This is a genomic window from Enterococcus sp. DIV0691 (assembly GCF_051711145.1).
Lineage (GTDB): Bacteria > Bacillota > Bacilli > Lactobacillales > Enterococcaceae > Enterococcus_B > Enterococcus_B hirae.
Window position 1 is genome coordinate 2,168,598 of the sequence record NZ_JBIOLY010000001.1, and the last position, 57,671, is coordinate 2,226,268.

Annotated in this window: 55 protein-coding genes, 1 tRNA gene and 1 other annotated feature (2 of these 57 cut by a window edge); of the genes, 13 read left to right on the top strand and 43 right to left on the bottom strand. The window is 36.2% G+C overall.

Annotation, left to right across the window (positions count from 1 at the left end):
* Together IGJ11_RS09995 and IGJ11_RS10000 are read right to left on the bottom strand one after the other, a co-directional pair.
* Nucleotides 1–1,604, bottom strand: the 5' portion of a protein-coding gene (locus IGJ11_RS09995; RefSeq protein WP_207431704.1) for a V-type ATP synthase subunit I. 391 nt of this gene lie to the left of the window's left edge; only the first 1,604 of its 1,995 coding nucleotides appear in the window; the start codon lies at nt 1,602–1,604; its stop codon lies off the left edge, out of view.
* Nucleotides 1,591–1,944 (bottom strand): ATPase V, encoded by a 354-nt coding sequence (locus IGJ11_RS10000; RefSeq protein WP_192924300.1) that lies wholly within the window; start codon nt 1,942–1,944, stop codon nt 1,591–1,593. The genes IGJ11_RS09995 and IGJ11_RS10000 overlap by 14 nt, the downstream gene beginning before the upstream one ends.
* Before the next feature lie 107 nt (nt 1,945–2,051).
* Nucleotides 2,052–2,100, bottom strand: a sequence feature (sodium ion sensor (DUF1646 type); this cis-regulatory element may regulate processes involved in with the transportation of sodium ions).
* Between the two features lie 215 nt (nt 2,101–2,315).
* Here IGJ11_RS10000 and IGJ11_RS10005 point away from each other — a divergent pair.
* On the top strand, nt 2,316–3,035 hold the full coding sequence (locus IGJ11_RS10005) for a gamma-glutamyl-gamma-aminobutyrate hydrolase family protein (protein ID WP_251849672.1): 720 nt from the start codon (nt 2,316–2,318) through the stop codon (nt 3,033–3,035).
* Nucleotides 3,036–3,181: 146 nt separating this feature from the next.
* Here the strand turns inward: IGJ11_RS10005 and IGJ11_RS10010 are convergent, their stop codons facing one another.
* The 7 genes from IGJ11_RS10010 to zapA all read right to left on the bottom strand — a co-directional run bounded on the left by IGJ11_RS10010 (nt 3,182) and on the right by zapA (nt 11,544).
* A complete protein-coding gene (locus tag IGJ11_RS10010; RefSeq protein ID WP_010738019.1) occupies nt 3,182–4,444 on the bottom strand; it encodes an ABC transporter permease in 1,263 nt (420 codons plus the stop codon).
* Nucleotides 4,437–5,336 carry an ABC transporter ATP-binding protein gene (locus IGJ11_RS10015; protein ID WP_010718646.1) on the bottom strand — a complete coding sequence of 300 codons (900 nt, stop codon included), beginning with the start codon at nt 5,334–5,336 and terminating at the stop codon, nt 4,437–4,439. Before IGJ11_RS10015 ends, IGJ11_RS10010 begins: the two co-directional genes overlap by 8 nt.
* A gap of 336 nt (nt 5,337–5,672) precedes the next feature.
* Complete coding sequence (gene uvrC, locus IGJ11_RS10020; protein ID WP_010738020.1) at nt 5,673–7,451, bottom strand: excinuclease ABC subunit UvrC; 1,779 nt, start codon at nt 7,449–7,451, stop codon at nt 5,673–5,675.
* A 195-nt stretch (nt 7,452–7,646) separates the two neighbouring features.
* Nucleotides 7,647–7,961 carry a thioredoxin gene (gene trxA, locus IGJ11_RS10025; protein ID WP_010718648.1) on the bottom strand — a complete coding sequence of 105 codons (315 nt, stop codon included), beginning with the start codon at nt 7,959–7,961 and terminating at the stop codon, nt 7,647–7,649.
* 85 nt (nt 7,962–8,046) lie between these two features.
* Nucleotides 8,047–10,407 (bottom strand): endonuclease MutS2, encoded by a 2,361-nt coding sequence (locus IGJ11_RS10030; RefSeq protein ID WP_207431708.1) that lies wholly within the window; start codon nt 10,405–10,407, stop codon nt 8,047–8,049.
* Between the two features lie 129 nt (nt 10,408–10,536).
* On the bottom strand, nt 10,537–11,085 hold the full coding sequence (locus IGJ11_RS10035; protein WP_010718650.1) for a CvpA family protein: 549 nt from the start codon (nt 11,083–11,085) through the stop codon (nt 10,537–10,539).
* A gap of 21 nt (nt 11,086–11,106) precedes the next feature.
* Nucleotides 11,107–11,544 (bottom strand): cell division protein ZapA, encoded by a 438-nt coding sequence (gene zapA / locus IGJ11_RS10040; protein WP_010718651.1) that lies wholly within the window; start codon nt 11,542–11,544, stop codon nt 11,107–11,109.
* A 221-nt stretch (nt 11,545–11,765) separates the two neighbouring features.
* On the opposite strand from zapA, the gene rnhC reads away from it, so the two are divergent.
* Nucleotides 11,766–12,680, top strand: coding sequence for a ribonuclease HIII (gene rnhC / locus IGJ11_RS10045; protein ID WP_207431709.1), 915 nt, complete (start codon nt 11,766–11,768; stop codon nt 12,678–12,680).
* A gap of 266 nt (nt 12,681–12,946) precedes the next feature.
* Here rnhC and IGJ11_RS10050 read toward each other — a convergent pair whose 3' ends face one another.
* The 8 genes from IGJ11_RS10050 to IGJ11_RS10085 all read right to left on the bottom strand — a co-directional run bounded on the left by IGJ11_RS10050 (nt 12,947) and on the right by IGJ11_RS10085 (nt 24,427).
* The gene (locus IGJ11_RS10050) at nt 12,947–15,259 is read right to left on the bottom strand and encodes a glycosyl hydrolase family 18 protein (protein ID WP_251849674.1); all 2,313 of its coding nucleotides are present in this window, start codon (nt 15,257–15,259) and stop codon (nt 12,947–12,949) included.
* 456 nt (nt 15,260–15,715) lie between these two features.
* On the bottom strand, nt 15,716–18,361 hold the full coding sequence (locus IGJ11_RS10055) for a hypothetical protein (protein WP_207431710.1): 2,646 nt from the start codon (nt 18,359–18,361) through the stop codon (nt 15,716–15,718).
* Between the two features lie 281 nt (nt 18,362–18,642).
* Nucleotides 18,643–19,215, bottom strand: coding sequence for a TetR/AcrR family transcriptional regulator (locus tag IGJ11_RS10060; RefSeq protein ID WP_010738025.1), 573 nt, complete (start codon nt 19,213–19,215; stop codon nt 18,643–18,645).
* A 21-nt stretch (nt 19,216–19,236) separates the two neighbouring features.
* Nucleotides 19,237–19,908: an ABC transporter ATP-binding protein gene (locus IGJ11_RS10065; RefSeq protein ID WP_010718656.1), complete on the bottom strand. Its 672-nt coding sequence runs from the start codon at nt 19,906–19,908 to the stop codon at nt 19,237–19,239.
* A 12-nt stretch (nt 19,909–19,920) separates the two neighbouring features.
* Nucleotides 19,921–20,991, bottom strand: a complete 1,071-nt coding sequence (locus tag IGJ11_RS10070; protein ID WP_010738026.1) for an ABC transporter permease — start codon at nt 20,989–20,991, stop codon at nt 19,921–19,923.
* Between the two features lie 262 nt (nt 20,992–21,253).
* Nucleotides 21,254–22,360, bottom strand: a complete 1,107-nt coding sequence (locus IGJ11_RS10075) for an alpha-hydroxy-acid oxidizing protein (protein WP_034699072.1) — start codon at nt 22,358–22,360, stop codon at nt 21,254–21,256.
* Nucleotides 22,361–22,668: 308 nt separating this feature from the next.
* Nucleotides 22,669–23,460, bottom strand: a complete 792-nt coding sequence (locus tag IGJ11_RS10080; RefSeq protein WP_207431711.1) for a PhzF family phenazine biosynthesis protein — start codon at nt 23,458–23,460, stop codon at nt 22,669–22,671.
* A gap of 1 nt (nt 23,461) precedes the next feature.
* Nucleotides 23,462–24,427 (bottom strand): ornithine cyclodeaminase family protein, encoded by a 966-nt coding sequence (locus tag IGJ11_RS10085; RefSeq protein WP_207431712.1) that lies wholly within the window; start codon nt 24,425–24,427, stop codon nt 23,462–23,464.
* 91 nt (nt 24,428–24,518) lie between these two features.
* On the opposite strand from IGJ11_RS10085, the gene IGJ11_RS10090 reads away from it, so the two are divergent.
* Nucleotides 24,519–25,913: a PLP-dependent aminotransferase family protein gene (locus IGJ11_RS10090; protein WP_088762247.1), complete on the top strand. Its 1,395-nt coding sequence runs from the start codon at nt 24,519–24,521 to the stop codon at nt 25,911–25,913.
* A 183-nt stretch (nt 25,914–26,096) separates the two neighbouring features.
* Here IGJ11_RS10090 and IGJ11_RS10095 read toward each other — a convergent pair whose 3' ends face one another.
* The 6 genes from IGJ11_RS10095 to IGJ11_RS10120 form a co-directional block, all read right to left on the bottom strand.
* Nucleotides 26,097–26,345: a hypothetical protein gene (locus tag IGJ11_RS10095; RefSeq protein WP_010718662.1), complete on the bottom strand. Its 249-nt coding sequence runs from the start codon at nt 26,343–26,345 to the stop codon at nt 26,097–26,099.
* A 23-nt stretch (nt 26,346–26,368) separates the two neighbouring features.
* Entirely contained in the window at nt 26,369–26,686 is a 318-nt protein-coding gene (locus IGJ11_RS10100; RefSeq protein WP_207431714.1) for a hypothetical protein, read from the bottom strand.
* Between the two features lie 16 nt (nt 26,687–26,702).
* Nucleotides 26,703–27,893, bottom strand: a complete 1,191-nt coding sequence (locus IGJ11_RS10105) for an Mbeg1-like protein (protein WP_242697133.1) — start codon at nt 27,891–27,893, stop codon at nt 26,703–26,705.
* Nucleotides 27,894–27,919: 26 nt separating this feature from the next.
* Nucleotides 27,920–28,315 carry a DUF1310 family protein gene (locus IGJ11_RS10110; protein ID WP_010718664.1) on the bottom strand — a complete coding sequence of 132 codons (396 nt, stop codon included), beginning with the start codon at nt 28,313–28,315 and terminating at the stop codon, nt 27,920–27,922.
* A gap of 305 nt (nt 28,316–28,620) precedes the next feature.
* The gene (locus IGJ11_RS10115; RefSeq protein WP_010718665.1) at nt 28,621–29,943 is read right to left on the bottom strand and encodes a 2-hydroxycarboxylate transporter family protein; all 1,323 of its coding nucleotides are present in this window, start codon (nt 29,941–29,943) and stop codon (nt 28,621–28,623) included.
* A gap of 218 nt (nt 29,944–30,161) precedes the next feature.
* Nucleotides 30,162–31,802, bottom strand: a complete 1,641-nt coding sequence (locus IGJ11_RS10120; protein ID WP_207431716.1) for a malolactic enzyme — start codon at nt 31,800–31,802, stop codon at nt 30,162–30,164.
* A gap of 283 nt (nt 31,803–32,085) precedes the next feature.
* On the opposite strand from IGJ11_RS10120, the gene IGJ11_RS10125 reads away from it, so the two are divergent.
* From IGJ11_RS10125 to IGJ11_RS10150, 6 genes are all read left to right on the top strand, one after another.
* On the top strand, nt 32,086–32,919 hold the full coding sequence (locus tag IGJ11_RS10125) for a GNAT family N-acetyltransferase (protein ID WP_207431719.1): 834 nt from the start codon (nt 32,086–32,088) through the stop codon (nt 32,917–32,919).
* 457 nt (nt 32,920–33,376) lie between these two features.
* On the top strand, nt 33,377–33,829 hold the full coding sequence (locus IGJ11_RS10130; RefSeq protein ID WP_010718669.1) for a MarR family winged helix-turn-helix transcriptional regulator: 453 nt from the start codon (nt 33,377–33,379) through the stop codon (nt 33,827–33,829).
* On the top strand, nt 33,826–35,553 hold the full coding sequence (locus tag IGJ11_RS10135; protein ID WP_178305763.1) for an ABC transporter ATP-binding protein: 1,728 nt from the start codon (nt 33,826–33,828) through the stop codon (nt 35,551–35,553). Before IGJ11_RS10130 ends, IGJ11_RS10135 begins: the two co-directional genes overlap by 4 nt.
* Nucleotides 35,550–37,355: an ABC transporter ATP-binding protein gene (locus IGJ11_RS10140; protein WP_438772542.1), complete on the top strand. Its 1,806-nt coding sequence runs from the start codon at nt 35,550–35,552 to the stop codon at nt 37,353–37,355. Before IGJ11_RS10135 ends, IGJ11_RS10140 begins: the two co-directional genes overlap by 4 nt.
* 75 nt (nt 37,356–37,430) lie before the next feature.
* Nucleotides 37,431–38,450: a phosphotransferase family protein gene (locus IGJ11_RS10145; protein ID WP_207431720.1), complete on the top strand. Its 1,020-nt coding sequence runs from the start codon at nt 37,431–37,433 to the stop codon at nt 38,448–38,450.
* A 122-nt stretch (nt 38,451–38,572) separates the two neighbouring features.
* Nucleotides 38,573–38,875, top strand: coding sequence for a hypothetical protein (locus IGJ11_RS10150; protein ID WP_207431721.1), 303 nt, complete (start codon nt 38,573–38,575; stop codon nt 38,873–38,875).
* 917 nt (nt 38,876–39,792) lie between these two features.
* Here the strand turns inward: IGJ11_RS10150 and IGJ11_RS10155 are convergent.
* The 8 genes from IGJ11_RS10155 to IGJ11_RS10190 all read right to left on the bottom strand — a co-directional run bounded on the left by IGJ11_RS10155 (nt 39,793) and on the right by IGJ11_RS10190 (nt 44,268).
* Entirely contained in the window at nt 39,793–40,056 is a 264-nt protein-coding gene (locus tag IGJ11_RS10155) for a hypothetical protein (protein WP_438772543.1), read from the bottom strand.
* Between the two features lie 562 nt (nt 40,057–40,618).
* Nucleotides 40,619–40,861: an SEFIR domain-containing protein gene (locus IGJ11_RS10160; protein ID WP_350028796.1), complete on the bottom strand. Its 243-nt coding sequence runs from the start codon at nt 40,859–40,861 to the stop codon at nt 40,619–40,621.
* A 43-nt stretch (nt 40,862–40,904) separates the two neighbouring features.
* The gene (locus IGJ11_RS10165) at nt 40,905–41,465 is read right to left on the bottom strand and encodes a hypothetical protein (RefSeq protein WP_207431723.1); all 561 of its coding nucleotides are present in this window, start codon (nt 41,463–41,465) and stop codon (nt 40,905–40,907) included.
* Nucleotides 41,466–41,896: 431 nt separating this feature from the next.
* Nucleotides 41,897–42,208 (bottom strand): DUF1292 domain-containing protein, encoded by a 312-nt coding sequence (locus tag IGJ11_RS10170; protein ID WP_010718676.1) that lies wholly within the window; start codon nt 42,206–42,208, stop codon nt 41,897–41,899.
* A gap of 23 nt (nt 42,209–42,231) precedes the next feature.
* Nucleotides 42,232–42,663, bottom strand: coding sequence for a Holliday junction resolvase RuvX (gene ruvX / locus IGJ11_RS10175; RefSeq protein ID WP_010718677.1), 432 nt, complete (start codon nt 42,661–42,663; stop codon nt 42,232–42,234).
* Nucleotides 42,660–42,926: an IreB family regulatory phosphoprotein gene (locus IGJ11_RS10180; RefSeq protein ID WP_010718678.1), complete on the bottom strand. Its 267-nt coding sequence runs from the start codon at nt 42,924–42,926 to the stop codon at nt 42,660–42,662. The genes ruvX and IGJ11_RS10180 overlap by 4 nt, the downstream gene beginning before the upstream one ends.
* Before the next feature lie 268 nt (nt 42,927–43,194).
* Nucleotides 43,195–43,911, bottom strand: a complete 717-nt coding sequence (locus IGJ11_RS10185; RefSeq protein ID WP_010718679.1) for a DNA/RNA non-specific endonuclease — start codon at nt 43,909–43,911, stop codon at nt 43,195–43,197.
* 286 nt (nt 43,912–44,197) lie between these two features.
* Nucleotides 44,198–44,268, bottom strand: a tRNA-Gly gene (locus IGJ11_RS10190).
* Nucleotides 44,269–44,387: 119 nt separating this feature from the next.
* Between IGJ11_RS10190 and IGJ11_RS10195 the strand changes: the two genes are divergently transcribed.
* Both IGJ11_RS10195 and IGJ11_RS10200 read left to right on the top strand, forming a co-directional pair.
* Entirely contained in the window at nt 44,388–45,140 is a 753-nt protein-coding gene (locus IGJ11_RS10195) for a threonine/serine exporter family protein (RefSeq protein WP_010718680.1), read from the top strand.
* Between the two features lie 15 nt (nt 45,141–45,155).
* A complete protein-coding gene (locus IGJ11_RS10200; RefSeq protein ID WP_034699026.1) occupies nt 45,156–45,647 on the top strand; it encodes a threonine/serine exporter family protein in 492 nt (163 codons plus the stop codon).
* A 142-nt stretch (nt 45,648–45,789) separates the two neighbouring features.
* Here IGJ11_RS10200 and IGJ11_RS10205 read toward each other — a convergent pair whose 3' ends face one another.
* Nucleotides 45,790–46,653, bottom strand: coding sequence for a TIGR03943 family putative permease subunit (locus tag IGJ11_RS10205; RefSeq protein ID WP_010718682.1), 864 nt, complete (start codon nt 46,651–46,653; stop codon nt 45,790–45,792).
* A 10-nt stretch (nt 46,654–46,663) separates the two neighbouring features.
* Complete coding sequence (locus IGJ11_RS10210; protein WP_207431724.1) at nt 46,664–47,611, bottom strand: permease; 948 nt, start codon at nt 47,609–47,611, stop codon at nt 46,664–46,666.
* Nucleotides 47,612–48,145: 534 nt separating this feature from the next.
* On the opposite strand from IGJ11_RS10210, the gene IGJ11_RS10215 reads away from it, so the two are divergent.
* The gene (locus IGJ11_RS10215) at nt 48,146–48,493 is read left to right on the top strand and encodes a thioredoxin family protein (protein WP_002328072.1); all 348 of its coding nucleotides are present in this window, start codon (nt 48,146–48,148) and stop codon (nt 48,491–48,493) included.
* Between the two features lie 302 nt (nt 48,494–48,795).
* Here IGJ11_RS10215 and IGJ11_RS10220 read toward each other — a convergent pair whose 3' ends face one another.
* The 10 genes from IGJ11_RS10220 to dnaX form a co-directional block, all read right to left on the bottom strand.
* Nucleotides 48,796–49,056 carry a hypothetical protein gene (locus IGJ11_RS10220; RefSeq protein ID WP_002328071.1) on the bottom strand — a complete coding sequence of 87 codons (261 nt, stop codon included), beginning with the start codon at nt 49,054–49,056 and terminating at the stop codon, nt 48,796–48,798.
* 145 nt (nt 49,057–49,201) lie between these two features.
* Nucleotides 49,202–50,068 (bottom strand): 16S rRNA (cytidine(1402)-2'-O)-methyltransferase, encoded by an 867-nt coding sequence (gene rsmI / locus IGJ11_RS10225; protein ID WP_207431725.1) that lies wholly within the window; start codon nt 50,066–50,068, stop codon nt 49,202–49,204.
* 660 nt (nt 50,069–50,728) lie between these two features.
* Nucleotides 50,729–51,073 (bottom strand): DNA replication initiation control protein YabA, encoded by a 345-nt coding sequence (locus IGJ11_RS10230; RefSeq protein ID WP_010718685.1) that lies wholly within the window; start codon nt 51,071–51,073, stop codon nt 50,729–50,731.
* Nucleotides 51,066–51,890 carry a PSP1 domain-containing protein gene (locus IGJ11_RS10235; protein ID WP_207431726.1) on the bottom strand — a complete coding sequence of 275 codons (825 nt, stop codon included), beginning with the start codon at nt 51,888–51,890 and terminating at the stop codon, nt 51,066–51,068. Before IGJ11_RS10235 ends, IGJ11_RS10230 begins: the two co-directional genes overlap by 8 nt.
* A gap of 35 nt (nt 51,891–51,925) precedes the next feature.
* Nucleotides 51,926–52,867: a DNA polymerase III subunit delta' gene (gene holB / locus IGJ11_RS10240; protein WP_207431728.1), complete on the bottom strand. Its 942-nt coding sequence runs from the start codon at nt 52,865–52,867 to the stop codon at nt 51,926–51,928.
* Between the two features lie 8 nt (nt 52,868–52,875).
* The gene (locus tag IGJ11_RS10245) at nt 52,876–53,205 is read right to left on the bottom strand and encodes a cyclic-di-AMP receptor (protein ID WP_010718688.1); all 330 of its coding nucleotides are present in this window, start codon (nt 53,203–53,205) and stop codon (nt 52,876–52,878) included.
* A 14-nt stretch (nt 53,206–53,219) separates the two neighbouring features.
* On the bottom strand, nt 53,220–53,864 hold the full coding sequence (gene tmk, locus IGJ11_RS10250; protein WP_010718689.1) for a dTMP kinase: 645 nt from the start codon (nt 53,862–53,864) through the stop codon (nt 53,220–53,222).
* A gap of 63 nt (nt 53,865–53,927) precedes the next feature.
* A complete protein-coding gene (gene recR / locus IGJ11_RS10255) occupies nt 53,928–54,524 on the bottom strand; it encodes a recombination mediator RecR (protein WP_010718690.1) in 597 nt (198 codons plus the stop codon).
* Nucleotides 54,525–54,547: 23 nt separating this feature from the next.
* Nucleotides 54,548–54,859 (bottom strand): YbaB/EbfC family nucleoid-associated protein, encoded by a 312-nt coding sequence (locus tag IGJ11_RS10260; RefSeq protein ID WP_010718691.1) that lies wholly within the window; start codon nt 54,857–54,859, stop codon nt 54,548–54,550.
* A gap of 24 nt (nt 54,860–54,883) precedes the next feature.
* Nucleotides 54,884–56,632, bottom strand: a complete 1,749-nt coding sequence (gene dnaX / locus IGJ11_RS10265; protein ID WP_251849678.1) for a DNA polymerase III subunit gamma/tau — start codon at nt 56,630–56,632, stop codon at nt 54,884–54,886.
* Between the two features lie 297 nt (nt 56,633–56,929).
* Here dnaX and IGJ11_RS10270 point away from each other — a divergent pair, with 297 nt between their 5' ends.
* Nucleotides 56,930–57,671, top strand: partial view of an SPFH domain-containing protein gene (locus IGJ11_RS10270; RefSeq protein WP_010718693.1) — the 5' portion only. The gene runs 506 nt beyond the window's last position; only the first 742 of its 1,248 coding nucleotides appear in the window; the start codon lies at nt 56,930–56,932; the stop codon falls past the right edge of the window.

Here is a 57,671-nt window from a genome sequence, read left to right on the forward strand (position 1 = left end):
CATACGGCTGAAAGAACAGCTAATGCACCGCCTAAATAAACAAAGGCGTTGTTTTTAAGGATCATCGTTCCCAATAAAATCAGAATGATACCAAGCAAGATCCCTTGCCAAGCAAACCCATCATTCACGGCATCGACATATGCTTTTCGTTTGATATGTTCCTTAGCAGCAATAAATAGTCCGACTAAAATTTGGATCAAACCAAAAATTACGGATAAAATCAAGATCGTGTTGACATCATCTGTAGTAGACAAAATCGGAAATGGTAAATGAATACCAAAAATTTCTTTAGGCAATGCCGCCCCAAAAAATGAGCTGTAGATAAATCCCCAGATGATCGAAGGGATTGCTAGAATCTCAAAGAATTTTGCAAAACGTTGCATTCCACGTGGCAATACCACTAATTTTTGGAGTAAAAATGCCCCTAAAAACATCAGTAACCCATACCCGATATCCGCCACCATCATGCCAAAAAAGACGAGGTAAAACGGCATCATCCACGGCGTTGGATCAACTTCTTCATACTTTGGTAAACTATACATCTCCGTTAACATCTCAAAAGGAGCAACGATCGGATGATTCTTTAGTTTGGTCGGTACTTCTTCAGCAATTTCATTGTCCGTTGGCTCGTCAAAGGTCAAATAGACTTCTTCACTTGCTAAGACATTTTGTAGCATGTGGATCAATTCTTGTTTTTCTTCATGATCCACCCAGCCTTGAATCAGAATCAGATAAGGAGTATGAATGATCCGGTCCTTGATTGCTTCTCGTTCAGAGCGAGCCAAGAAGATTTCTTCCGTCCATTCGAAATCTTTGATATACCCACTACAAGCTCCAATGGCTGAAGACAGTTTCTTTTGTTGGTCCTTGATTTCCTGTAAACTTTGTTTTGCAGCAACTAACTGTTGCTGTGGTGTCCCCTCATACAGATAGTCTTCTTTAACAAATCCATAACGACTGGCGATTTCTTCCATGCGTGACTCGTCAGCTCGTAAAACAATGTAGGCAAAGTAAGTCGTTGTTGGTGAAGAGTTGATTTCTTCTAAATAGGCTTCGTTTATCTCAGCAACTTCAGCTTTAAAAGATTCAGCATTTTTAGCATTGACCGTTCCAATGACTAGTTTGGTCATTTGACTATCAAATGCTTTAGGCGCCAGATCCAGATTTTGCCAATTGAGCAACCAATTCTCTTGGTCTTCCAATTTTTGGCGTTCTTCTACTAGTTGCTCCCATTGTTCTTTCAAAAGTAAGACTTCTTCCAGCTTTTTCGAAAAAGCTTCTTCTGAATAATTTTTTTCCAAAGTATCTAACGAAAGTTCACGCCTTTTTAAGTGTTGTTTTTTCTGACTTTTTTCGCCATGATGTTCGATAAATTGGATAGCTGTACGAATATCCGTTAATTTATAGGATAATTTCGCAAGTTCCTTGTCCTTATCGATCATCTCTGGTTCAGGAAAAAACGTCTCTACCCATTGATTGTTTTCAGATTCTTGGAACAGATCACGGATTTCTACTGCATGAAGTCCTTGAACTGCTTGCAACAAGATTTCACGATTTTTCTTATCTGAAATGAGAGTCACTTTTTCCATTTTAGTGACAGCCATTTTTTTGTTTCATCCTTTCAATGATCTCATTTGTTAAGTTCTTTTTCTTCGCTATTTCCTCTTCTTCTTTTTCTAAATATGTTTTTTCTATTTCAAGAACTTTTTGACGAAATTGTTCTAAAATCAATTCCAGTTTGTGCTGTTCATCTTCAGTTACTTCCTCTTCATTTTTTCTTTTTTCTTTCATCAGCTTGGTTAATCGTTCTTGGAATTCTTTATTCAAATCGATTAATTCGTTATTTTTTAATTGTTCATATTGAGCAAGTTCTGCTTTGACCTGCTCTTCTTTTTTCTGATTATTCTCTTCTGCTTCTTTGATTCTTGTCAAAATTCGCGCCATTTCTGTCACAATCACTTCCCCCTTTCGATTAAAAAAGGACACATGCTCTCGTTACATTGAAAGTATGTGCCCTTTAGTTGACTAATGATGCTGAGCCCTTCAATATGTTCTTCTCACCCCTTGAAGAACGCGATCCTTGAAGCATTATGCCCAACCATTTTATTCGTGATTTAATTCTATTGTACCAAAATGACGAAAAAATTCAATAAGAACACCATATTTTTCCTCGGTAACTCTGTTTTTTTATAAGAAATTCTCATGAAAAAATTTTTTTCTTCATATGTATTCCCAAACTAGACCTATTTCAAATAGTTTTAAAATTTTTTTATTCTTGATAGAATAGAACGAATAGACGATTTGGAGGAATGTTTATGTTACCCATTATTGGAATTGCTGGAAATCAGTTGATCCGAGCGACAGATACTTTTCAAGGAAATCAAGTAACCTATACTCCCCAAGGCTTTGTCAATGCTGTACAGCAGGCGGATGGTTTACCGATCGTTTTACCGATCTCATCCCCTAAGACTGCTTCTGCTTATATTGACCAAATCGATAAACTGATCTTAGCCGGTGGACAGGATATTTCCCCACAACTGTATCATGAACCTCCCCATCCAAAACTTTTAGAAACCAACCTTCAAAGAGATCTCTTTGAAGCGGCACTTATCAGCGAGGCACTCAAGCAAAACAAACCAATTTTTGCTGTTTGTCGTGGAATGCAACTCTTAAATGTCGTGCTTGGGGGTAGTTTGTATCAAGATTTAACCACTTATCCTAAGTGGTCAGTCAAACATGAACAGCATCCAACCGCCCCACAATTTGCTACTCATGAAGTAGAGATTTTACCCGACACTCTATTACATCAGCTACTACCTGATACTTATTTGGTAAACTCTTATCATCATCAGGCGTTGAAAGAGCTGGCACCTTCATTAAAAGCCACAGCCTTTTCACCTGATGGTCTAGTGGAAGGGATTGAAAGTCTCGATAAGGATGTTCGATTATTTGGTGTACAATGGCATCCAGAGCTGACACATTCAAGCAATCCCACTGATCAAGGATTATTTGATTTTTTTGTTCAAGAATTTTAGTCCTTAAGGGATTGAACAACGATTTTTCCCTTTAGAATATCCTAAAAAATGCTGGCGTTATTTCGTAGATCAACCGAAATAACGCCAGCATTTAGTTTTTCATTTACCATTTTGTTGTGCCGATACTGCTTTTAATAGTCAGTCGGTTAGGATTTCTTACGTTCATTTCTCATAATTGAAAGTGACTGTTTCAATGAACTCCATAAGCCACCTTCACTATAAACAAGAACATTTGATTTATACATATTCGCTGAGAAGAACATTAGCAGGAATGTGACAATGATTAACACCACAAGTGAAATCAATACACTAGTCATTCCCACTGTCTCATTCGCCAAACGAATCGGCATAATATAAGAAGAAAGGAACGGAATATAGGACGTGATCCGAATCACGATATTGTTTGGATCAGATGCGCCTAAGATCAACCCAAGCATATAGCCACCTAAAGAAAGATAAGTAACTGGTAAAATCGCTTTTGCTGTATCTTCTGCTTTGTTGACTAATGATCCACATAATGCCGCTAAAACGGAGAAGATCAAGATACCAAAGAACATAAACAACAATGCGTACCATAAAAATGGACCGATGATCTTATCTAGTGAAATATTCTCTATGATACTTTTTACAAAATCCATATGTTTAAATTGTTGGAATCCCACAGTCAAAATCACACCGTATAGAGCCATCTGCGTTAAAGCAACTAACAAGACACCAGTCAATTTACCATAAAAATGTTTTTGAGCTGTCGTACTTGATAAAATGACTTCCATGATTCGAGTTCCCTTTTCAGAAGCAATTTCTTGCGCGATGATTTGTGAATAAGTCAGGATAATGATAAATAAGATAATGGTTGCTGCATAACTAATCGCATATTGTACGCCAGAATTATCTTCTCCAACTTTCATTTTGTTATTACTATCAAAACTTACTTTTTGTCTAGTCAAACTTGCTGGTTGACTAAGACTAGCTACTTCTTCAGGAGAAAGTCCCAGTTGGCTAGCTCGCAATAGTGATTGCAACCCAGTTAATTGCTGTTGGATCAACAATTGTGTACTTTGTCCTAACGAATTTTCACTGTAAAGTTGACCTTTTAGCTGATCGTTTTCGACCGTGACGACTAAATAGGCATCAATTTTTTCATCGGCTAATTCTTTTTGAGCTTGTGTTTGCGAATCAACCGCTTGAAAGCTGAACTCATCGGTTTTTACTTGTTCAAGCTGTTGCGTTACTTGTTGATTTTCGGACAATACACCAATTTTATTGATCTCACTGTTTTGCTGAGCAAAATTGCCTGCTAAATAAACGATCCCTATCATAATGAATGGCACTAAGATCATAATCAAGAAAGAGATAGATTTGACATTTTTTAAATAAACATCTTTTGTAATGATCCAAAATTTACGCATCAATCTCACCTGCTTTCATTTTGAATATCTCTTCTAAGGTAGGCGGTTGTTGATTGAACATTGGAATATAGCCAAATTGTGTTGCTCGGGTAAAGATTTCTTTTCCTACATCAGGATCGTTTAAAGTGATTTCAAGCGTTTGATCTTCATGAGTGACGACTTTTTCGACCCCTTCGATCATTGCAACTTCCTGCTGGGACAAGCCAGATTCTAAGAATAACTTTGTACGTCCAAAAGAATTTCTGATTTCATGGACTTTCCCGCTTAACACCATTTTTCCATTACGTAACATAATTAAATGATCACAGATTTTTTCAACATTATCCATATTGTGACTGGAGAAAATAACACATGAGCCATGTTCTTTTAACTCAATGATCCCGTCTTTCAGCAATTCTGCATTGACTGGGTCAAGCCCACTAAACGGCTCATCCAATATGATCAATTTAGGTTCATGGATCAACGTAGCAATCAATTGAACTTTTTGTTGATTTCCTTTAGACAATGATTTTACTTTATCGGTTTTCTTTCCTTTTACTTGGAACTTTTCCATCCAAAAATCGATTTTTGGTTCGATCTCTTTTCTTTTTTTGCCTCTCAATTCAGCAAAATACAACAATTGCTCTTGAATCGTTACTTTCGGATACAACCCACGTTCTTCAGGAAGATAGCCAATAATGTCATAGTCTTTTTCTCCCAAAGGTTGTCCATTCCATAAAACTTCCCCTTGATCCTGTGTCAAAAAATCTAAGATCAATCGAAAAGTTGTGGTTTTTCCTGCCCCGTTTTGTCCGATCAGCCCCATAATCTTTCCATCAGGTATTTGAAAAGACACATGATCAACAGCGGTATAGTCTCCAAACGTCTTAACCAAATCTTTCACTTCTAACATCGTCTCACTCCTTCGTCTCCATTTCTGCTACCGTATTCAGATAGTTCAGACAACTTAAATCGCATACAAATGCAAAAAATGAAATAGTCCAGAGATTCTTTATCAATTAAAGGTCCAAAGTCTATTGAAAAATGAATAGTTTAAAAAGAAAACCATTCTTTCCCACTTTTTCATTGAAACAACGACCATTTTGACATTTATTCAATCTAGGTTGGCTATAATCATTTCCAATAGTCATCATAGCGCTTCCCGCCTCGTCGAACTAAAACGAATTCTACATCATTTGTTATACAAAAAATCATAGGACACTTTACGTGGTTTGTAAAGTGTCCTATGCTAGTTCTCATGCAATTTATCAAAAACATTTTGAGCAACATTTTTTGGTAGCCCAATTTGTTGGAGTTCTTCCATCGTTGCTGCCGTAACATTTTTTAACGATTTAAATTCTTTTAGAAGTAATTTTTTTCTTTTCGGTCCTAATCCTTCGATTTCATCCAGCTTAGAAGCAAAACTATTTTTACTTCGTAGTTGTCTATGGAATGTGATCGCAAACCGATGGACCTCATCTTGGACCCGTTGAAGTAAAAAGAACTCGGGCGAATTTCTTTCCAATGGAACCACCGAAAGTTCATTTCCAAAAAGGAGTTCATTCGTTTTATGCTTATCATTTTTAGCCATACCAGCCACTGGTATGTCGATCCCAAGTTGATTTTCTAAAACATCTTTGGCGACATCCACTTGCCCTTTCCCGCCATCGATCAAAATCAAATCAGGTAAAGGGAGACCTTCTCGAATGACACGAGAATATCTTCGATAGATCACTTCTCGCATCGAAGCATAATCATCTGGTCCTGTGACTGTTTTGATTTTATATTTGCGGTATTCTTTTTTTGCTGGCTTTCCATCGATGAATACCACCATTGCCGCTACTGGATTGGTTCCCATGATATTCGAATTATCGAAGGATTCAATCCGAACAGGTGTAGGAATATTCATGGCATTCCCTAAACGTTCCACTGCCCCAATCGTTCGTTCTTGCTTTCTAGCAATCAAATCAAATCGTTCATTCAATGCAACCGTAGCATTTTTATTCGCAAGTTCTACTAATTTTTTCTTTTCACCACGTTTAGGTTGTAAAACTTTTGTGGACAACAATGCCTCCACACTCGGTTGATCGATCGTGTCAGGAATCAAGACTTCTTTAGGAATAAAATGTTCATTTTCTTGATAAAACTGCCCGATATAAGTCAGAAAATCCTCTTCTGCTTCATTATAAAAAGGAAACATCGACACATCCCGTTCAATCAATTTCCCCTGTCTGACAAAGAATACTTGGACACACATCCAGCCTTTGTCAATGGCATAACCAAAAACATCTCGATCCACCAGATCTGTATTGGTCATTTTTTGACGAGTCATAATCGTTTCAATGGCTCGTATCTGATCGCGGTATTCTGCCGCTTTTTCAAATTCCATCTTTTCGGCAGCTTGAACCATTTTTTGGTGGATTTCTGATTCAACTTTTTCATAGCCACCATTTAAAAAGCTTTTAACTTCATCAACGATTTTCGTGTAAACTTGTGGATCAACATCAAAATAATAAGGACAAAGGCATTGTCCTAAGTGATAATACAAACACGGTTCTTTCGTTTGGCTAGGTTTACACTTGCGTAACGGAAACAACCGATCAAGGATTTTTTTGGTCTCGTTGGCTGCGCCAACATCTGGATATGGTCCAAAATAAACTGCTTTGTCTTTTAACACTTTACGTGTAATAACTAAGCGTGGGTACTTTTCGTTTGTGATTTTCAAAAAAGGATACGTTTTATCATCTTTCAACATGATATTGTATTTAGGATCATTTTTCTTGATCAAATTGATTTCTAAAAGTAAAGCTTCGATATTGGATTCTGTAACGATATATTCAAAGTCTTCGATCTCACTAACTAATCGTTCGGTTTTGGTATTATGACTACCTGTAAAGTAGGAACGGACTCTATTTTTGAGAATCTTTGCTTTCCCAACATAGATGATGGTGCCATTTTTATCTTTCATCAAGTAGCAGCCAGGTTGATCAGGAAGTAAGGCTAATTTATTTTTGATACGTTCGTTCATGAAATACTTCCTTTCAAATTTCATTGAATTAATTATAACATGTCTGTCAAAAAGAATCGTAATCGGCTCATTTGTTTCCTAGACTTGTTTGAGGGTTTAGATAAATTAGAGAAAGGTTTTACTGAAATTTGTGCTAAGGACAAAAAAACCGAGATATCAATCCATTGATTGATATCTCAGTAACATTCCAGATGTTTATAAATATTGATCGATCATTTGACGTAATTGCTCTTTCGAGTGTACACCAACCGCTTTTTCAACGACTTGCCCATCTTTTTTCAACAATAATGTTGGAATACTCATAATCCCAAATTGTTGAGGTGTTTGTGGGTTTTCATCTACATCCATTTTTACGATTCGGAATTCATCTTCATCGTATTCTTCTGACAGCTGATCTAAAATTGGTGCTTGCATGCGACAAGGTCCACACCAAGTTGCCCAAAAGTCGATTAATACTAAGCCTTTATCTGTTTCTTCGTTAAATGTCGTATCTGTAACTACTTGTGACATATCAAAGACCTCCATTTTTTAGTCTAGAATCATTATAGCACCTTTCTTGATTCGAGACGAGCCTTCTGCTTACATTTAGTAAGTTTTATTTAAATTTAACGATCGTCGCCCCATTACCGCCTTGGTTAGCAGGAGCAAATTCAAAACTTTTGACACTTCGATGATTTTTCAGGTAGTCGGTGATTCCTTGACGCAAAGCTCCGGTCCCTTTTCCATGTACGATCGTTACTTGGGGATAGCCAGCAAGGATCGCTGAATCAAGGTATTGGTCAACCTCACTCAACGCTTCTTCATAGCGTTTGCCACGAAGATCTAGTTGGTTCGACACGTGACTAGCTGATTCAGAACGCACAGCATGAATGACCCGCTGTTTTGGTTCCTTTTGTGGAGCAACGGGCGTTAATTCACTTTCAGAAACATTCATTTTTAAAATCCCGATTTCCACTTGCCATTGCTCCCCGTTTTTACGTAACAAGGTTCCTCTTTGACCATAAGTTGTCACTAAAACTTCGTCGCCTGGTTTCAATTTTTTTTGTTCTTTGGCTTTTTTCAACACTTTATTTTTTTTCAGTTGTTCTTCTTGATGTAAGTTTGCCAATTTGGTTTTCGCATCAATCAATTGGTGCTCTTTTACATTTCCTTGTCCTACTTGTTGTTGCATTTTACGAATATCTGCAATGATTTTTTCCGCATTTTCTTGTGCTTCAGAAACTAATTCATTGGCTTTTTTCTTGGCTTTTTCGATTTCTTTTTCTCGTTCTTCAAAGAAATAGCGATACGCCTCTTTTAAGTTTTCATATAACTCTTGTGCTTCATCAACGTAGTGGCGCATTTCTAAATACTCCGTTTCAGCCATTTTTCGTCGATTTTCTAAATCAGCGATCATTTCATTTAAATCTTGGCTTTCGTCATTCATTAATTGTTTGGCTTCATTGATGACTGATTGATCTAATCCTAAGCGGCTAGAGATTTCAAATGCGTTACTTCGCCCTGGTACACCAATCAACAGACGATACGTTGGACTAAGTGTATCAACGTCAAATTCCATACTTGCATTGATTGTATTCGCCCGATTGTATCCATAAACTTTTAGTTCTGGATAGTGTGTCGTAGCCATCACATAAGCCGATTTTTTCCCAAGATCGTCTAAAATAGCAATCGCTAAAGCTGCCCCTTCTTGGGGATCTGTTCCTGCACCTAATTCATCAAACAAGACTAAACTTTTTTCATTCACATGTGCTAAGATATCAACGGTGTTTGTCATATGGGAAGAAAATGTTGAGAGACTTTGCTCGATGGATTGTTCATCACCAATGTCAGCAAATACTTCCTCAAAAATACCGATTTGACTTTCTTCATCTACAGGGATCGGTAAACCCGATTGCCCCATCAATTGTAACAATCCTAAAGTTTTTAAAGTGATCGTCTTTCCTCCAGTATTTGGACCAGTAATCACGATCGCTTGGTACTCTTTCCCAATACTGATATCATTAGCCACCACTTTTTCTTGATCAATCAACGGATGTCTTGCTTGTTTTAAAATGACATGATTTTCTACACTGATTGCAGGAACGATGGCTTTCAGTTCTTTCCCAAAACGTGCTTTGGCGTTCATCAAATCTAGTTTACCGATCACGTATGCGTTATGAATGATTTCATGTCGATGAGGAACCAGTTCAGCAGAAAGTTCACTTAAAATACGTTGGATCTCATTACGCTCTGCAATTTGATACTGTCTCAAGCGATTATTTAATTCAACGATCTGCTTTGGTTCAACAAATAATGTTTGCCCAGAAGCACTTTGATCATGGACTACCCCACCAAAGACACCCCGGTATTCTTGCTTGACAGGAATCACATAGCGATCATTTCGCATGGTAATGATCGTATCACTTAAGTATTTGGCGTTTTTCCCCCGAACAATGCCATCTAGTTGTTCTCTCACCGTTTGTTCACTTCGACGAATATTTTGACGAATGATTTTTAATTCAGGGGAAGCATCATCTGTTACTCGCCCATCTTCATCGATCGACTCTTTTAAACGTCGATTCAATTCGGGGATCGTCACCAATTGTTCTGCCCAGAAATAAAGACGTAAAAATTCAATTTCGCTATCTGCTAAATCAGCAAAGAATCGTTTTAATTCACTTGTAGTCGATAAAACACGTGCAACTTGCGCTAATTCGAGTCCATTTAAATCAGCACCGATCTCAATTCGTTTCATATGAGGTCGGATGTTCTCTAACTTAGGAATAGGGATTCCCCCACGTAACCTTTGAACTTTTAAGCCATCTTCTGTTTCTGCTAACCAATCTGTTAATTTCTCTTGTTGGTTGATCGGCACTAACTTTGCGAGTTCTTCTGTTCCTTGCGCGGTTACCACAAACTGACGAACAAGCTGTTTCACTTTTTCAAATTCTAATGTTTCTAGGATTCGATTATTCACGTTATCACCCTAACTTTCACTAAAAGAAGTTGTCACATTTCGCATTGACTCATTGGTCTTTGCTGTCCTGTCACAACTTCGTTTTTTTCTTTCACTACTTACTGTTACACTTTTACAAAAAATTTTTGATTAGTTTATCACATTCGTTATCCATAAATCATGGATTTTATTCGTTAGAAATGGTGTCTGCTCTACGATAAAGCGGGCAAGACTGTTTCCACTAAATTGTTTTTGAACGATATCTACTGGCACGAAAGTCAATAAACTCAAGAGCAAAAATATCGTGACATAGGCAACGATTAAAGATAAGATGCCTCCCGCAAGCCAATCGACTTGTTTTAGGATCGGAATATAGGTCAAGCTATGAACAAAAATCCCGATAAAACGAGTAAGCAATCCTCCAATAAATAAAATCAGCAAAAAGGCGACTCCTGCATAAAAAGCTTCATCTAATCTGAAAGAAAATGTCTGATCAAAAAAGACCATTTGGGAATTAGATGTTACCGCAGGATAAGGAATATATAATTCCAGACGACTTGCTAGATCCTTATAAAAGTGCTGTGCTGCCATAAAAGACAAGATATAACCGATCGTATAAACGACCTGCATAGAAAATCCTCGTCGCGCACCTGAAAAAAATGCAAGCAGCAAGATAAATAAAATCAAAAGACTTAACATGTCTTGTTCCTTTCTCTTTCATCAATTTGAAGATTTTTGTTTGATTTGACCTTTTCTTTTTTCATTTAAAATTTGTTGGGCTTCCACATGATTCTTGATTTCTCGATCTGCCTGTCCGTTTTCTTTCAACACTTCTCGTGCTTCGTTTTCAATCGCTTCAATTCTTTTGATTCGATTTTCCATTTCCACAAATTTGATCATTTTTTTCTTTAAATCTGCTACTTCTTTTTCAAGTTCGAGATTTCTTTCTTGCTTCTTCAATTGATCCGAGAGCGCATTGACAGCCATTAAGATCGCTGCTTGTTCATTATCGATTTGCGGAGACAAATCCTTCAATTCTTTTAGTTGTTCATTGATCAAATTTGTCACGATATCCATATGGTGCTTTGTTTCACGTCCAATAATCGTGTAAGTTTGGTCGGCAATCACTGCTTTATAGCGTGTTTTTTCGTGCGCCATCCGAATCATTTCCCCCTATTGATAAAATTATTATCTAGTGTACCATGAAATTAATGATTTAACAGTTGTACACAAATTTTCTTATATTTACCTTATCATTATATGATAAACTTTGAAAAAATGCTATGTCTCGTCCCCAACTGAACGACAAGGAACTATTGAGGGATCTTTCATCTAACAAGCATCTAAATTTATTAATTTAACTAAAATGGAGGTACATAATGAGTAATATTATCATCAAAGTAACGACTGCCCAAATGGAAAAAATGAAACAAACTTATCTTTCTTATCTTTTACCTAAAAAAATTCCTTATACCGTATTTGCTGCTAAAAAAAATGGCACGACCATCACTGCATACACCTCAGGAAAAGTCATGTTCCAAGGTGCAAATGCCGAAAAAGAAGCAAGTCAATGGGGCGAAGCAGCTTCAGCAAAACCCAAAGCTGGAAAAACAGCTGCATCTTTGCCTAAGAACATCGAATCTTTATCTGTATTAGGAAGTGATGAAGTGGGAAATGGGAGTTACTTCGGTCCATTGACAGTTTGTGCTGCTTACGTGGCCAAGGAGCAACTAACACAACTAAAAAAACTAGGCGTTCGTGATTCAAAAGAATTAAAAGATCCTCAAATCATTCAATTGGCTAGTATCTTGAAGAAGACGATCCCTTATCAACTTTTAGTACTCGAGCCTAAAAAATATAACGAAATCCAACCGAAATACAATGCTGTGCGTATGAAAGTTGCTTTGCATAATCAAGCGATCCATCTACTGCTGAAAAAAATTGCTCCTGTCAAACCAGAGGCAATCTTGATCGATCAGTTTACACCAGAAAGCAATTATAAAAAGTATGTCCGTTTGGAAAAAAATCAAGTGCAAGAAAAACTCTATTTTGTGACTAAAGGAGAACAATACCACTTAGCGGTAGCTGCGGCATCGATCATCAGCCGAGCAAGTTTTCTAGAAGAATTAGCTAAAGAATCAGCAGAGATCGGTCTAGAGTTACCTTCTGGCGCTGGAACAAAGTCGGATCGAATAGCTGCAAAAATCATTGAACAAGGTGGCGTTGATTTGTTAGCAAATTATGCAAAATTACATTTTGCGAATACTGAAAAAGCAAAAAAAATGAGTTTATGATATCCCTTTAACGCTTTATTCTAAAAATAATAAACGTTGTTTCAGAAATCATTCTATAGGAATGAAGCGTTGAAGCAACGGTCATAAGACCTCTTAAAACAGGCTATCCAATTGGTCATTTGACCTTAAGAGCATAGCCTGATCTTTTAGATAGCATAAAAACTCCCATCACAGTAGAATAGAACTTTTTTCCACTGCGATGGGAGCCAATTAATTAGTCCCAAACGTTAAAACTTAGTATGTTTTACCCATTAATAACCAGCAATTTAATCAATCAACTCCCAAGGTCCCCATTGTTCAGTACCTGGTTCTTCCCCGCTTGTCCACCATTTCGCTTGATAGTTTTGCCCTTTATGAGACACCTTATCACCAGCTTTGTAAATATTTGTAGCACTCCATGCTTCATATTTTGATGAAGATGTGCTATCTAGTGTTGTTACACTCAAAGGTTGACTGTGTTCTGAAACATTACCAGAATGATCAAACGCTTTTACAGTATAAATGTACGTTGAACCAGCCATTAAATATTTGTCAATATAATTGGTAGTAGCTGTTTGACCAACTTGTTGTCCGTCACGATAAACATAATAACCTGCTACTCCTTTATTATCCGTCGAAGCGGTCCAGTTCAACGTCACGCTTGTCTCTGTCACATTTGAAGCTGTCAGATCAGTCGGAATAGATGGTGCTTCTTTATCTTCTGGATCTGGTGTTGGCGTTGGTGTTGGATTAGTTGAATCCTCTCCATAAATCGTTTGTTGCGAGATATCTATACCGGCTTTTGTAATTCTTTGTGCTAGATTTATAGAAGCAATATGATCAACGGATACATCAGTTGCATTTGATTTTAATCTAAACGTATATGTCTCCCCTGGTTTAAGCTCTTTTCCTTCGTAAACCCCACTTAAATCGATCGTCACCGTTCCATTTGAGGTTGAAACCTCGCCTGCTTTGTAATCACCACTACTAAGAATCTCATTTGAATTCAACGCTAAAGTGTATCGTGGTAATTTAATTGTCTTGTGAGAAGATTCAATAGCTGATAAAACGTCCGAATTTTCATTTAGTGTTTCTTTATTTTTGATGACTAATTCATACCCTTTTGAACTGTTTTCAGAATAAGTAGAAATCCCTACCTCGACATTTAGATCACTTGATACAATTTTATGCTCTGGAAGTTTTTCTGTACCAAACAACCCATTTTTGATTGCTTTGGTCAGTTCATCTCTTTTCGTACTCGTTGTTGGCTTATCTTGCGATTGCATCCAAGAGATTACACCACCTAATTCATGCTCTTTCACATATTGCGTTTTGTAATTAATTGATTTTACATTGTCATAGGTAAAGAACTCTTTTGAAACTTCGCTGTATAAAAATGGTGCTTTGGCTGTATCATCCCAATATTCTTTTAGAGTCGGGATTTTAGTTTTTAATTCATCAATGTTTCGGTAGGACCAAACTCCACCTGCTCGGCCACCATCCCCAAGTGCCAGAGAATGTTCATTGTCCGCACCATATGTCGGCGTTTGGTCTGCATCTTTATTGCTTTTTTCAGCAGGTTGGAATAATCCAGGAGTATTTGGGTCTGTCCCTTTAGCTACTTCATTCCACCCACGAGTATAGAAAGCTGCGCCGATAACGATTTTTTCTGAAGGGGCCCCATGTTCTTTCAAAAAGCGAACGGTCTGATCAACGGACAACCCATTTGCATAGTTCGGGTCGTTAGGATTACCATAAAGTGCAGTATGATGACCACTTGTTGCACTCCAAGCACCATTCATGTCATAAGTCATCATATTCGCAAAGTCAACTACTTCAAATAGTTGTTTGATGTCAATTCCCTTGTCCAACATTCCTTGGGACGCAGGTAATGCTACAGAAAGTTCATAAGTCTTACCTAATTCCACTCCTTGTTTATCGATCGCTGCTCGAATATCTTTTAATAGTAAAATATAATTTTCTTTATCCTCTGGTTTTGCGTTAGGTGTTCCTTCATCATTTTTGTTGTCGACACGATCAGGCTCACGAACATCTGCTGGATATTCCCAATCAATATCAACGAAATCCATGTTGGTATATTTTAAGAATTTAGTAATGTTTTCCACTAATTTTTTTCGTTTCGCAGGACTAGCTGCAACTTCAGAAAAATCACCCGATTTTGACCAACCACCTAATGACACGCCAATTTTTAAGTTTTTATTTTGTCCACGCAAATTTTGAAGCGCATTCAACAAACCAGAAGCAGCATTTCCCCATCCGACTTCTGCTTCACCTGCTGGTACACCTACAGCGGCTTCTTTATCTGTAAATTTCAACTCACCATTACTATCAAAATCCAAAAAGGCATAATTTAAATGCGTCAATTGGTCTGCGGCAATATCTTTAGGATAAAATTCTTGTTCTCCTCCCCAAATCGACCAATCACCATAATACATCACATTACGATAAGACGCTTTTTGTGTAATTTCCTGTGCTTCTTCAGCATGCACATGTTCTTTGTGGCTGAATAATGGTGTTGTCAGAGAAATAACAGAAGAAAATAACATCGCTGCCAAACTAATTTTTTTCAACTTTTTCATTTTTAACCCTTCCCCTCTTTTTCTATACGAACTCCCCTAATAAAACTTATTATCCATAAAACAAATCAGTTATTTTTAATAAACCAACCTCCTAAAAAGCAAAAAAATGATAACCCTTACAAAACAAGGTTAACATTATCTTATCAAAGCATCAAATGATTTGATATTTTTGTATTGCATATTAACATTTATATATTTATAGTTATCTAAAATAACTAATAAATATCCCTATTCTCTTATCTCTTTTCCATCTCTTTTTACTGCTTTATTTAAAATAACTTTTATTTTTTATTTTTATATTTATAAAAGAACAAAAAAAGCATTTCGCCAAAATAAATTGGACAAAATGCTGCGAATCTTTTTATGTATGATTTGTTCATTTTTGAATGTATCCTCTTAGAGTTGGATCTTCCTGATTCTTTTCGTTTCATCATTAACATTTAACTGAAAAATTTTTCAACGAAATTGCCGATCATATTTAATCTGCGATTCCTGCTCTCTAAAACAATTTAATGTACGCAAGTATCGTTTAGCCGATTTTAAATGTTCAGCTAGTGGTTTTTTTTCTCCAAGATAAGTATAATAATTAGCTAACACGACTCTTTTTACCTCGTCTTTAGTGATGGTCTCTAACTTTAGCTTTTTGATGGTTTCTTTTGCAATTTTGACTGGCATTTTTTGTAAGAAAAAGTAATTGACCAGCGCATGTATATGTCCCCCCTTGGATCGGTTCTCTTTGATTAACTCATCACAACGTTTCCTTATGTCCCTTTTCCCTTTGTTGATCTCATCTGCTGAGAGTTTACCATCAAAAATCGGTTGAAATAATGGAATCTCATAACGATCACTTAATCGATTACTGATTCTTCTACTTGCACCTATGGAAATCAATGTATTTTCTATTTCTTTCCTTTGCCAGAGCCAATCATCCTTTTTTTGTACGATATGATCACAATACTTCTCAATGGCGCTCACCTTTAATTCCTCTGAAGAAACGGGCAAAGGAAAATCAAACCCATCAATCACATGGAGTGTTTCCTTTAGTGGTCTCTCTGTAAATAATAGAAAATGAACAATAGCCTTCATTCCTTTTTCATTACCTAAATCCTTTAAAAAAGAGTGACAACGATTCAACTGTCCAGATAAACGTCCAGCTTTGGGGAATAACTCTTCATTTACATGGTTATTGATCAACGTAACTAATTCTTGATTCGCTCCCCTTAAGGCAAGGGCATTTTCACTTGATTTTTTCCACTCAATGAGCCCTAATTTATTAAAAGATGCTTGGCACTCCTTAACAAGTCTTACTTCTTCTTTGATAGTCAAATAACTATTATCAAGAACAACATTTACTTTTGAAGGGATTTTTGTAAAAATTTCCTCAAGAACATCTGGAGGTAGCTCTTGAAGCACGAGATAATTCCGTGTTGCCAATGGCTCAAAATGTTCACAACGTTGGACTACTTCGTCAATGAGTTTTTGAGACGACTTCATCTTCAAAGAAGGAAGCAAGGTGACATTTAGTATCTTACTCAATTGATCGATCTGCGTTCGATTCATTCCTCGTAAAACAAGATATTCCTCACATTTTTTCTTTCCAACAGTTCCCTCAGATCCTATCAACATCGATTGGCACTTGTACACTTCCTCGAATTGTTTCTGTAAATAAAATTTATTGATAGTTTTAGGAAACCTTAGATCTCTAAAAATTTTATCAACATACTTGGGCGCTGTATTTTGTAACAATAAGTATTTTTGAATCGCTACAAAGCCTTTTTTTGGCCCTAAGTCTTCTAAAAAAGAATTGCACCGATCAACTAATGTGCTAATTGCCCCTCTTTTAGTCATATCTATCATTGGGAATATTGATTGATCGATGTATTCATTCATTTGATGAAGCTGTTGTAAACTAGGATAAGTTAAAATAAAATAATTCTCGAATTTTTTTCTGCCCATTTCTGATCCTAATTCTCGAACAAATTGGCTATATTTTATATATCTAGTTAAACAAAAATGGAAATTTTTTCGATCCTCATCATTCATAGAATCTTTTATTCGCTCTATGACTTCGATATTGATTGCAGGAGGGAAATCTTCCAACATAAGGTAATTATTGACTGATTTAACTCCATTTACTTTGTTTGGATACCAGTAATTTAAAAAACTTTGGCAATATTTGACTGCTTTAGTTATTTTCTCCTCCTTTGATAAAGGTTCATCTTTCAAGGAAGGCAATAAATTGATGTTTAAAATTTCTCCTATCCGATTGAAAAATTTACGATCTACTCCTTGTAGAACTAGCCGATTTTCTACTTCTGTTGCCCCCATATTATTATAATAGAGCGTTGTAACGAGAAGATTTTTATACTCTTTTTGATTGATTGTCTTGGGTAATTGAACTTCATTAAGTATATCCTTCGCTCTGTCTGCTGATGTATTTTGCAACAATAAATAATTTTGAACAGCTAATAATCCTTCTGTCTCACCGAAATCCTCTAAAAAAGCATTACATCTTTTGGCTGTCAAAGTAATTTGTTTAGAATATCCGGAATTCTTCCATGTAGGAAACAAAAATTCTCCAATTGTTGCACTTATTTTGTTGTATTCAGATCGAGGAAGTTCATTTAAAATGAGTTGATTTTCAATTGCTTTTATCCCTTCATTTGTGCCATATTTGACCAATGTTTCATTGAACTTTTTATGTAATTGTTTTTTCTTTTCTATCTTTTTAAAAAATCCATGTTTGTTCACAGTTCCCTTAAAAACTAGTCCTTCAACAATTTCTTTAGTCAATTCTGGACTCAGGTCATGTAGCACAAGATAATTTGTAATAGCTTTTTTTCCTATCGCACTATTAAAAACATTTAGCAGCGATTGACAGTATTGAGTGGCTTCGTTAACTATCTCTTGTTGGGTTTTATCCTTAAATATTGGTAAGAAATTCACCTTCTTGATTTGACTGACTGTCTCTATAGACTTTCGATTTGCCCCTTCCACTAATAAATGGTGTTCGATACTTCGTTTTTCATCTATCTCTTTGATTTTCTCTAATAAATAGTAAACATAACTATCCCTATCCAAATAGAACAAAGTTCTTTTCATTTCTCTTTCCCTTCTCGTTTATTCATTGAGCTTAAGTATAAAGTGGAAAATAGGGAGAAACGTTCCTTTTTTTTCAAAAAAAAAAATTTATTGAAATTCCCTAATAGAAAAGCCGCTTCAACTAACGAATGAATCCCATCGGCAACATTAACACAAAAAAACGGCGTGCAAGTGTTCGTTCTTTGAAATGGATCTGATGTTTTGGAGACAACAAATAGTGTCTCCAAAGCATCAGATCCATCCAATCGAACGGAGCTTACACAACCGTTATTTGTCTCAAGCTAAACAATAACCCCATTTAAGTAAAGATCGATCAAAGTCGCCACATCAAAAGGCTGTTCCTCTGAATGACCAGATTCAGTAATATAAGGGGCTAGCAAAAGGAAAAAATGTTTCGCTGCCAGTTCCTGTGTGACGTTTTTTCGTAATAGTTGTTGATGATTGGCAAAAATCTTTTCAAAAGGTTCCCGATAATTCTTTTTCCATAAACAAAACAAATGATTTCTTGTTTCAGCTGAAAGATTGAGCTTCAAATCATGCAGCATCATAAACAAATCAATGAGATGGGTTTCGATAAGATATTCAGCCATCTTAGTCAACGTTTGTTGAAAATCATCGGCACCCGTTGCGGCGATCTTCCTCAAATCGTCCCCTACTGTTTTCAAATGTTGTTCCAGAACTGCCTGGTAAAGTTTTTCTTTGTCACTAAAGTAATGATAAAGATTGGGTTGGGTAATCCCGGCGTTCTTAGCAATTTCACGAGTAGACGTACCGAGATAGCCTTTTGACATAAACAAATGATTGGCTTCATGTAAAATCTTTTTTTGCGTGTCTTTGTTATAGCGATGAACCACATACACACCTTCTTTTTATGCTTATTCTGTTTTTTCTTGAAAAACACCGTCTTCCATCATAAACACTTTATCACATTTGTCAATCAGGCGTGTATCATGGGTGACCATAATGATGGCTTTATTTTTTTCTTTCGATTCTTTCGCTAAAATATCTACGACTTCTCTTGCTTTTTCTGAATCTAAACTGGCTGTTGGTTCATCTGCTAAAATAATGGACGGATCGTTGTAAAGCGCTCTAGCAATGGCGACTCTTTGCCGTTCTCCTCCTGATAATTCTTCTGGATATTTATTGACCAATTCGGCAACACCTAACTGCTCAAATAGTTCATTCGCTTCTTTCTGACGATTCTCATGTTTGACTTTATCCACTAATATCAATTGCTTTTTGACCGATAAAAATGGAACCAAATTAGACGCTTGTAAAATAAATCCGATTTCCTTAAAACGTAATTTTACCCGCTGATTCTCAGGTTGAGCACTAAATTCTTGCCCATTGATCAAAACAGACCCTTTACTAGGCGTTTGTAAGCCACCTGCAATGGTCAAGAAAGTACTTTTTCCTGAACCAGAAGGACCGATGATCGCAACAAATTCGCCTTTATCTACACTAACATTGGTTTTTTTCAGTGCGTGGACGATTTGATCACCATCTTTGAAATTCTTTTCGACATCTTTAAATTCGATTGCTTTCATTTTTTTCATCTCCTAACCAATTGCCTTCAACGGATCGATTTTTACAATTGCTCGTACCGAAAACAGCGCACCTAAAATGGCGACCACTAACATCAAAACACTGATAACTCCGAAAAATAACCAATTACTTTGAAAAGGTACGGTATCTGGTAAAAGGAACGAGGTCCCCACTGTTCCCAACAAACCAAGACCGATCCCAAAGAATGAGAGTAAGAAAGTTTGGGCCACTACTGAGCGAGCGATAAACCCTCCTGTCATTCCTTGCGCCTTCAAAACACCAAAAATATTGATTTTTTGCATGGTCAACACATAAATGAAAATTCCGATTACAATCGCTGCAATCACGATCAAAAAGCCGATCATAAAACCAAAAGTGAGTACTTGCGCACTATAGCCAGGTAATTCATTGATAAATTTAGAAATGCTGATTTTTTCAAGATCATTTGGTAAATCATCTATCTGTCCTCTAACAACCACCGCGTTGATTCGAGCATTCTCACTTGTATCTGTTTTTTCAAAACGAATTTCTTGGTAAGCATCAAGTGTTGTATATAAAACTGGCGATACATTGAACTTCGCATTTTCGGTAAATCCAGTTAATCGAAAGGTTTTGTCACTACCAGAAAGTTTAACTGTATCGCCAATTCCTAGACCATACTCTTCTTTTAAGCTAATATCACCCACTGCTTCATCGTTCCCAACAAAGGCCTTACCTTCAACAATATTAGGCATGATAAATTGATCTGGATCAATACCAAAAAAACTCACATTGATTTTTCCTGCCTCATCGTTGTCTTTACTGGTTACGACCCCTGGTGTTTGTGCTAAGTAAGCCACCTTATCCCCTTTTACTTCTTGCGCTGTCTTTTTCGTGATCATTGACATCCCTAGGTTCGTATTGGCATCTTTTGACAGTACAATATAGTCTGCCTCCCACTTATCGACAGCCGTTCGGTTATCTTGTGCCAGTCCATACGCTAAACCGGTTAAAAAAAAGACCAAATATGCAATTAAAAACATCACTCCAGCAACCAACGCATAGCGTAATTTTGAATGTATGATTTCATTTAATGCTAAAAACATCTAACTCCTCCTTTAAAAGTTTATCAAACAATAATACAAGTTTATCACTTGATAAATTTTTAGAGGAATAATCTGCTCACAAAAAAACGGTAAGGCTAAAGAAGTTTGCCTTACCGTTTGATTATCGCTATAAAACTGGTTAATATCTTGTTGAAATATTCTTTCCTAAAACAAGCACAGTCATTCAAAAATGCTATCCAAAGTCACTATCTGTTCCTGCTGTTTTGCTACTTAATCCCTATTGATAAACCGATTTTTTGTCTTAACACATGAAACGATTTTCTCTCAATTTTGCGTTTTTGATGTCTTCAACAGTTTGAGTTCCAGCTAATTGCATGACCATTTCAAGTTCTGTTTTGAAAAAATCAAATACTTGTTTGATTCCTGTACTTCCACCTAAAGAAAGTCCATAAATGGCTGGTCTACCGATGGCAACTAAATCAGCTCCTGAAGCAATCGCTTTAAAGACATGTTGCCCTCGTCTAACACCGCTATCAAATACGATCGGTACACGTTTATCCACAGCTTCAGCTACATAGCGTAATGAATCAAAAGAAGCTGGACCCCCATCTAACTGTCTACCACCATGATTGGAGACCCAAATCCCTTGTGCACCAGCATCAAGAGAACGATACACATCATCTTCTGATTGCACCCCTTTGACATAAACCGGCAACTCTGAATGGGTCGTAATAAATTCGATATCTTTTGGACTTAATTTTTGTTTAGACGATTTATAGACTGCATCCATCGTTTGACCGACTCCCGATTGGTAAGCTTGAACGATTGGCATGGGCAACGGAAAAGTAAAACCATTTCGCCGATCTGTTTCACGATTTCCGCCAACTGTTGCATCAGCTGTTAAAACAACCGCCTTTGCTCCGTTTCTTTTTGCCATTTCCAAGATATCCAAGTTGATCCCATCGTCCTTACTCATATAAAACTGAAACCATTGAGGAGCTTCGGGACCACCAGCTGCTCTAATTTCTTCCAAGGTACAAGAAGCGTAAGAACTAGCTGTATAGATCGTTCCAAATTCTGATACTCCTTTAGCCGAAGCTTTTTCAGCTTGTTCATGGGCTAATCCATGCGCTGCTACTGGTGCCATAATGATTGGTGCGGCTAATGTTTCATCAGAAAAATAGGTCGTTGTATCAGGTAATTCCACATCTTTCAAAACATGAGGGATAACCAATTGATGATTAAAGGCTTTTTGATTTTCTCGATAAGTAAACAAATCCCCTGCACCACTACTGATATAGCCATATCCACCACTAGGGATTACTTGAGTAGCTGCTAATTCCAGATCTTCCATATTGATGAAATCAATCATCCCTTCATGTGTACCAGCTTGATAAACTTTTTCCATAATAAAGCCTTCTTTCTCTCGAATTAAGAACCATGAATTTTATGATAGCGTTTGCATTATTATCGTACCTCTCAAAAATGATACAGGCAAATAATCTGTTTGAACTCTAGCAGTAAAGTAGTAGTAAAATAATAGAGAGATTTTCTAGGAAAGCTTCAATATTATGGTTGAAAAGAAGAGACTAAGCCAAAACCTGCCTCAGCCTCTTCTAGTATCTCTAAAAACAGGCTTACTTCTATCCTCTGGAAAACGCCCTAGAAGAAAAAGGTATAGATTGTCAGAGGGAACTCCTGCTTCATTTGCGATGCTTATTTTTCTGGAATATAAGCTTCTCCTTGAGCGAATAGCACTGCTTCTCCACCAATCACGATCCGCTCCCCTCGTAACTCACAATCAAGGTAACCACCTCTTGGTGAAAGCTGATGGGCAATCATTTTTTTCTTACTTAATTTATTTGCCCAATAAGGAATAAGATTGGCATGAGCAGAACCGCAAACGGGATCTTCATTGATCGTTAATTTCGGGAAAAATGTACGAGAAACAAAATCTTCCTTCTGACCACGTGCGGTCACGATCACGCCAACGCCCAAATCAAAATTTTTAATAGCTGAAAAGTTTGGTTGCAACTGTTTTACGGTTTCTTCATCTGTCAGTTCAAAAAATAAATCTCGCGCTAAATAAGCAGCTTTGATTTTTGCACCGATCGCTTTTTCGTATTCTGGTAAAATCGCTACTTTTTTAGGCATGATACTTGGAAAATCCATATAGTAAGTTTCTTGTTGTTTTGTCACAAGAAGTTCGCCACTTTGACTAGTAAATTTGATTGTTTCTTCCTCTATCCCATAATAATTGAACAAAACAAACGCTGTTGCTAAAGTAGCATGTCCACATAAGTCGATTTCACGATCCGGAGTAAACCAACGTAACTCATAGTGTTCCTCCTTTTTGACAGTAAATGCTGTTTCAGATAAGTTATTCTCAATCGCAATTTTTTGCATCACCGTATCTGGTAACCACTTCTCTAAAACGTAGACTGCTGCTGGATTCCCTTTAAACACTTCTTGTGTGAATGCATCAACAACATAATAACTTAACTTCATTTTATTCAGACTCCTTAACTTTTTGATAAATATATTCTGCACAACATAGATCTTCAATCGCTAAGCCAACGGCATCAAAAATCGTGATTGTTTCTTCTTGGTCTTTTAATAATCTTTTTCCTGAAACCAATTCACTTAACGAGCCTGAGATCGCTGATTCTGATAATTCTCCTTCAGCAATCGGAATCAGTAGATCGCCACTTTCTTTCATTGCAGCTCCATAATCATCGACATAGATGGCACTGCTTTTCATCAACTCACTAGTGATTTCACGTGTATCTGGTGTAAACGTACCAATAGCATTGATATGTGCACCAGGAGTAAGCCATTCTTTTTTCAAAAACGCCTCTTTACTAGGTGTTAGTGTACAAATGATCTCAGCTTGTTCCACTGTTTCTGCGAGTGTTTCTCCACTTGAAAATTCAATTTCCGGGTATGCTGTTTGCATTTCCTCAATAAATTGTTGACTTCTTTCTTTACTCAAGTCATAGACAGATACTTTATTGATTGAACGTATAGCACAGATCGCATTCAAATGCGAGCTTGCTTGTTGTCCAGCCCCGATTAAAGCTAATGATGCCGCTTCTTTTTTCGCCAATATATCAGTGGCTAAAGCGGAAACTGCAGCGGTACGAATCCAAGTGACTGCATTCGCGTTGATTAACGCTACAGGTACACCGTTTTTAGAATCAAATAATAGAATTTCCCCCAAATGTGAAGATAGTCCTTGTAAATGATTATCAGGAAATGCAGTAATGATTTTTGCACCAAAATAACGATCTTTACCAAGATAAGCAGGCATCATCGCAAAAACATTTTTATTTTTACCATCTGGCAAAATCTCTACCATACGTGTATTTTGACTAATTTTTCCTTCACCATAATCGCTAAAACACTGACGCATTACTTCAATTGCCTCTTGAAAATCTAATCGTGATACTGCTTCTTCAAAATCGATTTTTCTCATAAAAATCTCCCCCTCACGTCCATATATTATCATTGAATTATATACATTCAATAGTATAATTGTATGGAATACAATTTTAGAGGTGAATAAAATGCCCATAAATTCTTATGAAGATTATCCGATCACTTGGCGACCTGATAAAACAAAATTAACACGCCCCATCTATAAATCTCTGATCCAACAGCTAGAAGAAGATATTCTTACAAGTAAGTTACAAAAAAATACCCAACTTCCTTCTCAGAGAGAATTAGCCGACTATTTAGATATCAATTTTACAACTGTCGGTCAGGCCTATAAATATGGTATTGAGAAAGGTCTCTTGTACACCAATATTGGAAGTGGTACGTTCGTTTCCCCTAATGCTTTTACTTCAATCACGATTTCAACTAATCAAGTAGCTGAGCATGTGATTGATTTTGGATTAGTTAGTTCTTTTGAAGACTGCAACCATCTTGTCCTGCCTTTTATCCATTCAGTCAGTCTCAACCCCAATATCGTGGGTTTATTGAATTATCGTGACCCTATGGGAACCAATTTTCAATTAAAGACGGCAGTCGAGTGGTTACAGACTCAAGGGGTTCAAACAACGATTCATCATACCGCAATCGTTTCTGGTGTTCAAAATGGTCTTGCTGTGACACTTGCCGCCTTTTTTTCTCCTGGAGATCGAATCGCTATTGACCGATATACCTATTCCAATTTTATTGAGTTAGCGCATTTGTATCACTTAGAAGTAGTTCCGATCGATTTCGACCAAGAAGGAATGAAACCTGAATTATTGCTACAAGAGTGTCATAAAAAGAAAATAAAAGGGATTTATCTGATGCCTTCTTGTAATAACCCCATTGGTTTTCAACTGTCTCTCCAACGGCGTAATGAATTGAAAGCTATTATTTCCAAAGAAAAGTTATTAGTTATTGAAGACGATATTCATTCTTTTTTAACGACCCATTTTCAACAACAAGTTTTGCCACCGTTTCAACAGCTGCTACCTGACCAAACCATTTACTTGTCAGGAATGACCAAATTCATTTGTTCAGGTCTTCGTGTAGCCTATCTTGTATTCCCAGAACGTTTAAGAGAACGAATTGAACGTGCAATCTTTAATATAAACGTCAAAACATCTGGTCTAGATGCAGAAATCATCACTCAAATCTTGCACTCACCAGAAACAATCCAGAAAATCTTAACAACAAAATTAAAACGAACAGCCGAAGCAAATGACTGCTTTGATGCGTATTTTGATTTACCTCGTCCTTCGAATCCTTATCCTTATTATCGAAATATTCCGATCCGAGCCGATATTTCTCCCTTAGATGTAGAACAACATTTTTTGAACAAAGGGATAAGAATCTATCACTCGAATCGCTTCACTAGTCAACAACAAGCTGATCCTTTTATCCGAATCGCCCTATCATCCAATCATTTGGAGATTTTAAAGAAAGGATTACGGATCATTAAAGAAGAAATCGATGCTTATTTATGATTCTTTTTAGTTTCTATTCTTAGGTATACTCAAAAAATCATTCAATCACTGGCAAACAAGAGAAGATCCATCACTCCTTTGATTTAGAACGTCTTCTCTTGTTATTGGGGTTCATCATTGAATCGATCATTTACTCGTAGTAAAAAAGTTTAGCACAACTTCATGCTCAACTTTTTTACTTCCTTAAGTAAGCCATTCGAATTGATTCGCCGTTCTTTCGATCACTTGGATAGCTGTCTTGACCCATGTTCCTTTAGAAACGTGACTTAAATGACTTGCATAACTTGTAGTCAGCTGTTTCAACGTTTGTTTCTTCTGTTGAAGCGTTAGCTTAGTTAACTTTTTTCTATTTTGCGATGTGGCATGACTTGGTGTTGCAACAATAAGCCGAATGAGTTGTTTTTCCAATGTTTTTTGTAATTCTTCAAACATGTTTTTCTCCCGTTTCGTTTTTATTAGTTGCTAGATTCTTTCTCTAATGCAGAGTACTTATCTATTAAGGGACATTCGATGCGACATTCGATCATTCTTTTCTCTCTGCGAAAAATCCCTTCCGCCTCTTCTTTGCTATCATTTAACAAACGATAGAACTGTTTTCTGTGGGGGGAAACATCAAAAAACGAAAAATCATGGAATTGGTTTGCTACTTGATCTAAGTAATGATCAAATTTACTTTTTTCTTTCTTTAGTTGGTCGAGTTGATTTTCTAATTGTTTTTTTTCTGAATATAACTGTTTTTCCATAGGTTGAGACTGTCCTTCACCTTTTTTCATCCATAACCCCTCCATTTTATGAAAGATATTGGGACAATGTTTTATCTGTCCTCACCTGTTCTTCAATGGTGGTTACTATCTGTTTCAGCAGCGTATCTAATTCATATTGGACCTTTTGCAATAGGGTTAGTTGTTGTTCATAGGTAGCCACTGGCTGACGGACTAGTGTGTACTCTGTCACCTGATTTTCTGCCAGAATAGCCATTTTTTCGGTATCATTCAAATGTTCACCCCAGCGGTTCGTATCCCGTTTCGTTTGGCTCCAAAGAAGATTAGCCTGTTCAATCTCCTTGTTTAGCCACTTGACCACTGTGTCTATCTCAGATTGAATCGCTTGTTTGTATCCCAAGGTAATCGTTCTCGCTTGCATCGCATCTAAAAAAATCTCTTGGGAAGAAGAAATTCCTTTACCGCTGTGACTAAATTGATGATGAATCTCAGCGAGCCGATCCAACTCTTTACTTGTCTGATGTTTTGCTAATTGGATAATCCCTTTAGATTGTGTCACTAGATTCCCATCTTGATCAAATAAATAACCGCCCAACATATGCTGTTTGCCCAACTTCACTTTTTTAGATGTTACTTCAATTACTGTACCCACTTGTTTTTTTGTCAGTGAATACCCGATCGGTACTAAATCTCTTGTGTCAATAAAGTTGAAAATCTTTCCTTCATTCGTTAATTTATCTGCTGTTGCTTGTTGTCTGGGATTTAAAATACTGTAAATGTTGGGGCCTTGGTAGAGATATACCCCCTCTAGCCGATCATGAAAAGCAGTCGGCAAATCTGAAATAGCATATTGTCCATTCATTGAACCTAAAGAATGGCCATATACTGAAACTTTGGCATTGGGATACATTTGCATGGTTTCTTGTAATGTATGGGCAGCAGACTTTAATTGCGGCATCGCAGTTGCTCCTCCTGCATTGATCACTTGGACAGCCGTAGGAAGATTGTTTACTCCCCAATCTCGCCATACATCTCCAGGATTTACCAGTATTTTATTGATCCCTATCGAGCCTTGATAAAGGATAGTTATCTGTTTCACTTCTTTTGGCTTTTGCACTTTTGGATTTCCGTCGGTAATGATAAAACTTTTTTCTCCACTTTTTTTGTTATCTATTATCTTTGATACATAACCATATGTTTGACGATTCACTGAAATTTTTTTGTTCACTTCGAGATTCATATAGCTTTGGCTTATCATTCTTATTCTCTCTTCATCAGTCATCCTCATGACTGATCCGCTCTCTCAATCAGCCTATCTAGTTTTTCTGAGAGAACTAATCCATCATTCACTAATTGGTTCCTGCGCTCATTGACTACCAATCCTAATGTTAACTCTTTATCTTGATTAATGATCAATTCAACGTTGATTCCTCCTAAACGATTAGGTTCAATACTTTCGTAATCAATTTCATACGAATGGACGATTCCTTCAGCTGCTAATGCTTTGGGATCTAACCGTTTTAACTCAGATTCGATCAGTTGCGCTACTCGGTCACTCTTAATCATATTGACCATTTCTTCATTAAGCTGCTTTTGTTTCATGTACACAATCCCTCCGATTATGATTACTGCTATCCCTAAAATTTTCATTAAACGATACAACATTTTTTGTTTTTTCATAAATCCTCTTCCTGTTTTCTATCTATTTGACCAACACGTTCGTCATTCTCTTTTCATAATAGAGATACGCAAGTACTTGAAGATTTTTGTCAGATAAACCCAATTTTTTTGTTGATCTGGTTTCTTTTACGATTCATGCTTTTGGTTTGATGAATTAGCCGAGTACACTCGTGACTTTCATCATGGGTAGTTCCTGCTCAATTAGAAGAATGTAAACAAAAAAACATAGATCTGGAACAAACGTTGTTCCAGATCTATGTTTTTCTTATCGATTAAAGTAGGAAAAAAATTATTGTCTTCGTTCCTTAAGAAAATAGTTGCATCAAAAATCCTGAAATGATCAAGACGATTGCACCGCCTAAACGATTTCCCATTTGCGCAAAAGCAATTAGTTCCATTCGATTAGCCGCAGATAATACTGCTACGTTCCCTGTACCACCCATTGAGTTGTTACACAATCCAGCTGTAATGGTTGATTCAACTGGGTACAAACCGAATAAACGTCCCACGAATCCTGAAGTGAGCGAGATTGCTACAACACTTGTCAAACATAAAACAACGAATTGCCAAGTTAACGCTGAAGCTAAGACATTTAGATTCAATAGCGCAATCCCTATTCCTGCAAGGACAGCTGCTGTTAAATTCTTAACGATCAGATTATTGAACATAATTGCTGCATCCTCATAATAATCAGGTAAGAGATTTGTAATTTTACAAATCACGACAATGATAATCATAAACGCATACGCATGGATTTTTGGCACAAAGTAGTTGCCGATTTGTCCTAAAATAAAGAATGTCAATGACACCATTAGACCTACACCTAATTGAGGGATCGATGGTTTCACATTCCGTGGTTTACCGTCACCAAGATCGCCTTTTGCCATAAGTTTGCCTTCACCATTCAATTTAGGCATTGATTTTCCTGCACGAGCAACCAAAGCTGCTCCAATGATGGCTAAGACATTAGTCATTGCTGTAGCTGGGAGTAATTGAGAAATAATAGAGGAAGCATTTGTTCCTAAGACGTTCGCATAAATCGTAGATAATGGAACTGCGCCAGCTCCAACTCCTCCAGCCATTGCTGGTAAAGAGATATACAGTACGGAACGTCCAAACCCATTACCAATTAACATTCCAACTAGACCAACAGCAAAAAACGATACAATCATTGAAATAAGTGCTACTGGAATGAAACGTACCGATGCTTTCATTAGTAAATTACGGTTCATCCCTAAAATACTCCCAGTGATTAAAGCTGCGATATAAAAATCTAAGAAACCCATGTTACTTACAAAATTTTCAGTAGCTTTCACCACGTATTCTGGTAATATACCAAAAGTCGCAATTGCAGCTGAGGCAAAGATCGCAAATACGGAACCTCCACCTAGATAACTTCTAACGATTGGGATTTTTGTACCAATAAAATGAAATAAATTCCCGAATATCACTAGAACAGCGATCGGACCAATCATATTCGTTGGTAATTTTCCAAGTGCCATTGCAACGATCAGGACTAATACCATAACAAAATAGATAGGAAGACTTACTCCAGTAATCTTAGTTGTCCAAAATCCTTCTTTTGTTTTTTCTTCAACTTTTGTAGTTGATTCTTCTCTTTGTGTCATTCATACAGATCCTTTCTGAATAAAAAAGCACGGTGAAAGGCTGAGGTACGTTGAAAAATAGTTCAATATCTGATTTTTATAGCTTCTTCATCAGGTGATTCCCATTTTTCACCTCGTTGCATCTAATCAGCTGCTTTCCTTTCACCGATTAACGTACTCTGTGTATGATTGTGCTCAACTAATCCTTCATTCACTTTGTTTTAGAAATTTGGTCAAGCTTATTTGTCTAACTCTTGGTATTCTGGTACCCATTTAGCAGATTCCACTGCTGCTTTGATATCAGTGATTTCTTCACGATTCAATTTTTGAGAAACAACAGATTTCGCTACTGTTTCTGCAATTGTTTGAGAAAATTCAGTGATCTTCGCAACTGGAGGCAAAATTGCTGCGCCTGGTTGTGTAACATCAACGATTCCACCTAATGCACGACTTGCTTGAGAAATGATCTCAGCATTCACACGTGTAGCCGTTGAAGCAATCAAACCAAGTCCTAACCCTGGATACATCAACGCATTGTTTGCTTGTCCGATTTGATAAGTTACTCCTTGATATTCCACGTCTGCTGCCGGAATCCCAGTTCCTACTAATGCTTTCCCATCAGTCCATTCAATTAAATCTTTGGCTTTCGCTTCCGCTAATTTCGTTGGATTAGACAATGGCATGATGATTGGACGTGGTGTATGGCTTGCCATTTCCTTAACGATTTCTTCCGTAAACGCACCTGGTTGAGTCGATGTTCCAATCATGATTGTTGGATGAATTTCTTTTACGACCGCTTCTAAAGTTGTTAATTCAGCAGAATTAGTAAATTCAGATCGTTTTCGAGCAAAAGGAATTTGTCCTGGAGTCAAACCTTCTGTATCTTCAAATAATAACCCTTGTTTGTCTACTTGATAAAAGTGTTTTCGAGCTTCTTCTTCTGATACACCTTGACGAATCATTTCGTCTAATAGAATATTGGCAATACCTACGCCCGCAGTACCGGCTCCAAAAGTCAAAATAGTTTGGTCTTTCAATGATTCTCCAGAAATATTCAGTCCACCTAGTACACCAGCAAGAACAACAATCCCTGTTCCTTGGATATCATCATTGAAAGTAGTGATTTTATCTTCATATTTTTCTAAGATCGTTGCAGCATTTCCTCGTCCAAAATCTTCCCAATGTAGTAATAGTTCTGGGAAAAGATCCGTTGCTGCATCAACGAATTGATCGATAAATTCATAATATTTTTGTCCTGTCACACGACGATGGCGATTTCCTAAATACAATGGATTATTTAGTAATTCTTCATTATTTGTTCCTGCATCAATCGATACAGGTAATACTTGGGCAGGGTTGATTCCAGCAGCTGCTGTATAAACCATCAATTTACCGATCGCAATATCTACACCATTGACTCCCCAGTCACCCATGCCTAAGATTCCTTCTGCATCAGTCACCACGATCAAGCGAATGTCTCGACCGTCCGCAGCATTTTGTAAACTTGCTTTGATATTTTCTGGTTCATCAATTGAAAGAAACACAGCATCTTGCGGTTTTAAGAAAATTTCATTGTATTGTTCGATTGAATCCGCAACGACTGGATCATAAACAACTGGCATAAACTCAACTAAATGTTGTCCCATTAATTTATAGAAAAGTGTCCGGTTTGTATTGAATAAATTCATTAAGAAGATCCGTTTTTCAAGATCACTTTGTTTACTCAAATATTGTCCGTATGCTTGAATCGATTGTTCCTCTAACGTTTGGACTGTGCTTGGTAACATACCTGTAATCCCATATTTCGCACGTTCTTCTTTCGTAAAAGCTGTTCCTTTATTTAAAAATGGATTATTTAATAAGTTTAATCCTGTCAACATAGCTAATTCCTCCTAGGTTTTAGTAACAAGGGAAGTATAGGCGTGAGAAAAGAATATAGTCAAAACTAATACCTACCATAAATTTTATTTATATGTCACTTTTCCTTATAAACTATATTTTTATGAGCATTGCATTTGTATGACACTCTCGTTGAATACAATGACTCGCTTTCTGGCTTCATGACCAAATGAAGGAACGACCAACTACCGCGATTCACTTTCTTATTGTGTTGGTTAAAAAAATAAGATAAGATGAGAAAAATCTTTTGATTGGGGAAAACAAATGAAAGCATCTATCACAACACAGCTACAACCTGATACCAAGCAAACGATCCGTGAATTGAAAGAACAGATCGAACAGCAGCGTCACTGCCAGTTTAAACTAGCTCCTGATTTTACTGAACAAACGAACGACCAGATCCGCCATGTCCTTTGTTTTAAAGAAGAGACACTTATTGCCTATGCTTTTTTAAGTTTTTATGATGAGAGCGAACTAGAAGTGACAATGATCGTGCATGAAAATTTGGCTTGTTTACAACAACTACTTGATGAAATAATGCGATTTGCTCAAACCATCGGTCGAACAACGATTCTTTACATCACTGATCCACGTGACCTTTTTTTGAAAAATTACTTTGAGTCGAAAAAAGAATTGAACAAACAGTTTACTGAGTATCGGTTGATTCTTCAGCCAAACAAATTTAAACAGCTAGATTCTCCTTATCGACCACAAAAAGCTACTCTAAAGGAATCTTCCCTAATTGCCCAACTCCAATTAGGAGAAATTGGGGCAACGGTTCCTCCATTGTCATCTGAAGATTTACAGAAAACAGTTGTTTTTCATAAAGAAAATCAACTGATTGCTTGTGCCCGAATCGAAGAGGATCTATCTTCCTATGGTATCTACGGCTTAGTCGTAGCACCGGCTTTTCGTGGTCAAGGGTTAGGTAAACTTTGCTTGAACCGTTTGATCCAAGAATTATTAATCAAAGAAGAAAAAGAAATTTATTTAGAAGTCGACGCAACCAATCAAATTGCATATGATTTATATGTAAACATGGGCTTTGAAAAGAAAAGTACATTTGATTACTATGTTTGCCAACTGACTAAATATTGAAAGCTGTCACTCCAAAGTATCACTAGAAATAAAACAGTTTTTCAGTTAAGAAATGCTCTATATAGAATGGCTTTATACGTTTTGATGTTGGTGAAGTTCACCAACATCTGTTCATTTTTTCCCCTTCATTTCCCTCATTTGATCCCTCCAGTAAAGAAAAACAATCAAATGTGTCCTCAATAAATATCCTATTCCATTCCTCACATCTAGTAAGTCCTAATTCAGTCGTTTTAAGAAATTGTTTTAGCATTCAAATTTCCCCTACTAGAAATGTGTCCTCCATTCTTATGAATCCAGTCGTTATACTAGTCACTTCTTATTTTTTTCGACCAACTATTATTCTCTAATAATAAAAACAAAGAACCCTATCAAAAGACTAAATTCTATCATTGACATTAGTACGAATTCGTATTATTATCATAAGTACGAATTAGGATTATAAAGGAGAGGTTCATAAATGGCTGAAAAACACACGAATCAACGAATTGGAAAAATAACTTCTACACTTGATGGTGTTTATTGGAAAATTTCAAAATTATCTGGTGTCAAAGAAAATTTATTTTGGCTCTTATATGTTTTAGACGATGGAGAATTCCATTCACAGAAACAAATCTGCGAGGATTGGTCATTTCCCAAAACAACAATCAATACGCTGATCAAAGAATGTGAATCAGATGGATACATTACTCTTAAAAATATTCCTGGGAAAAAACGTGAATTACAAATCTGTTTAACTGAAAAAGGTCTCCTCTATGCCCAAGAAGTATTAAAACCGGTATATGAGATTGAAAATAAAGCCCTTCAAGAAACTATGAAAATTGCACCAACTTTTATTGATGATTTTGAGAGATTTTCCAATGAACTCTTTTTCTCTTTAGAAGATTACTTAAAAAGGAGAAATGAATCATGAAAAAATTATTTTCCTTCTTAAAGTCATATTATAAAGAAACTATAGTAATGATCTTATGTGTTTTCATACAAGGATTTGGAACATTATATATCCCTACCCTCACTGCAGATATTGTGGATAATGGTATTCTTCAAGGAGATTTAGATTATATCTGGAAAATTGGTACGCTGATGATTTTGGTAGCACTTACTATCATGAGTTTTTCCATCTTTGGTACTTATCTTTCTTCAAAAATTTCTGCCTATCTAGGCCGTGACCTTCGAAATGCGTTATTTCAAAAAGCACAAAATCTATCAATAGATAAATTCAATGATTTCGGGCCAGCTTCAATGATCAGTAGAAATACCAGCGATGTAACAAAAATCCAAGAAGCTTTTTCTTCATCAGTTGAAATGCTCTTACCCGCTCCTTTCATGGCAATTGCTGGATTAGTTCTCACTTTTTCAAAAGATACTGGTTTAGCAATCAGCATCATGGGAATCATGGTGGTCATTCTTTTCTTAGCTTTTTTAATTAGCAAAAAAGCGATTCCTCTTCTAGCAAAACAGCAAACGCTTTTTGACAAGATGAATAAGAATATTAGGGAAAAAATTACTGGTGTCAGAGTCATTCGTGCCTTTAATCGTATGGATTATGAAAAGAGCCGTATGGATAAATCCTTTTTTGACTACAATAAAACAGCAGTTAGTATAAATAAACTATTTGCCATCCTCATGCCGATCATTACGCTTATCATGAATTTTTCTACGTTGTTGATTGTCTATCTAGGAAATATCAGGGTAACCAATGGATCAATGCAATTAGGAGATATCATCGCCGTCATCGGATACTCTTCTATCATTCTTATGTCATTGATCATGGGACTTGCAGGAATCACTAGCCTTCCGAAAGCAAAAATAAGTGCAGATAGGATACTAGCTGTTTTAAATGTTGAGGAAGATGATTCCTCAGAGACTTCTATCAATGAAACTGCTGAAGTAACGGAAGTAATCAAATTTGATAAAGTGTCTTTCGGTTATGCAAATGCTGAAGAACCAGTGTTGGAAGACATTAGTTTTAGTGTAAAGAAAGGTCAAACTACAGCTATCGTTGGAAGTACAGGTTCTGGAAAATCAACAATCGCAAGTTTACTTATGGGGTTTTATCACTCTTATACAGGAACTATTTCCTATAAAGGGAAAAATATCAAAAATTTATCTAGTGCAGCCCTCCGAGAGGAAATTGGCTATGTACCTCAAAAAGCTTTTTTATTCAGTGGCACGATTTTAGATAATCTTAAACATGGTAAGAAAGATGCAACAGATGAGGAAATCACTCATGCTTGTAAAATTGCTCAAGTCAATGATTACATTAACAGCTTAAATGATAGATTTGAAACATCAGTAGCACAAGGAGGAAATAATTTTTCTGGTGGACAAAAACAAAGACTAGCCATTGCACGTGCATTAATTAAAAAGCCTGAGTTATATGTATTTGATGATAGCTTTTCAGCCCTAGATTATAAGACGGATGCGAAACTTCGATCACTCTTGAAAAAGGAAACAAGAGAAGCCGCTATGATCATTGTAGCTCAGAGAATCAATACAATTATTGATGCCGACCAAATCATTGTTTTGGACGAAGGTAAAGTAGCAGGTATTGGCACCCATCAGACTTTATTAGAGACTTGCTTACCTTATAAACAAATCGTTGATTCTCAGTTTAGCAAGGAGGATATCGCATGAGTAACACGACCGTAAATGGAAATCCATCAAAAATAAAGAGTGTGAAAAAAACAACTTCTCGTCTGTACACTGATCTCATGGGACAAAAATGGAAACTACTATTAACTCTTATAGGTGTAGGGATTAGTTCGTTACTGAGTATAATTTATCCTTTGTTATTAGCTCAGGCTATCAATCTTATTGCCCAAGAAGTTCAATTACCTGTACAAACAAGTAACGCATTTACAATAGGCATACACTCAATGAATACGTTGCTGCTATTGCTAGTTGGTATTTTTTCCGCCAGAGCTTTGTTTAGTTATCTGCAACAATATGTCTTGGCAAGTGTTGCAGAAAATGTCACGCTTTCAATGAGAAAACGAATTAGTGAAAAACTGAATAGAGTGCCACTTCGATTTTATGATACACATAAAAAAGGAGATATATCCAGTCGTATCACTAGCGATCTTGAAAAAGTTTCGACAACCTTACAAGATGGAATTTCTCAACTGCTTTCTTCATTTGTAGCAATGATTGGTGCCTTGTTCATCATGTTTATGATTAGTCCTTTGCTGTCTTTGATTGTACTAGGCACTGTGTTCTTGAGTCTGGTAATTGCTTCAATGTTCACGAAAAAAACACAGGTTGCTCATGCTGAGAACCAGAAAGCTTTGGGAAACATGAATGCTCAGATCGAAGAAGCATTCACAGGAAATATAATTATTAAGGCGTTTAATATCCAAGATGAAATGATTCAGAATACTGCGTCTTTAAATGAAGATCTGTGTCAGAAAGAAAAAAAAGCAAAGTTCATTACTTACGTCATCAATCCAATCATCCAATTTATGAACCATTTAGGCTATGTTGTAATCGCAATTGGCGGGGCAATTCTTGTTTTAAATGGAAGTATTTCAATTGGGTATATTCAAGCGTTTTTACAATATATTGAAAAAGTATCTGAATCAGTGTCTACATTTGCCTATATCTCTAATTCACTTCAAGGAGCTATTGCCGCTGCTGAGCGGATCTATCAAATAGAAGATGAAATAGAAGAAATTCCTGAAACGAACAAACGCATTAGCTTACCTAAAGTCAAAGGACAAATGCGTTTTGAAAATGTTCGTTTCGGCTACAAAGAAGACATGATGTTGATGGATAACATCAATATTGATGTTAAAGCGGGAAGTAAAGTGGCCATCGTTGGTCCTACAGGTGCTGGCAAAACAACATTAGTTAACTTAATCATGAGGTTTTATGAATTAAATGGAGGTAAGATTTCTATCGATAATGTCAATATAACGGAAATGACTCGTCAAGAATTGCGTTCGATCATTGGGATGGTTCTCCAAGATACTTGGCTATCCTCGGGTACTATTGCTGAAAATATTGCTTATGGAAAAAGAGATGCTCCAGAAACTGAGATTATCAAAGCCGCTAAAGCTGCACGAATCGATCATTTTATACGTACCCTTCCTGATGGTTATCAAACTATCTTGGATGATGAAACATCAAATATTTCTGTTAGACAAAAGCAATTACTAACTATAGCTAGAGCTATTCTAGCAGATCCAGCAATTCTAATTTTAGATGAAGCAACGTCTAGCGTAGATACACGTACGGAAGCTGAAATTCAAAAAGCAATGGATGCCCTGATGAAAAACCGTACGAGTTTTATCATCGCACATCGCCTTTCAACAATTCAAGATGCTGATCATATTCTGGTCATGGACAAAGGAACGATTATTGAACAAGGGAATCACGAAGAATTGATTCGTCAAAATGGGTTCTATACTGATTTATATAATAGCCAATTTGCAGCCTAATCTAAGTGCTTGTTATCAATGCTCTTTCGACGAATGAAGAAACTAAATTATTGCAAGTAACGTATGGAGGAAGGTATGAAGATTTCAACAAAAAATGCGCTAACAAATGAACAAATCAAAACAGTTATATACAAACAATTTAAACATTCTGAAGTTACGAGTATCAAGCAATTTAAGGAAGGAACGCTGAATACAGTCTACCTAATAAAAGGCACCCAAGAATTACGCAACGGAGTAGTATTAAAGACTGCACCTGACGAAAGTGCTGGTTTACCTTTGTTAGAAAAAGGCGGACTTTACACAGAAGTTTATGTTTATCAGTTGCTCCAAGATCATCATGTCCCTGTACCCAAAATGTATGCATATGATTTTTCAAGAAAAGTGATTCCTTATAATTACATTCTATTAGAGTGTGTTAAAGGAAAAACTTGGTCCAACTATTTTTCTAATTACTTGCTTTTAAATAAATCAAGACCTGAATTGATGAAAAAACTCGGGAAAATCAATGCTAAATTACATGGGATTGAAGGCAAATGGTTTGGCTATATCAAAGAAGAACGTCATTATCGTTACACATCTTGGAGTGAAGCATTCACAGCTATGGTTAGCGATTTGTTAGAGGATGCGCGAAAGCACGGGTACAAAATTCCGTATACTGAAATCTTATCTGCTATAGAACAAAGAAAAGAACTGCTGGATGAAATTCAAACACCTAAGCTTGTTAATTATGATATGTGGACTGGAAATATATATTTGGCACCTAAAAAAGAAAAGTTGACTATCTCAGGTATCATTGATTTTGAACGATTCTTTTTCGGAGATCCATTAGCCACATTCCCTTCATTCATGTTAGATAGATTAGAAAAAGATCCAAATTTCATCTCAGGTTACAGTAAAGTGATAAATGATCATTTTACGTTTAGTCAAGAAGATAAGATTAGGCTTGTACTCTATGACATCTATACTCATTTGGTAGAAATAGCATGCACCTATCGCTATCCGAAAATTGTAGCGGAAATATACCGATACTATCTAAATTCAAAAATTAAAACCTTTTTAAAAAAATTGAGCCAAAATGAATATGTTATCAAATAAAGAGAGTTCCAACTAACAAAAAGGATTAAAATAACTTAAAAAGATAAGTCTAACCAATCTATCTTAATGAAATATTTCTTGAAACCAAAAAATTAGGATGAATATAAAGGGTGAGGAAGCTTATGAATAAAAAAATAAAATTTCGTTTTGAAAACAATCAGTCTAATGATAGTTCATATGAAAATAAACAAATAAAATGGAGTTCATTAAATAAGACCACCAAAACTAACGGACAACTATTTTTCATAAGTGATATTGATAAGTTAGAAATGGACATACAAAAATTTGCCTATGTGATTGATAAAAAAATTGTTGAATCTGAAGAAAATGCTTTGACTTTTCTGAGCAACAATCCTGAACGAATCCCTTGGTATATCAAGAAGTTGAAAGAACAATACGAGAATTGGAAAAGTTCATCAAAATAAGGGCTTGCGAATACTCTAAGCAATGAGAGTTTCTCTCTTGCTTGGAGTATTTTATTTTTCAGAAGAAATACGATATCTAATTACCTGTTATACCTCAATTCTTCTATTGTATTAGATAACATAGGTTCATCAGTTGGCTGTTAACAAGAAAATAGACACCGATGGTTAATCTTAGCCAAGCGACTAAAAATAAAGCAATAAAAAAACTTGCAGCACATCTAAACATTTAATGAACTTTGTTTGAGTGTTTATAGACACAAAAAGAATAGGATACACTTCATATTCGATTACAACAATAGTGTCCAGAAATCCCTCCATTTCTGGATACTTTATTTTTTAGAAAATCAATTCATTTCGTGTTCTGTCATTTTTATGTTTAATTGCCATAGTTTTTTCTAATTATTTGTCATATTCATAGACAACAATAGCCACAAAAGCAACTAATTTTGAAGATAGATTGAGATATTTAAAAATCAATCATGGAAAATTAGTTTCTTTTGTCACTTAGCGCTGAATATTTATGTCATTTATCTAGAAAAATGACACATAAGTATTCAAAACTATTTAGATATACTCAAATTATTGATCTGAAGACAATAACATATTTAGCAAATAAAAAGCAGATCCTACTAGTGAGAGATCTGCTTTCCCTGATTTGTGTATTATTTTTTTGGAAGAAACGATATTTTTGAAGAATAATTTATCTTCTACTTTTATGTTAGCATATAACATATTATAAACAATCAATACTATAAACTATTACCACTTTAGTTTCTCAGATCTAGGAAATTTTTAATTTCAATTATTATTTTAAGATTGAACTCCAATTTCATCTGATTTTATAAAACTTTGGAATGCCGGAATTTTCTTAAAAGCTCTTGGATAACCTGGACTAGCATTTATACTGGATATTTTCATTAATATATATGGTTTAATATACTTGATAAATTACCCCATCTTTTATACTTAATAAATACTGACGTTGTATATATGAACAATTCTGTCAATAAGAATTTTGCTGCTTCTGGAGCCAACATATCTTGTGTTTCCATTTGTATAATTTTATTGTAAAAGTCTTCAAAAAATTCACTAATAAATTCCGAGTCAACACTATCTTCCTGTACAAAAACATTCAATATTTTTACGAATGATTGACGAAATGGAAGTGACTCATCTACCATTCGTAAAGCAGCAGCATAACAAGATTCACCAGAATTTTCTTTTACTTCAAGCTTATCTAGTTCTTCAATAAAATTATCAAAATAATCTTTAAGTGCAAAAACAACTCTTTTTGTACCTTTACTGAGTGTATACTCTACATCATCAGCTTTACTTTTAACCTTAAAAGTGTTGATTCTATCTTCAACAATATAAGAAGGTGCCTTACCTGATTTTGTTTTTGTACGTAAAGGTTTTTCATATATATCTCTAACAAGCTGTTCGAGTCCTTGCTGATATACTTGATCACTAGATCAATCAATATATATACGTGACTTAACATAAGTAGGTAAAAAGGCTTTCCCAGTATTTTTATCTTTCTCAAAAATAATCGATATAAATTTATTTCCCCTAAATCTTCATATAAAGAGGGTGTAATAATTTGAGTTTCCGCACCTACACCCCCTTGTCTTTTATTTGCTTTTTCAGCATAAACTCTGTCTGTTATAATTAGCACTTTGTCCAAAGAAGAATCAGTAACTATTTGTTCCATATATTCATATTTATCTTGTCAGGCTTTAAATCTCATTCATCTAATATTACGTCTATACCTAGATTCGCTAACTCTTCAGCTAATCGTATTACCCTTTCCTTGTGTTCTTCATTTGACCAACTATACGAAATAAACACCTTTTTTGTTTTAATATTTTCCAATAGTATTTTCCCTATGAATATGTAATTAATACTATATATGTAGCACAACTTACTCTTTCTATACCTAATATAGATTATATATAAAGGATAAAAATAAAAAACTTCTGCTCTCATAAAAAAACAGAAGCTTTTAAACTTTTATAAAAACAAATACTTCCTAATTTCCTATAAAAGAAACAACAAAAAGAGAGACAGCAAAAATAAGACTATAAACACCTAATTTTCTTTCATTCTCATACGCTTTTTCATCTAAGTCTAAAGGGAATGAACAAACGTTCAATGGATTATCTGGATGTTCTTCTAAATAATCATTCCAAAAACTATTCCGTTCTTTCAAACTAGGTTGTGTCAATATAAAAATAGAAATCAAACAGAAAGTAAGAGACAATAACACAAACGATAGAATTACATCTTTTGTAAATAATGCAATTATAAACATCGCTATCATCCCTATAAATGAACCGATTAGAGCAGTCATTTGAAGGTTATGTTTAAAACCACTATTAAGGTATAGCTGTTGGTAGTTAAATATTTTTATTTGACGATATTTGAGATCTTTCTTTGTGAGTTTTGGAAAACTCTTCTTTATATATTGTTTTTTCCTAAAGTTCAATCTGTGCTGTACTATAGTAAATTTCATTATCATAATAAAACTAACAATCATAGTAATTAACATAGCCAGAGAAAAAATAGAAAAAATTAATTTAATGAATGCCATTTGTTCACCTCAATATTCTTATAAAAAATAATTATAACAAATATTAACTATGTAAACGTTAATCTATAATAATTTTTTCTTTTTTGTTTATTAAGTCCAATTAATAACGACATCTTTTACAGCTATTAAAGAAAATCTTTACAGTAATAACATCAAGTTACTATTGTAAAGACTTTCATCTTATTTCTTAAATACTCATCACTTCTAAGATGTACCCAAATGCTGTAGCTAGTACACTAACTATTGTAGCTAGAGTGACCCCTGATAATATAGCAAGACCAAATACCGCCCCTATTACTAACATAGCAAGATAATTTTCCTTAATAAACTCCTATAATTTTCCAAAAACAATCTTGGTCAAATTCTTGGTAAAAACAAAACACAAAAAAGCTGAACCCTTATCCATCAAGGGTTCAGCCGTCATTTTAAGACTATTCTTCTTCTTCAGCCATGAACGTGTTGAATACTTCTTCAATCATGTCCCATTCTGCATCAGTTTCGATTTGTTCTAGTTCGCCTTCTGTGCCATCTTCATTTTCGACATAAGCATAGGCTTGCAACTCAACATCTTCATCTTCTGGTACACCAGCTGGATAAAGCAATACGTAGTTACGGCCAAATTCTTCTTGTCCATCAACTGTTAATAAGATTTCATATAATGTTTCGTTTCCTTGATCATCTACTAAGGTGATATGCTCGTGCCCTTCGTGATCGTGGTCATGTGTGTGGTTATGTTCTGTCATAAGTCTCCCTCTTTTCATTGAAATTAAAATAATTTTTTTCCTGAACCGTCTAAATAATTTTGTAAAATCATGACAGCAGCTAATTTATCAATCACTTTTTTTCTTTTAGCTCTTGATGTATTGGCTTGCTCAACTAACATTCGTTCAGCTTGAACTGTGGTTAGTCGTTCATCTTGATATTCAACTGGTAACGAGAACAATTCTTTAATTTTTTCTCCATAAGCCATTGAGCTTTCTGCTCTTGGTCCAATTGTATTATTCATATTTTTAGGTAAGCCTACGACAAATCGGTCTACTTCATATTGATCGACTAGTTCTTTCAAACGATCAAAGCCAAACTCTTCCGCCTCTTCATCAATACGAATGATCTCTACTCCTTGAGCGGTCCAACCAAATGGATCGCTAACAGCAATACCAACTGTTTTTGAGCCCACATCTAAGCCCATTACTCTCATATACTTACCCCATGGTTTGTTAGATAATCTTTAACAATTACTTCCATGATTTCATCGCGTTCGTGACGACGTATCAAGTTTCTTGCATCACGATAACGAGGAATGTAGGCCGGGTCTCCAGAAAGCAAGTAGCCAACAATCTGATTAATTGGATTGTAGCCTTTTTCTTCTAAAGCCCGATAAACGATCGCTAATGTCTCACTTACTTCTTTTTTACGACTATCGTCAAAACCAAAACGTACGGTTTCATCTGTAAAACCCATGATTCTACACCTCTTTCCCGCAAGGTATTCATTTACCTTCTACACTTTTATTTTACTCGAATTACCTTAAAACTACAAATAAATCTTAAAAAACTTCCGGTTAAATTAATAAACAGACTTCTCATTACTTTAACATATTTGTGATCAAATGTTCAGTTACTTGATCGTATCTTAACCAAAGTATACGCTATATTTAAATAAATATAAGCTTTTTCGATAATTCTTCAAAAAGTTCATACTTTTTTCGTATACTATCAAATGTCATTAGCTATTTTTTTCTCGCCTGTCCGGTATCATAGTTGATTTCATAACCCTCTTGAACGTTATAAATAAACACATTAAATTTTATTTTTTTATCTTCAATACTTTCTGCTTCTAATTGCACTCCTCTGGCAACTAATTCATTCCCCTTAAAATGTGGAGTGACACGATAACGAACATGATGATTGGTTTCTTTGATATAAGCGGCAATATCATTTTCATGGACTAGCATATACGGCGCATTTAATGAACGAGTACCTGTCATCAAATTTTTGATGTTGTTGTTTTGTCCAGTCAATTGATAACCAATCAAATGGCTACGATTATAAAGCCATTGGCCATCGCTTAATTTTTTTTGTTTCCAACCAGTTGGATCAATATACAACGGCTCGCGTTTTTCTTTGGGAAAAAGGTCTTTTCCCAATAACGCATTGGCCGCACCTACACGGTTCAATCGATCAATATTTGAATAGCTTTGCCATGTTCCTTTAGCTAAGCTCAAATCTTCTTCAGTGAAATCCGGACGATTCTGATTGATCTCAATTTCTTGATGCTTCCCATCATATTCTGGTACGTCTGCTACTTTTGACGCTTGTGGGGTTGAGTCAAATAACCCAGTAATTTGTTGGACAATATCTGAATTTTTTTGTGTTGATAGTCCTAGTGCCCCTGCTAAAACAGCAACAACCACACCCATAATGGCTTTTGTTGATTTTTTCTGCATTTCTTTACTCCTTTTCTAAACAACTATTCTAAACTTTAACATACGTTCCCCTTTTTTAAAATATTTAAACTTATTTTATTCCATTTATTTCTACCATTAATTCCCTATACTAAGTAAAAATGGATCTCTTCTTAAAAAGAATACGTCATAAAAAATCATTGATCTTAAAACCGTGTGCTTTTACTTAATCAAACAAACAATCGCTTGTGACTTAAAAACAAAAAAACAGTATTGACCAAACAACATGTGATCAATACTGTTTTTCTTAATTTTTATCATTAGTTTAAGCGGGTGACGGGAATCGAACCCGCGACATCAGCTTGGGAAGCTGGGATTTTACCACTAAACTACACCCGCATCTTACAAAAATCAGTATACGCCTCTTTCTTTTCATACTCAAGTATTTATTTATTTCTCTTTTATTTAGTCATTTGTAGTAAAATAAAAGCAACAAATGAACTATTGGAGAAAATATTATGACAGAAAAAGAGTTGGATTTATTACTTGATACTTGTTTATTAGCTGGCAAAATCATGATGGAAAGCAATGCTGAGATGTACCGAGTAGAAGACACAATGAGCCGAATCGCTCTTGCTTCTGGCAATTATCGCCTGGTCAGCTATGTTACTCAAACGGGTTTGTTTATTGGTCTTGACCGTACGTCAACCATTAGAATGGAACAAATCACCAATCGCTCCATTAATCTGGAAAAAGTTGTCAATGTCAATAATCTTTCTAGAAAATATGTTGCTGGTGAGTTAACTTTGAATGATCTCTACATTGCCTTACAAGCCATTGAAAAAGATCGGTCATTTTTCCCAGTATGGCTTCAAATTTTAAGTGCTGCGGTGATTAGCGGAACGATCATGGTATTATTTGGTGGAGAAATGAGTGATCTACCAATCACTTTGATGATCGGCGGTATCGGCTATGCGATTTATTTATATAGTTTAAAATTTTTTCGGATCAAATTTTTGTCAGAGTTCTTATCTTCCTTGTTAATTGGTCTTACAGCTATTCTCAGCGTTCGTGTCGGATTAGGTGCCAATCAGGATTTGATCATCATCGGTTGTGTCATGCCCCTTGTTCCTGGAGTACAGATTACAAATGCTATTCGGGATTTACTAGCTGGACACTATGTTTCTGGAGTTTCTCGTGGTACAGAAGCCATGATGACTGCCACAATGATCGGATTTGCGATTGCCTTTATCTTCCAACTTTTTTATTGAGAAAGGAACATGATGATGTGGAATCTATTTATTCAATTTTCTTTTAGCTTTTTAGCCACAGCGGCTTTTGCAATCATCACCAACGTTCCTAGACGTGCCTTGATTTGTTGCGGGCTCTCTGGTGCCTTTGGCTGGATGATCTATTGGGTATGTGTGGACTTAGGTGGTACGCCGGCTTTTGGTTCGTTACTGGGTTCTTTAGGTGTTGCATTTATCAGTGATCTTTTTTCTAAACGATTAAAAATGCCTGTAACCATCTTTAATATCCCTGGCATGGTACCACTAGTTCCTGGAGGTCTGGCTTATCAAGCAGTGAGAAATCTAGTAACTGGCTCGTATCAAGCAGCTGCAAGTTATACAGTTCAAGCGATCATGATTGCTGGTGCTATTGCTTTAGGACTCGTTTTATCAGAGGTCTTCAACCACAATATCCGAAACTTCAAATTAAAACGAGAAGCCATTTTTTTGAAACGAAAAAAAAGAACAACTAAAAACATTCATAAATGAAAAAGTAACGGCAAAAATAATCATGCTATGAATAAAAAACCAAAGTATCTACAAAATAGGCAAGCTACAAGCTATTTTCAAGTACTTTGGTTTTTTATTGTCACATCAGTTATTTTTGTCACTAATAATTTTAGTCTTTGCTTTAAAATGACCGATACACATATTGATTTTTGGGCGCCTCGATTTTGGTTAGAGTATTGACCTCTACAACTGGAATGTCCCGTTTGAAGGGTTCATAGTAGTCAGATTGGATGGTGCCTTCTACTTTATACCACTCATCGTTTTTGACATTCGTTCCTTCCGGCATATGTGTCAATAGACCGAATACACCAGAGTCAGCAACGCAATGGATGATTCCAAAACGGAATAAGAAATTATCTTCTTTTTCCCCATCTGGCGTTTTATACACAAAGCCTTCATAAGAGATTTTTTTCCCAATAAATTCACTTGGGTAATTATAAATCAATTCCATGACTTCCAAGTAATTCTCATCAGTGATCTTAATAAGCTGTTTGTCATCATATTTTTCTTTTAATTTTTTCATCTGATCCAAATAGTCAGACTTGTTAAAATAAATGCTCGTATCAGGCTTTAAATATTGTGTCTGCATTTCAGGGTCTCCAACCGACTCCTTACTTATTGGAAAATTGAATCCTTTTGCTTCCACAATCGTCGTATCTAAACTGACTGTTGGAAATAAAGTACCGACAATAACAGGTAAAGCCAACAGAACATAAGCGATCACTCGTTGTGAGGGTTTAGTTAACCCGTGATCGTGATCATGATCGTGGTGATGGTGTACTTCTTCATCTACCTGTTTTTTCCCTTTTACTGAATCACTCTTGACCCAAATATACAATTGGACCAATGCAAGTAAAGCAGATAAAATCATCGATAAAATAGCCAAATAACGATAATGAACATTGATGTACTGATCTAATTTCCCAGATACTTGTAAATACATCATTAGCTCAAAATAACCAGATAATATCAAAAATCGTATCATACTGCTCCTCCTAGATAAATAATGTAAAACCAATCACACTAACGGCTATCAAACCAATGAGCATCAAAATAAAGCGACCATTAAAATAGCGTTTCATCATCAAAAGGTTTTTGATATCCACCATTGGTCCAAATACTAAGAATGCCACCACAGGAGCTGTACCAAAAAGGCTGAGTAAGGATGACCCGATGAACGCATCTGCTTCCGAGCATAGGGACATCGTAAAAGCTAGAAGAAGCATGATAATAATTGCTAGTAGTTTGGTTGAGCCCAGTGTCAACATGACACGAGTTGGCAAGTAAGTTTGCATACTAGCGGCAATCAGACCACCGACAATCAGATACCGACCCGTATCAAAAAATTCATCGATCGAATGTGTGAGGACATGACCTGTTTGCTGACTAAGTTGCTTGATTCTCCCAATTTTGACCTCCTCGTGTTCATTGGTACCATGGGTGTGGTCATGATGGGGGTGATGATGGTTATGATCGATTGTTTGTTGGATCTTCGTTTTCAATACACTTTCTTTTTGAAAATAAGCGAGCCAGATACCAATGATCAACGCTACCACAAAGCTTCCAACCATTCGCCAACCGGCCATTTCCCAAGAGTTCCCAAATGCAATAAAAGTAGAAAAAATGACGATTGGATTGATAATAGGTGCTGTTAACATAAATGCAAAAGCGGTATGCACAGGAACTCCTTTTTTGACAAACTGATGAACGATCGGTACGATCCCACATTCACAGGATGGAAAGAAAAATCCTAAAACAGAACCAGTCAAAATGGATAAAAAGCGATTATCTGGTAGCCAGCGTTTGACTCGCTCAGGTGTTAAAAAGACTTGTAGTGCCCCAGAGATGAGACAGCCTAATAGAACAAATGGTAAAGCTTCAATAACGATTGATAGAAAAATCGTACTCATCTGCAATACCGAATTTGGTATAAAAGAAAACATTTTTTCGCTCCTTACTATAAACATCATTTGCCAGAATAATATACGCTTTTCGCTAAAAAAAAACAAGGTTACTTCTATTTCTTACCTAACTCTTATCTTTTATTTGATAAAAATAAGACAAGTTAGTTGACTTTTTTTCTTATTGTGATTAAATTGGTTCACGAAATTAGGTTGAGACAAAAGTGTTTAGCATCAAGAAATAAGAAGGAATTTCCGAAAATTGACAAGAAACACAAAAACTCGTTTTTGATGTTGATTGTTACCTACTTGGTGCTTCTCAAATTTTTGGTAAATTTCGGCTTATTTCCGAAGATGCTACTTTTGTCTCACCGTGAACAAGAGGCTGTGAAAGAAACGTTCAGCTCCGAGCGAATAAGCGATGATTTTTTAAAATAGCTCCTCATATTTTAGAAAATCATCGCTTATTGTTGAGGAGTTGCTTCTTGAACGCCGTTTATTCGTTTTTATACTAGAAGAGACTGAGACAAGTTTTGTCCCAGTCTCGCTGTTTTGATTAGGAAGGACGTTTTTTATATGAAAAAAACCACGAATCTATCAGAAGTACATCAGTCATTAGCACAAGATGAAACGGTAGTTCTTTACTTATCTATGCCAAATTGCAGCGTATGTCATGCTGTTCTTCCTCGTTTGAAGAAATTATTGGATCAGTATGATTTTCCTAGTTTTCATTTAGATGCTGTGGAAACACCTGAAGTAGCTAGCGCCTTTCAAATATTGACTGCTCCTGTTATTTTGATCTACCATAAAAATAAAGAAGTCGAACGACAAGCACGCTTTATCAATTTTGCGAAACTAGAAACGCTGCTGGATCAGTTAAATAACTCTGATGAAACGATCAGCTATGAAGAATTGTTTCAGTAATCGTTGTCTTAACCTATACTATAGCTATATGAAGACAATTAATGCGCGCTAACCTTTAGATAGGATAAAATACTTCTTAGGTTTACTTAGGTTTGCTTAAGTTACCTTCATCTTACTATGGGCGAAATTTTGGAAATTCGTTCTAGTATTTTTTTCACTATGGTTTATTTAGCCATGTAGTTGACATTACGTAAAAAACACCATAGAGGTTGAACTTCATTCAATCTCCATGGTGTTTTATTATTTGAAATCTGCGGGTAACATTGCACCGCACTAATTTCATAGTACTTCTCGCACTCGCTCTAGATTTTGAGATTTCGTGTATATTGATCTGGGTTTCTCACTTGCAAACTCTCAACAACTAGCTGATTACGTCGATTCAAGTGTCCTGTAACAGCAATGTTATATTTTCTTTCTTCCATCATCATCAACTTATCCGCAATCTCGACATTTGCAACAATACAATTAAGTGGCTGATGAATGGTTTCCAATGTAAACCGAACAAGCAATGGTTGCGTCTTTATCACTCTGATCTTATCAAGTAAACCTACATATGTTTTCACATTGATCACCTCGATAATCGTTAGAAAAAGTCTCAAATCAGTTCAATTTTTGATTGATAGCAAATGGTCACTATCAAGAAAGAAACGTTCTTTCCTATGCAATTCGGACATAACTTTCCTTCAAAAAATATCTTTTTCGATAAAACTAGTCCAAGTCGTGAAATTGTCGATATACTTCTTGCTTTTTGAGTCCGTTTTTTACAGCAACAGCTTTAATAGCTGCATTTGTTTTTTCCCCAAGAGCAATCAACTGTTCGACTTGTTCTTTCAATGATCCTTCAATTTGTGTTTGTGGCTCTTCACTTCCAGTATTTCCTTCAACCAATAAACAGCATTCTCCCTTTACAGGGTGTTCTTCAATGTAGTCTAATAACTCTTCAATACTTCCACGTAAATATTCTTCATGGATTTTTGTTAATTCTCGACACAAAACAACTTGACGGTTACCAAAAACAGTCAACATATTCGTTAACGTTGCACTGATCCGATAAGGAGATTCGTAAAAAATCAATGTAGCTGTGTATTCTTTCAATGTTTCTAACGTTGTTTGTTGTTCTTTTTTCTTTCTTCCTAAAAAACCATAAAATAAAAATGGCTGAGGTAACAAGCCTGAAGCAATCAACGCAGTCATCCCAGCAGTTGGTCCTGGAATAGCGATTACCGGAATCCCCGCTTGGATGCAAGCAAGTACCAGCTCATGTCCTGGATCGCTAATAGAAGGCATCCCAGCGTCACTTACCTGTGCAATCGAGCGCCCAACCGTCAACTCAGCGATCAATTGCGGAATTCGTTCCTTATAGTTATGTTCATGTAAACTTTTTTGCGGTGTCTGAATCTCAAAATGATTCAGTAATTTTTTGGTATTTCGTGTATCCTCACTGGCAATCAAGTCTACTTCTTGTAATATCCGTACACTACGATAAGTCATATCTTCTAAATTGCCAATCGGAGTCGGTACTAAATAAAGCGAGCCAGTTTCATGATGTCCTTTAAAACTTTTTTGATTAAGCATGATTTATTCTCCTGTGTAAGAGGTCGTGAAAAGCATGGGCTGCTTCAAGAATTAAGAACGAAAAATTGAAAATAGCTTTTCATATTTTTAATTTTTTGAGCTTAATTCCGCAGAAGCAATGCTTTGAACGCCGTGTAAGAAGTCGTGAAAACATCGGGTAGCTCCGATGACAATAAGAAAGAATTTTTTGAAACAGCTTCTCATGTTTTGAAAAATTCAGGCTTATTTCAAGGAGCTGATGTTTGAACGCCGTGGATAAGGTCGTGAAAAGAGCGGTTTGACCTGAGAAATAGTGAAGAAAACTGAAAAATAGCTTCTCATATTTTGCAGTTTTTTGAACTATTATCAAAGGTCAGCTCTTTGAACGCCGTGTAAGAGGTCGTGAAAGAAGCGATCAGCTCCGAGCAAATAAGAGAGGATTTTTTAAAATAGCTTCCCATATTTTAGAAAATCATCGCTTATTGCTGAGGAGTTGCTTCTTGAACGCCATATAAGAGGTCGTGAACAACACGGCCTCCTTTAAGAATTAAGGGCGAAACATTGAAAAATAGCATTTCTTATTTTTTATTTTCGGACTTAATTCCGTAGAAGTGATACTGTGAGTGCCGTTTATTAATCGCTAAAAATAAGCAACATCAGGCTTGTTTCAAATCTCTTTGTTTACCGTCCGCTTTCTCGATAGATGACTTCTAAACAAAAGGCACAAGGTTCGTCATTCTCACGTCTTGAGCCATAGAGATCATAACAAACATGAAAGCCTTCTTCATAAATCTTTTCTAAGTTCATACGAGATTTTGAAAGTTCTTGTTTCACATTATCTGCTGGTGTTTGTACTTGATTTAATTCCCGTAAATGCTCTCTTAAACGTTGATTTTCCATTTCCAACGTTGTATTTTTTTCAACGATCTCATGTAATGCTTGCTTCATTTCCACCAATTCAGTTAATGTATTTCTTAGCTCTGATTCTAATTGGTTCAAGCCATCATATAATGATCTCTTATCCATTTATCTCACCTACCTGGATGAAGTTTTTCAATTCATCCCATTCATATTCGATTGGATTTTCCCGACCTGTTAATCGAACATTTACTAGTCGATTAAGTAAGTTCAAGCCGACAACTTTCCCTTTACCATCAGGAGTGTTAACCACTGTTCCAAAATCTGGAAGTTCTTTTTTTGCTAATTCATATTCTTCATTTTCATATTGCAAGCAACACATCAAACGTCCACACAACCCAGATATCTTAGTCGGGTTTAAGGACAAATTTTGATTTTTTGCCATTTTGATTGAAACTGGGACAAAATCTCCTAAAAAAGAAGCACAGCATAAAGGCCGTCCACATGGGCCAATTCCACCTAGCAATTTTGCTTCATCTCGTACTCCGATTTGTTGAAGTTCAATCCTAGTACGAAACACGGCAGCTAAGTCTTTGACTAATTCCCGAAAATCAATTCGTCCATCTGCTGTGAATGAAAAAATGAGTTTACTACGATCTAACGTATATTCTACATGAATGATCTTCATTTCTAACCCATGTTTTTTGACTTTTTCTTTCGCAATCAGCCTGGCTTGTTCTGCATCTTCTTTATTTTTTTGTTCTTTTTCGAGTTCTGCTTGTGTCGCTTTATGCAAAATTGAACTGATTTGCTCAGGCAATTCTTCCGGATCAAGTTCTGCTTTAGGAATGGCGACAGTTGCAATATGTAAGTTTTTTTGAGTTTCAACGATTACTTTCTCGTTGTATTCATACGTTAATTGACCAGGTTTAAAATAATAGATAGGACCTGCTTCTTTATAACGGACACCTACTACTTCGACCATTTCCATCCCCCTTGACCCTCATTTTTCCTGCTGTCTCAGCCAGTAATTGTTTGTAAAACAAACTGTTCCGCTACTGCTTGGAAGCTGACATTGCTTCTTAATTTCTGTTCCGCTAATAAAATACGCTCAATCGTCTGATTAATACGTGTTACTTTTCTAAAATTTTCTGCTATTAAAGCTTGTTGTAAAGCTTCTTGATAATAAAACATTAAGATCGATAAACCAGTAAATTGTTGCGATTTTTCTTTAAAAGTCTTTATTAACTTTTTTTGAACATAAATGAATGCTTGTGTATCATTTTTTTGCAAATACACAAACCACTGTTGAATCGAATCCTTAGCATCATTAAACCATTCATTTTGCGATATTTCAACTGCTTTTACGAAACTGTTCGTCAAGAAAGTCAAAAGTTTCGCTTTTTCTAAAGGAATCTGTGCTTGTTGTAATTTATAAATCAACGCATCTTTAGCCAGCTCCTGAAAATGCAAGATTTGGCAGCGTGATTGAATCGTTGGTAAGATTCGCCCAATCGAATCCGTTTCTAAGATCGCTAGAAAATCGCCTGGTGGTTCTTCTAAAAACTTAAGCAAACTATTTGCTGCACTTGCATTCATCTTTTCTGCTTCTTGAATAAGGAAAACTTTCTTCCGAGATTCATAACCACTACGACTAAATTCGGTTTGCAAACGTCTAATTTGATCGACTTTGATCGTTTGCCCTTCTGGTACGATCGTTAAAACGTCTGGATGTTCTTGGTTTTGGATTCGTTGACAATTATTGCATACTCCACAAGGAAGTTGTTCCTGCAGATTCGTACAAAACAGGTGTTGTGCTAACCAAATCCCCATTTCGTGTTTTCCCGTTCCTTTTTCGCCTTCAAAAAGATAAGCATGAGCGAGGCGCCCATGCTCAAAACTTCGTTGAAGCTGTTGATACACGATAGGTTGCATTTGATCCAGCGTAAATTCTTGATCCATGGCGCCTCCTAAAATTGATGAAATCCTTCAACTGGTAACACAAAGACGGTTGCTCCACCGACTTCAACTTCTACTGGATAAGGAACTCCACCGTCCATAGAGATATCCAACGTGACAGGTGTTGAAACAAATTGTTTTCTTGATTCACAAGTTTTTTTGATGATTTCTAATGCTTCTTCTACACGTTCGTCTTCAATCCCAACAATAAATGTACTGTTGCCAGCTTTCAAAAAGCCACCAGTTGAAGATAATTTTGTTGCACGGATATTGGCATCAATCAATTCATTGGATAAACGATTACTGTCTTTGTCTTGAATAATTGCTAAAATAATTTTCATATACAGTCACCTTCCTAGTTTTCAAAAAATTGTGGGTATTGTTCAACAATGGCTCTGTAACTTGTTTGAAGTACCTCTTCAAAGCTCTTTCTTGCATCAATTTTATAAATACGTTCAGGATTCTCTTCAGCTATTTTTAAATACGCATGACGTACTCGTTGATGAAATTCCAATCCTTCTGAATCTAATCGATCGATTTGACCTCTTCGGTTCTCTTTAATGCGATGCAATCCAGTATCTGAATCAATATCGAGATAAAGGGTAAAGTCAGGTGTCGTACCTTCTGTAGCAAATTCATTCAAGCGGGCAATCTCAGAAACACCAATTCTACGTCCCGCCCCTTGATAAGCCAATGAGCTGTCTACAAATCGATCACATAAAACAATGCTTCCTTCTGATAAAGCAGGTAGGACTTTCTCGACCAAATGCTGTCTTCTAGCCGCAGCATATAGCAAAGCTTCTGTCCGTTCATCCATCCGATCATTTTTAGGATCAAGGATAACTGCCCGAATCTCTTCGGCAATCGGGATCCCACCTGGTTCTCTTGTTTGAATGATCTTTGTTTTTGCTACTTTTTTCAAAAGAGGGAATAACTCATTTAGAATACTGGTTTTCCCAGCTCCATCTGGTCCCTCGATCGTAATAAATAGTCCGTTCACATTTTTGCCCCCATCTCTTGCGTTACTTCTTTATTGTAGCCGAAATTCTTTTTTATAGAAAATTTATAACTCGCGTCTGCCTTCTACCGCTTTTAACAGGGTCACTTCATCAGCATATTCGATATCCGAACCAACGGATAAGCCGTGGGCCAATCGAGTGACTTTGATACCAGCCGGTTTGATCAATCGTGAAAGATACATGGCAGTAGCTTCTCCTTCAGTGGTTGCATTTGTTGCAATGATCACTTCTTTCACTTGATCATCATGTAGGCGTTCAAGTAACGAAGAAATGTTGATATCTTCAGGTCCAGTCCCTTCCATTGGAGAAAGAACCCCATGTAGAACATGATAAAGCCCACGATATTCCCGCATTTTTTCTAACGCCATCACGTCTTTTGGTTCTTCGACAACTAAGATAACCCCACGATCTCTTGAAGGATCTTTACAAATCTCACATGGGTCTTCTTCTGTGATGTTGCCGCAAACACTACAAAAATGAAGATCTCGTTTGACACTTAACAACGATTTAGCAAATTCATTTACGATTTCATCTTTCATATCGATCGTGTAGAAAGCTAATCTTGTGGCTGTTTTCTGACCGATCCCTGGCAGTCTCATGTAACTATCGATCAATTTAGCAATTGGTTCTGGATATTGCATTTTCATTACCCCTTTAGGAAAAATTAGAAGGGTAACCCCTTAGTGTATTTTCCCATTGTTTTTTCAGATTCTGCATCGATTTTTGTCAAAGCATCATTGACAGCCATCATCAACAGGTCTTGCAGCATTTCTGTATCTTCAGGATCCACGACACCTTCACTGATTTGGATGTCTTTCATCCGACGATCACCTGTAAAAATAACTTTCACTAACTCATTGGTTGCTACACCAGTAAATTCTGTTTCGTTCAATTGTTCTTGTGCTTGAACCATCTCTTTTTGCATTTTTTGGACTTGTTTCATCATCCCTTGCATGTTTCCCATTCCGCGCATCATAATTGATCATTCTCCTTTTTTTATTTAATCATCAATGATTGTCACAACATCTGTGCCAAAGATTTCTTCGGCTTTCGTGACGATCGTTTCTTCACTTGGTGCTTGTTGAGGGATCAGTTCGATCTCTTCATCTGAATCTTCCGGAGCAAAAGAATCATCATTACTCCCGTCTTTTGCTTGGACTAAATAGTCTTTGCGGATCGTTGGCCAGCTTTCTCTCGTGATATAGACTGAATCTGGTGCATAGTCTTTGATCATTCGACTTAAATTATTATGGATCGCCAACTGTAATTCTTCGTCGTTGGCAGCTCGTTGACAAACAATCTCGTAATCAAACGCAATGACTAACCCAGTAGGACTAGCCGCAACTGGTTCACTTGCTTTAAGCATCGCTCGTTGTGTCACAGACAAACTCATCAACAAATCGTCCCAGACTTCTTTGACTTCATTCAAATGCTTTCTGGTCGCTTCTCTTAGAACCTGATACACTCGTTCAGTTGGTATCCGATACGTACTTGCTTGTTTCTTTTGAACAGGAGCTTGTGTTTGCTTGGCAGTAGTTGAAGGGGTTCCCCCATTCGTTTTGATCTCGTTGATCGCTTTTTTCAGCTCTTTGATCTCTGCTTGTAGCTGATTAATTAACTGACTGTCTACTTCACTTGCTTGGTTACTACTTGAAGGAGCAGCTGAACCAGAAGCTTGAGCTAGCTTGACAGTTGCTACTTCCAGATAGATCGTAGCACTATTAGTAAAACGAATCTCATTTTGTGTTTCACTCAAAATATGGATCATCTGAAAAAGTCGAGGTGCAGGTACTTCTTTTGCTAGTTCGACAAATGGTTCTCGAAGTGAAGTTGTTCGTTCTGCTACGAGATTTGGTGCTTGTTGGTACATCAGTAAATCACGACAATACTGTAAAAGATCTTCTAGAAAGCGCCGTGCTTCCTTACCAGCAGCTAAGATATCTGTTAATGATTCTAACGCTTTGGGCACTTCATTATTCACACAAGCGCCTAAAAATTCATCCATCATCTCGTTGGTTAGACTACCGGTAACTTGCATCGCATCATCCACAGTTACGACCCCATTACTAAAAGAAATCGCTTGGTCCATGATACTTAGCGCATCACGCATCCCGCCTTCTGCTGCTCGAGCAATAACCCCTAGTGCTGGTTCTTCATATTGTACGTCTGATTGCTTTAAAATGTATGCCAAATGCTCAACGATATCAGCTGCATTGATTCGTTTGAAATCAAAGCGTTGTGTTCTGGAAATGATCGTTGCTGGTATCTTATGTGGCTCGGTTGTTGCTAAAATAAAAATAACATTTTCTTTAGGTTCTTCTAAAGTTTTCAACAATGCATTGAACGCTCCGGTAGAAAGCATATGCACTTCATCTATGATATAGATTTTATAAGTTGCTTTTGTCGGTGCGTAGTTCGCTCGATCTCGAATAAAACGTATTTCTTCGACTCCGTTATTACTTGCTGCGTCGATTTCAATCACGTCTTCTTGTGTTCCCGCTGTAATCGACTGACACATTTCACAATGATTACAAGGTTCTCCATCTTGACTATTCGGACAGTTGATAGCTTTTGCAAAAATTTTAGCTGCACTCGTTTTACCAGTTCCTCGTGGTCCTGTAAATAGATAAGCATGAGAAGTTTTATGGGAAACGATAGCATTTTTCAACGTCTGTGTCACCGCTTTTTGCCCGACGATGTCTTCGAAACGCTGTGAACGCCAGACACGATAGAGTGCTTGATATGCCATGAAGATCCCCCTTTTTTGAAAAATTCACTATCTTTTATTATACGTGATTTTGCTAAAAAAAACTACTATAGTTATGAGAAGAATCATGATTTGTCGTTTGTAGTTACTTGTGTATTCCCCGATTCTTTCAAATAAATACTCACAAACAGCTTTCTCGATCTTCCTTGTTTTTTTCAACTGAAAGAAAATCAGCTAAACAGCTAATATCCATCTTCCGTCTGAGAGTTTTTCATTGCTCCTATGGTATAATAGAGTCATTCATTTAACAATCAACATTCATAAAGGGAGGAATTTTTTATGGGTCTTATCAAAGCAGCAACAAGCATGATCGGCGGTGGATTAGCAGATCAATGGATCGAAGTAATCGAACCAGCGGATATGAGCGATACAACAGTTATGACAAAAGGTGTGAAAGTACGTAAAGATGATAAACGTGGCTCCAATCGTAAAGGAACAGAGGATGTTCTAACTGACGGAACCGTTGTCCATGTCTATCCGAATATGATGATGCTCCTTGTAGATGGTGGTAAAATCATTGATTATACTGCCGAAGAAGGCTACTATACGATCAAAAATGACTCTGCTCCTTCCATGTTCAATGGTTCATTGAAAGGTGCGATCGCAGAAACTTTTGAACGTTTTAAATTCGGTGGCGTGACACCTCAAAAGCAACAAGTCTTTTATATCAATCTTCAAGAAATCAAAGGAATCAAGTTTGGTACCAGTGCGCCACTGAACTATTTTGACAATTTTTACAATGCTGAATTGTTCTTACGAGCTCATGGTACTTATTCGATCCATATTACTGATCCAATTTTGTTTTATACCAACGCTATTCCTAAAAACAAAACGCAAGTAGAAATCTCAGATATTAATGAGCAGTATCTGGCAGAATTTTTAACAGCTCTTCAAGCTGCGATTAACCAAATGTCTGCTGATGGTCAGCGCATTTCTTATGTTCCATCAAAAAGCTTAGAATTAAGTAAATACATGGGCAATGTTTTAGATGAATCTTGGAATGAATTACGTGGTATGGAAA

Bases quoted from the DNA above. Each gene is read 5' to 3' on its own strand.
- IGJ11_RS10000 (WP_192924300.1), bottom strand. From the start codon at position 1,944: ATGGCGCGAATTTTGACAAGAATCAAAGAAGCAGAAGAGAATAATCAG.
- IGJ11_RS10005 (WP_251849672.1), top strand. From the start codon at position 2,316: ATGTTACCCATTATTGGAATTGCTGGAAATCAGTTGATCCGAGCGACA.
- IGJ11_RS10010 (WP_010738019.1), bottom strand. From the start codon at position 4,444: ATGCGTAAATTTTGGATCATTACAAAAGATGTTTATTTAAAAAATGTC.
- IGJ11_RS10015 (WP_010718646.1), bottom strand. From the start codon at position 5,336: ATGTTAGAAGTGAAAGATTTGGTTAAGACGTTTGGAGACTATACCGCT.
- uvrC (WP_010738020.1), bottom strand. From the start codon at position 7,451: ATGAACGAACGTATCAAAAATAAATTAGCCTTACTTCCTGATCAACCT.
- trxA (WP_010718648.1), bottom strand. From the start codon at position 7,961: ATGTCACAAGTAGTTACAGATACGACATTTAACGAAGAAACAGATAAA.
- IGJ11_RS10035 (WP_010718650.1), bottom strand. From the start codon at position 11,085: ATGTTAAGTCTTTTGATTTTATTTATCTTGCTGCTTGCATTTTTTTCA.
- zapA (WP_010718651.1), bottom strand. From the start codon at position 11,544: ATGGCGCACGAAAAAACACGCTATAAAGCAGTGATTGCCGACCAAACT.
- rnhC (WP_207431709.1), top strand. From the start codon at position 11,766: ATGAGTAATATTATCATCAAAGTAACGACTGCCCAAATGGAAAAAATG.
- IGJ11_RS10050 (WP_251849674.1), bottom strand. From the start codon at position 15,259: ATGAAAAAGTTGAAAAAAATTAGTTTGGCAGCGATGTTATTTTCTTCT.
- IGJ11_RS10055 (WP_207431710.1), bottom strand. From the start codon at position 18,361: ATGAAAAGAACTTTGTTCTATTTGGATAGGGATAGTTATGTTTACTAT.
- IGJ11_RS10065 (WP_010718656.1), bottom strand. From the start codon at position 19,908: ATGAAAGCAATCGAATTTAAAGATGTCGAAAAGAATTTCAAAGATGGT.
- IGJ11_RS10070 (WP_010738026.1), bottom strand. From the start codon at position 20,991: ATGTTTTTAGCATTAAATGAAATCATACATTCAAAATTACGCTATGCG.
- IGJ11_RS10075 (WP_034699072.1), bottom strand. From the start codon at position 22,360: ATGGAAAAAGTTTATCAAGCTGGTACACATGAAGGGATGATTGATTTC.
- IGJ11_RS10080 (WP_207431711.1), bottom strand. From the start codon at position 23,460: ATGAAGTTAAGTTATTATGTTGTTGATGCATTCACACAAGAAGTGTTT.
- IGJ11_RS10085 (WP_207431712.1), bottom strand. From the start codon at position 24,427: ATGAGAAAAATCGATTTTGAAGAAGCAGTATCACGATTAGATTTTCAA.
- IGJ11_RS10090 (WP_088762247.1), top strand. From the start codon at position 24,519: ATGCCCATAAATTCTTATGAAGATTATCCGATCACTTGGCGACCTGAT.
- IGJ11_RS10095 (WP_010718662.1), bottom strand. From the start codon at position 26,345: ATGTTTGAAGAATTACAAAAAACATTGGAAAAACAACTCATTCGGCTT.
- IGJ11_RS10100 (WP_207431714.1), bottom strand. From the start codon at position 26,686: ATGAAAAAAGGTGAAGGACAGTCTCAACCTATGGAAAAACAGTTATAT.
- IGJ11_RS10105 (WP_242697133.1), bottom strand. From the start codon at position 27,893: ATGATAAGCCAAAGCTATATGAATCTCGAAGTGAACAAAAAAATTTCA.
- IGJ11_RS10110 (WP_010718664.1), bottom strand. From the start codon at position 28,315: ATGAAAAAACAAAAAATGTTGTATCGTTTAATGAAAATTTTAGGGATA.
- IGJ11_RS10115 (WP_010718665.1), bottom strand. From the start codon at position 29,943: ATGACACAAAGAGAAGAATCAACTACAAAAGTTGAAGAAAAAACAAAA.
- IGJ11_RS10120 (WP_207431716.1), bottom strand. From the start codon at position 31,802: ATGTTGACAGGATTAAACTTATTAAATAATCCATTTTTAAATAAAGGA.
- IGJ11_RS10125 (WP_207431719.1), top strand. From the start codon at position 32,086: ATGAAAGCATCTATCACAACACAGCTACAACCTGATACCAAGCAAACG.
- IGJ11_RS10130 (WP_010718669.1), top strand. From the start codon at position 33,377: ATGGCTGAAAAACACACGAATCAACGAATTGGAAAAATAACTTCTACA.
- IGJ11_RS10135 (WP_178305763.1), top strand. From the start codon at position 33,826: ATGAAAAAATTATTTTCCTTCTTAAAGTCATATTATAAAGAAACTATA.
- IGJ11_RS10140 (WP_438772542.1), top strand. From the start codon at position 35,550: ATGAGTAACACGACCGTAAATGGAAATCCATCAAAAATAAAGAGTGTG.
- IGJ11_RS10145 (WP_207431720.1), top strand. From the start codon at position 37,431: ATGAAGATTTCAACAAAAAATGCGCTAACAAATGAACAAATCAAAACA.
- IGJ11_RS10150 (WP_207431721.1), top strand. From the start codon at position 38,573: ATGAATAAAAAAATAAAATTTCGTTTTGAAAACAATCAGTCTAATGAT.
- IGJ11_RS10155 (WP_438772543.1), bottom strand. From the start codon at position 40,056: ATGGTAGATGAGTCACTTCCATTTCGTCAATCATTCGTAAAAATATTG.
- IGJ11_RS10160 (WP_350028796.1), bottom strand. From the start codon at position 40,861: ATGAGAGCAGAAGTTTTTTATTTTTATCCTTTATATATAATCTATATT.
- IGJ11_RS10165 (WP_207431723.1), bottom strand. From the start codon at position 41,465: ATGGCATTCATTAAATTAATTTTTTCTATTTTTTCTCTGGCTATGTTA.
- IGJ11_RS10170 (WP_010718676.1), bottom strand. From the start codon at position 42,208: ATGACAGAACATAACCACACACATGACCACGATCACGAAGGGCACGAG.
- ruvX (WP_010718677.1), bottom strand. From the start codon at position 42,663: ATGAGAGTAATGGGCTTAGATGTGGGCTCAAAAACAGTTGGTATTGCT.
- IGJ11_RS10180 (WP_010718678.1), bottom strand. From the start codon at position 42,926: ATGGGTTTTACAGATGAAACCGTACGTTTTGGTTTTGACGATAGTCGT.
- IGJ11_RS10185 (WP_010718679.1), bottom strand. From the start codon at position 43,911: ATGCAGAAAAAATCAACAAAAGCCATTATGGGTGTGGTTGTTGCTGTT.
- IGJ11_RS10195 (WP_010718680.1), top strand. From the start codon at position 44,388: ATGACAGAAAAAGAGTTGGATTTATTACTTGATACTTGTTTATTAGCT.
- IGJ11_RS10200 (WP_034699026.1), top strand. From the start codon at position 45,156: ATGTGGAATCTATTTATTCAATTTTCTTTTAGCTTTTTAGCCACAGCG.
- IGJ11_RS10205 (WP_010718682.1), bottom strand. From the start codon at position 46,653: ATGATACGATTTTTGATATTATCTGGTTATTTTGAGCTAATGATGTAT.
- IGJ11_RS10210 (WP_207431724.1), bottom strand. From the start codon at position 47,611: ATGTTTTCTTTTATACCAAATTCGGTATTGCAGATGAGTACGATTTTT.
- IGJ11_RS10215 (WP_002328072.1), top strand. From the start codon at position 48,146: ATGAAAAAAACCACGAATCTATCAGAAGTACATCAGTCATTAGCACAA.
- rsmI (WP_207431725.1), bottom strand. From the start codon at position 50,068: ATGCTTAATCAAAAAAGTTTTAAAGGACATCATGAAACTGGCTCGCTT.
- IGJ11_RS10230 (WP_010718685.1), bottom strand. From the start codon at position 51,073: ATGGATAAGAGATCATTATATGATGGCTTGAACCAATTAGAATCAGAG.
- IGJ11_RS10235 (WP_207431726.1), bottom strand. From the start codon at position 51,890: ATGGTCGAAGTAGTAGGTGTCCGTTATAAAGAAGCAGGTCCTATCTAT.
- holB (WP_207431728.1), bottom strand. From the start codon at position 52,867: ATGGATCAAGAATTTACGCTGGATCAAATGCAACCTATCGTGTATCAA.
- IGJ11_RS10245 (WP_010718688.1), bottom strand. From the start codon at position 53,205: ATGAAAATTATTTTAGCAATTATTCAAGACAAAGACAGTAATCGTTTA.
- recR (WP_010718690.1), bottom strand. From the start codon at position 54,524: ATGCAATATCCAGAACCAATTGCTAAATTGATCGATAGTTACATGAGA.
- IGJ11_RS10260 (WP_010718691.1), bottom strand. From the start codon at position 54,859: ATGATGCGCGGAATGGGAAACATGCAAGGGATGATGAAACAAGTCCAA.
- dnaX (WP_251849678.1), bottom strand. From the start codon at position 56,632: ATGGCATATCAAGCACTCTATCGTGTCTGGCGTTCACAGCGTTTCGAA.